The sequence below is a fragment of the Olivibacter domesticus genome, from assembly GCF_900109575.1.
In the GTDB taxonomy this organism is placed as follows: domain Bacteria; phylum Bacteroidota; class Bacteroidia; order Sphingobacteriales; family Sphingobacteriaceae; genus Olivibacter; species Olivibacter domesticus.
In genome coordinates, this window is sequence record NZ_FOAF01000014.1 from 70,291 (window position 1) to 112,001 (window position 41,711).

Sequence of the window (41,711 nt, forward strand, 5' to 3'; positions counted from 1 at the left end):
AATAGGAACCTCCCTAAAACCTTCCGTCCTTCTTATTTTTTTTGTAGCCTCATACCCGTTTAAAACGGGCATATGTAAATCCATTAGAATTAATGCTGGTTTTTTATCTAAACATGTTGTAAAAGCAATTTGGCCATTAGAGGCTTCTATTGTAGTAATTTCTGGAAAAGATACTTCAATCATTTTTGAAAAAATCAATCTGTTTATCTCATTGTCATCGGCAATTAATATTAAAGCGCCTTTAAAATTAGAACCCATTGGTTTTAGTTAAATACGTTAATTAGGTTTTATTTTTTCACAAAGGGTACAACAATCACACCAAAATATTTATAGGTATGGGCTCTGTTAGAACTGATTCCCAACATACTTTATAATGCTTATTTAACAAGGCAAAAGGTAATGGGTTATTTTTAGCAATAAAAAGTACTTCACTGGCCGGAACATGGAAATCTTTCGCCAACAACGCAATAATAGGTGCGCCGATTTTACTTAAATCAGTTAAATGTTGGTAAGTAACTTTACCACTATTTTTTGTTTCCTGATAAACACTCTTTAAAATCTTTTTCTGTTCTATCACACCTTCCCTATGCAGCGCAAGCACCTCATTCTTTTCATCTAAATATCTTCTTAAATATTCAAAAAGTTCTTTAGTCTGTTCAACATTTAAATAGATGTTACACGACTTTTCCCCCTCACCAGACCACTCACTTATCGAAGTTAATAAGTGATTCTTCCTAACATGATCATCATTTAACGGATCTAATTCGATAAAAGACTTCCCTGCTTTTTGTTTTATTCTTAAGCCTTTCATGAAATATGCGTTGGAAAAACAAAAACTATTTCATTGCCAGCACTTTGTAATTTCATGTATCCAAACATAAACAATAAGTATGATGAATTCAACATAGTACGCATCTTAATATATATTTTAATACTATAAATTATTGAAGAATTTTCTCCAAACATTATTTTATGTGTTAATTGTAACAAATCATCCTTACGCACGAAAAACAGACAAAATTTAATTTATTTTTAATTTATTTGTATCATAAAGGGCCCTCACCCTATTGCCGTATAAGGATATAAAACAATTCGAAATGTCAAAATCAACTATGGCATAATTATAGAGGTATTTTTAGCCCGATGTTAACAGATAATTTTATGAGCAATATTAGAGACGGCTTAATACAACTTGGTTTTTATAGAACAATGTATGCTGAAGATAAGCGAAGTTCTATTGAAGGTGTGTATGATGGTACATATAAAAATGTTTTTATGTCTATTGAAATTTTTTCAAACGGGTATATAGCTAGAGTAGAAGAAGAACATCCTGCTAATTCTGGCATTGAAAGCACCCTCAACATTAACCATTTAAAAGAAAAAGCAAGTACCCAAAATGATCCTTTGACAATTTCAACACCAAAAGATTCAACGAACGTGGCAATCATGCATAGTGAGGTCCCTCTACCTCCTACATTAACAATCCGCTCAGAAGTGTTAAGTATGTATGACATCTTGCATTCATTAGACAAGCTCATAGGTCAGGTTAGCTCCATAAACAGGTAATCAGTTTAAGTTGACAAAGAACGCTGTTGTAATAAAACAAACCGACACCAGTAAATGATTCGGTTCGTTTTACTTAGATTATTAGTTAGACGGTACTAATAAACTGAGTTTATTAATAGATCTCAACGATAGCATATGATTATACTCCTCCAACAGGCCGATATACTTATCCTTCCAGTAATTTATTTTTTCTATTTCTTCTACTAAGATTTCGGTATTTATCAGCTTACTATTTGCAAATGCACGTTGAAAATCCTCAGTAGAGAATAATTCCGGAAATTCAACAGAAAAATCGTGCTTAAGAGCGCAACCGATTTTAAAGATGATATCTGGTTTAAATTTTGGTTGATTAAACCAATTGTAAATAGATCTTCTATTTACTTTAGTTAGCCGAGCAAGTTCGCTAATACTATAACCGTTTCGCCTTATCGTCCGCTCAATAATTTCGCCGTAGTGCTTATCCATTGTTTTTCTCATTTAGCTGGTAGTATTTCAAATAATTACACAAAGAAACGTGACAAACAGCGAATTTACTAGAGGAAAAAGCACAAAAAAAAACAGGATATTTCCTGTTTTTTCATATATATTAAGCAATATTATACAGAAATGAGGTTCTGCCTGATTGCTTCTAACACCAACCCCACCCTACTTTTTACCTGAAATTTCTCGAATAACGCTGCTCTATACCCATCAACAGTTTTTATTGATAAAAACATCTTATCCGCAATTTGCTGGTATGTTAGATCGCTACATGCCAATTCTAAAAACTCACGTTCTCTATCTTTTAAATCAATCGGCTGTTTAGAAAATAATTCATGATATACAATATTTGTTACATGTGTATTGTAATAACCTCTCACCATAATCTCTTTTAGTGCAACCTCCAAATCATTGGGATTCATATTCTTTAATAGGTAAGCGCAACATCCGGCTTTTATCATTTTAATTACATTCTGTGAATCATCCATCATCGACAAGGCCGCCATCTTTATACTTGGATAAGCCTCCTTGATTTTTGCAACTAATTCGGCTCCTTCCATGAAAGGCATGTTAACATCAATTAATAGAATATCTGGGGGGCTTTTAATAGCCCGTAATCGTGTAAGTAAATCTTGCCCATCGGTCGCATAGAGAACAACTTGAAAATCAGGAAAAGTGTCTACAAACATTCCAACTGTCTTTAAAAACAATTGTTGATCATCCACTATACCTATAGTTCCTTTCATAATGTATCCAATTAATAAAATATTTTAGCATCTAACGCCCCCTAAATAACAAAAGCCATTCCAAATTTAGCAGGTATTCGCTTTGATGAGCATCATTATTCGAATATAAAAAATTATTCGCTATATGAGCCTGCTAAAAATGAATCTTGACTTGGTTAAAATGACACAATTGCTCAAATGTAAATTAACGAAAAAATTACTTTAGTATTGAAATAAAAATTAACCTTTTAATTAATATCATTGTTTCCCTAAAGCGGTGTGTACAATGCTTTTAGCGCCGACTTAGATTATCCTAATACGGAAACCTATATACCTCATCATCTTGCCCGGTGTCTCTTTTAGTTCCGATTTACTCTAACTAGACAAGTCTCAACAAGCTTGCCTCATTTTAAGCTCACCCTTTGCTCAACATTTCCTATTTCCTTATACAATCCCTTTAAAAGCCCTTTTTCTTATTGCTTTCTTCCGAAATTTGGCCAAGATATCAAACTATTTAACAATTTATTCTAAAACATCTATTATGTCAAAACGTATTTTACTTTTACCTATAATGGTACTTATTCTAAGTGCCTGTGAAAAAACAAAAGATCCAGGCATTGAAATACCTAAACCTATTGATAAAGCGATTGTTAGCACTTTGTGGAATACCGTTACTGAGAATTATCTATATAAGAACAGTGATGGAAGTGTTGCATATGAACAGAAAACTGTTTACGATGAGCCGAAAAAAACAACAATCCAGTACAAATTTCAAGAAGACCATAGAGTCTGGAGGATCGATAAAGTGGACCACACCCCGTCTTACTATGGGTCTTGGGAATTGATCAGAGAAAACAAAAAAGATTTTGTGGTCATAACTTGGGGTGCAAATAAAATTGACAAGTATGAAGTTACTAGCTATACCAATACAATTATGAATTGGCACATTGTAGACACCAAAGGTTCAGATCTTCAATATACAAAGGACGGACAGGTTTATACTGCGTCGAGTCGAGAAGGGACAATTGAATTACATTGTCCGTGTAGAGATTAATTTCGTCTTTTCAGGTATAAAAAAATCGACTATATATTATGGTCGATTTTTTTGCCTTTTTATGTAGGATGAAAACATTCATTAAACGAAAAGATAATAGCATTTGTTAAGGAGTATAATATTTGATATAGGATATTACTATTGTACACATTATTAAATCATTATTAATTAACTGTAGATAGCTTTCTTAAAATTATACTTAAAAAACTGCCAAGTGATTTTGGTTAAACGTTAATGGCAAAGACGCTTGGTACAAATGTTATAGTATACCCATCTAAGTTTTTTATTTAGAAGCTATTCACCACTTTCTCACCTATTTCTGACTACCATTTGATTTCCTCAGACACATTCACTATATGAAGAAATTTCCATCGCAATATTAGTAGATGGATGGAAGGCATGTTTTATTCTTAAACATCGTCTTCATGAAGTGGTTATAATAAATAGGGGATAACTAGAATAACGAAGGTAATACTAAAACACCTTATATAAAACTAATATTATTAGCTCTTTACAACCTATTATCTCCTTCGGCCTGTTAAAATAGAATTAGAACAGACATATTCTTTAACTGTGAGTTGGATAATTATTAAACGAATACAATATAAAAAAATAAAAGATCTGAAATCTACTTATTTTATATTTGCTAACATATTATTAATATGCATTTTCTTCTCCTCTAATCATATTTATCACCGTTTGGATAACTATGCGTAGATCTAACATGATTGACCAATTCTCCAAATACCACACATCATGTTCTACTCTTTTACGCATCAGTTCGGGGTCTTTTGTTTCCCCTCTTAAACCATTAACTTGAGCCCATCCAGTAATACCCGACTTGAGGAAATGACGCACCATATATTGATCAATAATTTCGCGATATTGTTTTGTCATTGAAAGTATATGCGGTCTTGGTCCCACCACACTCATATCCCCTAGAAGTACATTAAAAAATTGAGGTAATTCATCCAAACTTGTTCTCCGTATAAACTTGCCTATAGCCGTTATGCGGTCATCATCCTTGGTTGCCTGTTTGCTATCACTTTCACTATTCATTTTCATACTTCTAAATTTATAACAATAGAAGGTCTGGTTATTACGTCCATCTCTTTTTTGTTTAAAAAGTATTGGGCCCGGGCTTTGTAACTTTATAATGATTCCTATTATCGGATAAAGCCAACTTAGCACAAAAACAATTACAAGCAAGCTAAAAATTATATCAAATATTCGCTTTTTGAATCTGTTCTCTATCTCTTCTAAAGGATCATGACGCATGCTAATTACGGGAAATTCTTCCATATAACTTAGCTTAAAAGGTGTAACAAGGGTACCTGTCAAATCTGGCACAAATTTCATTCGCACACATTGCCGCTCACCTTCCCTTAATAGCATATTTGCATTTACCATGTTTTCGGGTGAAAGTGGAACATATACTTCTTGTATTCCGCTTTTAGCAGCAACCTCAATTTGTCGGCAAACTAAAGGCAATAATCTACCATCCTCGCTAATGCTTAAATGTTCGTGATCATCCAAGAACCCATTAAATTCATATTGATTCTTTTTTTGCTCGAAAAAGGCAGCCAAACGTAGTCCCATCTTATTCATTCCTAGTACTGCTACGGGCTTACTCGCTTTAAAATAACGTAATAATCTATTTTCAAAAAGTGTTCCTACAAATCTGCTAACAAAGAGGCTTAGTAATATTCCGCCATACATTATTAATAAAAATTCACGTGAGATCGCTCTCTCCTTGAAAAATGCAATATAACATGCAAAACACGCAAAATGCAGTAAGAAGCTTCTTAGAGTAGTTGAATAGATATAATCGATCCTTCTAACTGTTTTTTCGGTATAGAGTTTACATAAAAATGAAGAAACCAACCAAACCAGATTACTGACCACCAACCCATCCATATAGATTCCTTTTAGTTGTGCTCGGCCATCGGCCAAAAAATTAAAAGTCAATAAATAAACAAGGTTAACAATGAATAAATCACTAACAGCTAAAATAAATATTAATAAATATAGATAACGTGTTTTCATAGTAATATAGAGATAGATGTAGTAAAAGAAATATCAAATAAATCGATACAAGGGGAAAAAAGCGGTTTCAGAGACTTCCTTACCTGCCAATTTTTCCTGGACAAGCTCGTTGTATACTTGTTTGTTAGCTATAAATTTCCAAACGGTAAAATCAAACAGGTTTTCCGAAAAACCTTTTTTAAAGTGAAATAATGAGTCTTCCTTTCCCCCAATACCGCTTCCCAAATGCATGAAATGCATGTTGTTCGCCCTTCCTAGTAAACAGGCTTCATCAAATATTAACTTCATAGGAGAATCCAATAAAAATTCATTTCTTGTTCCGGCGAGATGCAATTGCATAATATTATTTGCAAAAGTAACCATTGCTCCCGCAGCCATTCTACCCTTATAATAAGCCAATAACAGTTCAGTCTTATAGTCGGTAGCACTCATAAAATTCTCAAAATATTGATTACCAAAATAATAACGGTTTGACGCACCAACTTTAGTCATATTTTCCTCATAAACCTGTGAAAACTCTACTAATTGCTCTTTAGAGCGGGCCAGCGTAACCTCAAACCCCTTTTCCCTCAATTGATTAATTTTCGAACGGATCTGCCTTCTGTATTTCGACCTTTGTTCTTCTAAAGTCTGCCGTAAATCAACGGCAACCGAGAAACCTATTCTAGACAAAGCATCTGTTCTCCTTAAAAATAAGTATTGATTAAACAACGGATGGAGCACGCAAAAAAAAGAAACTATCTTTTGAATACGTAAGTATGTTTGAAAGTTTACGAAAAAATTGTCACAAAATTCTGAAGAAAGCTCTGTAAAGTTGAGATTAGACAGAGGTCCTGTGTAACCGTATACTGAAGTACAGTCATAATAACTGGTATTTTCTATTTTTCTTTTGAGAAATGGAATAGCCACAAAATTATTCAAATGTTCGTAGACAAACATTTCTGGTGTTCCTTGTGAATCATCTATAATATGATATTGATGCGTATGATAAAAGTCAAAGGAGGACGAATTTTTAACATAATAATTCCAAGCATCTCTATTCTCGATAGATAGTATCTTATAATATGACGGTGTTGTAGAAGTTATATTCATTTGTTTCTAAAAATGGCTTAAAGAATTTAAAAAATATATTTTACGTTAAACAAAATTTGACAAGCACAAAACATTTAATTTTTAAACCAATCACAAACTTCTCTTTTTCAAACAGAACAAAGTTATTACTAAAAACGGCTATAAGTCCATCCTTAGGCATATATGTAGCAGTTTTTGTAAAAAATTGAGCAAGGTCTATGTAAATACGAGAAAAGCCAAAAATATTCTTATAAATCTTAGAAACATCCTTATATTAATACTGTACAAATGCTTCAAATTTGTTTAAAAAAAAAAAATCTCTACCTTTGAATGTCAGAACAACACTAAATAAGCATTACTACCTTAGTAATTTATCGTTATCAATCAATCATGACAGTGATTGAGCATTTTAAAATCCAACCGTAAAAACAACGATGTATAAAAAGGGGAAAGAACAATCAACCAAGTCTCGCACTTTTATGTCTTTCGTTGTGTATTACCTTACTTTCTTATTAAATGAAAAAGAACAAGCTAATTTTATGCGTAGCCGCACTTACTACGCTATTAATCACTTCTTGCTCAAAAGAAGAACTCCTTGAAGAAAAAAATGTAGAAGATTTAGTCAAGTCTGAAGTAGTATCCACAGCAAGGTTTTCCAGATCTGGTGCACTCTATTATGGTATAAACGGTCACCCTGTAAATCAAAGGGCTTATACAGATCTAAGAGCTCCGGCACAAGTCGATATTTTAAAGAAAAATGCAATGAACATTTATCGGGTCGATTTGCCTGTAAGCTCTGTAACGTCGATCGTCAATTGGGAGAATCGGCTTTTTGATATTACTAATGCTGCAAAAGCTGCAGGCATTAATATATTGCCCATTATACCTTCTAAAACTTTTGACATCAATCATTCAGAAAAAGAAGCCTATTGGCAAGCGTATCATTATACACTCAAATTTATTAAGCGATATGGAGCAAAATATAAGTACTTTGAACTGGGAAACGAATTTGACAACGATTGCATCAAATCAAGACTCCATGTAGGAAATAAAAAGACAGACTACGATATACCTAAATTTCGCACGATTGCCTCTTACTTAAGAGGTATGAATAATGCAGTGAAAGCGGTTTATCCTTCTGCGAAAACGATTATTAATGTAAGCTGGCTACACTATCGTTTCTTAACCTTATTAGATGAGTATGGGGTTAAATATGACATTGCTGGTTATCACTGGTACCAAGATCAGGAAAAAACATTAAAAAATGATTATGGTATTGATGACATTACCAAACTTTTGAACCAAAAACTCACTAAGCCTATCTGGTTCACAGAGGTAGGATACAGGAATTATAGCGGTACTAATTCGGAAGCTGAGGCAAAAAGATTCTTAGATTCCTTTATTGCAAAATGCAAGAACAATCCTCAAGTACAAGCTGTTATGATTTACGAGATGTTAGATCAACCATATATATCAGGTCAAGAAGGTCGTTTCGGTATTTATAAGTGGATCACTCCATATACACAGTTTACCGCAAAAGAATACGCAAAATAATATTTACAATAAATAATCATTTCAATCACTGTCAAAAAAGGGTAGCAAAGAGTTACCCTTTTTTATTACTCTATCCATAATAACACAACTATGAATTAATGAGTTCTTGGTAGACTGATAAGTATTGTTTGACGTTGTGTTCTACGCTGAATCCTGTTGCGTATTTTCTTGCATGATGCCTCTTCTGATTAATAACCTCCGGATTATCTAATATTTCGCGAACTACCTCTAACAATTCTTTTTGTTGTGGCGTAAACAACCAAGTACAATTTTCACGATGAAGTTCACTTAACCCACCATTATTTGATAAAATTACTGGAGTGCTATGTGCCAACGATTCTATTACAACTCTTCCAAAGGGTTCCTGCCAAAGTGAAGGTACAATTGTTACATCAATACTCTTATAAAATTCTTGGGGACTTACAACACCAACAAATAAATGCTTTACATTGCGAAGCTTCAGTTCTAATTGTGCTATATAATCTGGTTCCCCTTTTCCTGCCATCAAGAGTTTCACTTGTTTCTGTTGTTTGGTATTTAGATTTAACAATTGTTCTACCATATAATCCAATCCTTTATCGGTGGATATCCTACCCATATAGCCCAATACTATCTCATCAGATGCCATAGGTTTACTATTTTGATAGGAAGGAATATTAACAGCATTGTAAATTACTTTTGTCTTTTGATGAGAAGAAAGTTTTATTATCTGCTCATGCTTTCCTAAGATGAAATTACTTACACCAATCAATACATCCGGAATCTTAACAAGTGGTTTTTTAAGTTGATGGGTCATCGCACACGGCTTACAAAGCTGTTCACAATTCTTACCATTATTAAACATATTACATTTATGACACAACAAGTAATAATCACGCATAGTATGTACTAGAGGTAATTTCAATGTTTTGAACGTCCGCCAAATAGTTGGAGAAAAACCTAAAACGTTATTAGTATGAACAATATTAGGTTGGATTTCCTTTAAGATTCTAGCCAGTTTCTTATGAAAAAAAGGGTTAAAAGAGTCAAGCATTAACCAGATGCTACTAATTATTTTATTATGCTTTTTAGGCATGTATGGAGAAAATATGTTGCGGTGTTTTAAACGAATAATCTCTACACCATTGATTAAATCTTTCTCATCCGCATCGCCAATTGTAAATACATAAACGGTATGGCCTTCTTTTACTAAACCCTCTGCAAGAAGTTGAACCGAAACTTCTGCGCCACCCACAAATCTAGGTGAATAAAAAGTATTAAATAAAGCTATTCTCATTTTTGATTTAACAAGCTATATGATTTTGGGTCAAAAATACATCTGCATTTAGCTACCTCAAAACTTAGAGATGGTTTGTAAGGAGTTTAATACGACTATCTGTTTGAGGAGCTACAGAATTAACAAATCCTAAAAATTCCTTTTGAAATCTTTGTTTCGAAAATTTATTTGCAGATTCTTTTATAACTCTGGGATCTAATTTGCCATCTAATTCCAACGCAAATTTCATTATTGTTTGATTTAAAGAATCGACGCTCTGCTTATCATATAATATACCATTTTGAGTATTGATTAGCTCTTCACTAGCCCCTCCCCTAAATGCAATTACCGGAACCCCGGAAGCAAGTGCTTCTACTATAGCAATACCAAAATCTTCTACTCCTGAAAAAACAAATGCTTTCGCTTTGCTTAAAATATGTTTAATATCGTCTTTCGTTTTATAGCCCAAAAAGGTAACATTACTGGCTGATCCATCCTTTAATTCCTTCATCTGTGAACCATCGCCAATCACAAGTAGCTTTTTGCCATTTTTAGCAAATGCATCAACAATAATATCAAATCTTTTATATGGTTCTAAACGGCCAACAGTAACATAATAATCTTCTTTCTCTTCCGAAATAAAGAAATCTTCCACATCAACAGCCGGGTAAATAACAACACTATCCCGACCATATTTTTCTTTGACCCACTTTTGAACAAAATACGAATTTGCTACTAAATAGTCCGGGTTACTTCCCCCGTCTAAGTCAAATTTACGTAGTAGCGGCTTTATAAAGGATAAAACTTTCAGAGGTCCGCGAAAATATTGGTCAGCTTCTTCCCAAACATATTTAAAATTTCTTGCTTGTAAATAACAAATATGTATTTCATCTCCAATACGATAGGATTTAGAAAGTGCCCAGGAAGAACTTATCACCAAATCAACTTTATTGTTTCGTGTTTGCTGATTAAACTTTTTCACAATAAATGGAAAAAAAGGCATTAAATATCTGAATGCTGACTTGAATCCTCTTAACATTTTGGATTCGTGTATCTCTATAGTGGACTCTCCAAATACTCTCTTTATATCTGCGCGATCCATCTTATTTACGTATGCATAATAATAATCAAAGTCCATAATCTCTGCGATTGCAGATAAAACTCGTTCTGCTCCGCCGAACTTGTCCAGCCAGTCATGTATCAATGCTTTTTTCATTTTTTTATTATTTAATGAATAAATAGTCAGTGGGAGGTTTATTCTTTAAACTAATTATAAGTATTTCTTCAATACCTCAATCACTTTTTCACCGCTAGAGGGCCATGAGAACCTTTGTACATTCTTGTAACCCTTTTCTATTAATATGTTTCTGCGATCATGATTCGTCAAGATTTCTTCTATTGCATTTTTTAAGGATGCTATCGAGTAAGGGTCACAATACAAAGCGCTTTCTTGAAAAACTTCAGGAAGTGAGGAAACATTCGAAACTATCACAGGACAGCCACATTTTTGGGCTTCCAGAGGTGGGATTCCAAACCCCTCGTATAGAGAAGGATATATAAACGCCTTGGCATTACTATAGTACCGAATAAGTGAGGCATCATTTACTCTGCCCAAGAATTTTATTCTTGGATTAGCTTTATAACGATCAAAATTCAATGTTTTAAAACTATCACTTTTCAAATCTCCTATGATGTATAAATGTGTATCATTAAATTCATCACCAAGATTTACAAAAGATTCTAACACCGCATGAAGATTTTTCCTTTCATTTAGCGATGAAACAGCGACTAGATACGGTGTAGATTGTAAATCATGATCAACAACAGATTTAAATTCGTCATCCACAGCATTGTAAATGACAGAGATATCTTTTCCGAGCAATTCTTTTGCATAGTAGCGCATCATCTCTTCTTTTGAAAACTCACTTACCGTAAATGTGTGTTCTGAAGAAGCAATAATTCTAGGAATCATAAATCTATACAACATCAAGAAACTTTTAGAATAAGTGCCAGGGTATTTTAAAAAGGCAATATCATGTATAGTAGACAACTTGTTAGCATACAAGACGGGTGCAGCATTACATAAATTTATTAATAACGGTTTTTTTTGTTTCCTCAAATAAAGCGGAAGATCAATTTGCTCCCATATATGACCTTTATTCCTTCCTATTTTTAAAACCGGAATTGTTCTGGGAAAATTGGCTTTTTCTATCGTTTCATCTGGCGCTAAAAAAATAACAGCATCACCCAACATCTCATGAAGTATAATCGAGATCTCGATGGCAAACCGCTGTACCCCTGTTAGCTTTTGCGTCAAAAATCTAGCATTAACATAAACTTTTTGTGTCGTCATATACTTATTGGAATAGCAAGAAAATTAGATTGAGTTGATAAAATCAAGTAGCTTCCGAGACGATTTTTCCCAGGTAAAATCTTTGCTTCTGATATAGTTTTGCTGTATCTGCTGTTTTTTCGTTTCTTCTGGCAGTTTCAGAAAATTTCGCATTGCCACAGATATGGAATCTATAGAGCTCGGATCGAAATAAGTAGCACCCTTTCCTACTACCTCTTTAAACACTTCTATATCGGAAAGAATCAATGCACATCCACTGGCCATCGCTTCTATGAGAGGCAAACCAAATCCTTCGTATAAAGACGGATTAATAAGCGCTTTCGCACTACGATATAAATGCGCCAGTTCTTTATCATTACATCCGCTTTTAAACTCCACATTGGGAAGGTCTACTAAGTCCATTTGATTAAAAGACTTCGAATTGCCTCCAACGACAATTAATCGTTGCTTATCAAATTCCTTTAAAGCGAAAAGCCCTAAAAGTAAATGGAGATTCTTTCGTGGATCTCTTGAACCGACAAACAAAAAATAATCGGATTTTTCATTTTGCAGTTCATAAAACTGAGAAGACATAAATTGATCAGCCGGTGCATTGTAGATTACAGAAATCTCGGATAGATTTACTGACAATTTTTCGGAAATCTCCTTTTTAGAAAATTCACTAACAGTGATGACCCCTCTCGACCCGGCAACCAATTTTGGAATCATAAATTTATAATATTGCCTGAATGACCATTTAAACCACTTCTCCTTCTTTAAAAAAGCAACATCATGCACACATATCAATTGATTTTTGTTGAATAATGTTCCTATATTACATAAACTCAATAACACATATTCTTTTTTGTTTTTTAAATAATTAGGCAAGCTAATCTGTTCCCAAATAATTGAATTCTTAGTATTTCCAATACTGATTAATAGATTACTTGGTAAATCAACTTTTGAAACTTCTAGGTAGCTTGGAATAATAACTTTTACATTAGCACCCTGGTCTATTAGTGCCTTCGTGATTTCAAGGCCATAGCGCTGTACGCCAGTAATTCTCTGCGAAAGGAATTTACCGTTAATATAAATTGTCATTATATAAATTTTGAATATTTATTTAATCTTGGAAGCTTTAAATTCTCTTATAATTTCTTTATAAGTATTGTAAACAGGCTTCTTTTCATAATGCCCTCCATCTAAGTAAGTAATACCAAATGAAACTTCCGATGGATATTTGCCCTTCAATGCTGCCTGGTCAAACAACTCATATATGAAGAACCCTTTTATAATACCTTGTTTTAGTAATTGATTAAGTGTTTCTTTTATATACTCGTCTTGTTCCTTGAAAGTTTTCTTTCGTGTTCCTTGATGGGTGTTAAATTCGGTAATCCATATCTCTTTATTATACAGATATTTAACTTTAGACAGAATATCACCATAAGGTTTTCGAACGTTGGTAATATTCCCCATATTTGAGTACCAATGGTAGCCAATAATATCGTATTTAATCTGATAGTGTTTCAGTAATTCAAGATAATACAGATGAGTCCAAACCACTGACAAACTTATTTTCATTGATGGTTTGACTGATTTAACCCCATCTATAAAGCCTGCTAAAATCCACATCACCTTTTTACTTTCTTCCAAATTAAAGTGCTCTCTTTTTGTCCCATCTACGGGTTTCCCCTTTTTCATCACTCTTACGTCCCATTCATTACCGATTTCCATTACATCAATAAACTCTCCGTAACGCGTCGCAAAAATTTCACCTTGATTAAAGAAAGATTTGTATGAACCGATTGAATCCGTAATATCCATGTTCTCTTTTGGGAATACAACGGGCATTGGTTTAACATGAATCGCTTTTAAGCGCTTAAAGAAATCGAGAATCAATTTTTCATTTTTCGCAACTCCCGTATTAATCAGAGGTAGATCTATTCGATAGCTATCCATGCCTAAATCATCAAGCAAATTAATCTGATCATTCCAAGTGGAAAACCTGTATTGATGCTGCGTAAAAGGATGCCCATTTATTCCCCAGGTAAAGTTGTGCTTGGTGTATATTTCTTGACAGCTGCTTCGTTCAAAAATTAAAAGATGAACAAGCATGGAAAAAATCAACCCAACGAGATAGTTACTTTTCATACGTTTGCATTTTCTCAGCATTCTTCCACACATAACCTAGCGCTAAGTAAATCCACATAGAAGGGTATGCGAATTCTGGAACGGTTGCCATTAGTATAAAGAATAGTAAAATCATGCCAGTGAAATAACAAAATTTCAAATCCTTGTTAGTAAGTCCGAGTTTAAAACTCTTAAAGAAAAAACCAGAAAACACTAGTAAGCCAAGTAAGCCGTTATTTACGAGAAGTGTGGTAAAAAAATCTGTAGATCTAATATATCCAAAACCTATTCCAAAAATTTTACTCCACCCATTTAGTTTGGTCCAATAAGCAATATGGGTAGCAATATTACCTCCGCGGCTTTGACTTGAGCTGCTATTTCCAGATATTTTATTTCCAAAGACGAATTCATAAATACCTGCAATTTTATCTCTAAAAGCATCTAATTGAGACATCGCTAATAAGATAAATATGAAGGCAAAAACATAAATTACCTGTTTATATTTACCTTTATAAAGAAACCACAACGTATGAAACATACCCATAGCGAAATAAGCAGTTGTGGAAAACGTTAACGCCAAACACCCAAATGTTAAAAATTTATCAAACTTCCGGTTTAAGACATAAGTTAAGGCCCAAAAAGGAAATACTGTGAAAGTAAACATTGATGGCTCACCGGTATAGCTTTTCATTCTCAATATATGCAAACCAGCGACAACAACTTTTTGGGAAAAAGAGGCATCTACGTCACCGAATTTTCTATTTACTATAAAGTCTCCTGTATGCCCCATTATTAGGAAAAACAATACTTCATAGATACCATAAAAACAAAGCAACCTAATACCCCAATATATATATTTGATCAATGATTCATCAGAATAATATTTTATGAACAGATAAATTAATATCGCAAACAAGAGATAAAGCGATTGGGTAATGTGCGATGTCCGATAAAAATAATCCAGAAAACTTCCCCTGTTAACCAGCACTAAACTTTCATCTAGTCTTATCTCATAGACGAGGTTTATAAATTGCGAGGTTACACTAAAGACGAGAAATATTGCCAAGAAAACAGCCAGCTCCTTAAGAAGCAACCATTTATTAATACCTGCCGGCAACGCAATTAACATCGCAAAGAGTAACCCCGCCATCACAGTAACAATAGTAGTTCCCTGTACAGATGGAATTACAAGAAAGGAAGCAATAGGGAAAAAAATCGCCATGGCGTTTATATAACGCTTAAAAAAAACCGTTACAGGTGCCGGTTGTACAAACGAATATTCTCCTTGAATTTGCATGATGATGATTTTAACCGCTATTATTTATTCTTTTTCCTTAACCATTTTCTCCCTCCCTGATCTTCATAATCATAGCCGTAGCCATAGCCATATGCAAAATACCCTGGGTCACGGAAATTTACGTCATTAACTACTAAATACATCTCAGATAGTTTGTTTTTATCCCGCAGTTCGTTAATAAAATCAAATTGCTCCTTCTTTGTATAGTTGTGACGTACCACATATACCGTCATTTCAACATATTGTTTAATGATTAATGCATCAGAAACTAGTCCAACGGGGGGTGAATCAACGATTATGTAATCGTAATTTTCTCTTAATTCTTTAAATATCCCCTCGACGCGTTCATCAAGCAATAATTCTGAAGGATTATCCGAATAAGTTCCCGCAGCAAGTAAATAACAATTATCATCGCAAGGTACAATAGCATCTTTTAGACTTACGCGATTTTGGACAACGTCGGTAAAACCAATTATGTTTTCCGACAGTCCTAACGAGGAAGCCAGTTTGGGTTTGCGTAAATCGAGCTCCACAAAGACAACCTTTTTACCTGTTAAAGACAGTGCTTTGCCTAAATTAACAGTCATAAATGTCTTTCCTTCCCCTTTAATTGTCGAAGTAACCATTACAACATTTGAGGGACGCGATTGTAATGCATAATATAAGTTAGCTCTTAAACTTCTAAAACCCTCGGAAACAATAGAGTTTGGTTGGTTATTACCTATCACAAGCTGGTTATCTTGCGAGTTATGACTGATTTTACCTATAACCTCAATGTCTGTATATTTGCCGATATCCGATTCCGAGTTCACCTTTGTGCGAAGTAATTCTTTAGCATTAAGGAAGCTAAATGGAATAATTAACCCCAAAATTCCCCCCATCATGTAAATAATTATGGGCAATGGCTTTACCGGAGAATTACTGCTTTTCGCAAAATCTACAATCCTCGCAGATTGAACATTTGCATTTCTAGCAATATTTGCTTCTTCCCGTTTTTGTAAAAGGTAAACATAAAGTTGTTGTTTTAACGCTTGTTGTCTACTAAATTCAACAAACTGTCTTTCTTTACCTGGCACTTGGCCAATCTGATTGTTAAATCGTTTATTCAGATTACCTATGCCTTCACTACTTACTTGAAGCTCTCTTTTATAGGTTCCTATATTTTGAAGAAGATTACTTCGTTCTGCATCGATTTGATTTTTCAAATTAATAAGCACAGGATTTGAATCAGTATAGGATAATTTCTTTTTTTCGTACTCTAATAGAAGAGCATTATATTGTTGCAAAGATGATTGAAAAGAAGCATTTTGAATATTCATTGAGCTAGGTATCCGGTTGTTAGCAGGATCCTTAACAAAAGTTTCTAAATTTTTGATACTTTTCAATTGTATCTCTTGATCTTTTAACCTATTATAATATTCACTTGCATTCCCTACAAGCATTTTAGACTGCTCGGTCAAATCTGTAATTTGATTGCTGCTTCTAAATTTTTCAAGACCTAGTTCTACTCCTTGCAGCTCTCCTGCAACGGACTCTAGACGCTGATCAATAAATACAAGGGCACTATCGGCCATTCGTATTTTTTGATCCTGATTATTAAGAATATAACGGTCCATCAATGTTTGCAGTATTAACTCTCCCCTTCTCGCATTTGGATAATAAAACTGGAGGTTTACTGTTGTTGCTGTTTTATCTGTTAGTTCAGCACTACAATTATTTAAAAGTCTATTGGCAGCTTCATTTTCTGAAATAACAGTAACATAATATTTGTTTCCAACAGGAATCTTATCACCAAGAGGTTGAATCAAAAGATCAAATTGACTTGTGTTGATCTTTTCCTTAACCAATTTCTTTGTGTCGAGATCCTCAACGTCATTTTTTACCCGAATTTGATTTCCATCCAAAAACTCCAATTCAAATTGCCTTTCTTTAATAGAATCGGTTTTAGCATTTGCGATATTAATATCAAAAGGAAGATCTCCATAAATTTCCTCAACTCTCAGTCCATTTTGAGTAGCTACAACAATATTTAACTTTAGTTGCTGCACCACTTCTTTTGCTAGTCTCCTAGACGTCAAAACCTTAATCTCGTTCATCACATTCTCACTCGGATTGAGTAGAAAAGACAAACCATTATCGTTCGCAAATGAGGTCACTGCCTTGTTTTCCGACATTCCCTTCTCATCTTTTAACATAATTGTGCTCTTAATCTCATACTGCGGGGTAGTTCGTTTTAAATAAACGAATGCCAATGCAATAAAGACAAGGAAACAAACGATAAATACATACCAGTGTTTCAACATATTAGCCATAAAAGCTTTAAGGCTTTTATCTTTTTCTTTTTCAGCTAAAGATCTCATATAAAATCACTTATAGTTAAAATAGTATTAACCTTATCTAAACACTAAAATACCTACCGAAACGAGCGACGCAAGCAAACCAAGATACCTTACTATTGAAGTATCAGCATTTTGAATTTTAGCGCTCGAAGGTTCAACGTAAACAAGATCGTTTTGTCTAAGGTAGAAGTACGGTGAGTTAAACAATTCCTTTGATGTTAAATCCATTTTCACTGCAATTGACTTTCCTGTATCGTCTTTACGGATTAACATCACATTATTTCTTTTTCCGTATACCGTTAGATCTCCCGAAAAGCTAATTGCGTCTAATATTGAAACCTGTTGGTTAGGCACTACATAAGTACCAGGTCTTGAAACATCTCCAAGTACCGATACCCTGAAATTAGAAAAGCGCACATTCACTGTTGCTTCTTTAAAATATTTCATCGTTACTTCTCTGATTTTTTCCTTCGCTTCAGACAAGGTAGAACCCGCTACTGTTATCGTACCTAGAACCGGAAGTTCAACTGTACCATCCTGTCCTACCAAATAACCTGTTACTAGTTGAGTGTTGATATTATTACTTCCCCCTATTCCTATTCCTCTGCTAGGAATTGCACTATTACCATCATTAATTGCAGCAGAAGCCTCTACATCAACGGTGTTCACTCTAATATTTAAGATATCATCTGGCCTAATAGCTACTTCTTCAAAAGGTACACTTTGGAATTCTGTTCCTGTTTTTACTTGTGGCATATCTTGAAAATACTTTAATCTCTTAGAGCTGCCACACGAAGTTAGGACAGCAATGCCAAACATTAATAATAAAAGGCTACAAGCCTTATTGCATGTTATTTTCATCATAGTAGTAAATTATTATAAAAATTATTTTTAACGCAGCTCCATAGCTCAACATAATTCTAAAGCTTCCACACTTTTCCCAAATAAACCTGCGTAAAGCTCATCGATTCTTTCTGTCGCAAGAAAGTTAGATGCAATTTTCTTATTCATTTCCAGGTCAACATCCTTTACTATAGTCGCAATCTGATTAATAGTGTCTAAACCATACACATCGAGGCCTAACGATTTTAGATAAGAAAACACCAGATTATTGGGATTCATAAAAACCAATTTCCCTAATAAGAACGCCATCCAAATATTCCCCATACCTATCGGTCGTAGCGAGTTGCTTACGAAAACATCGTATCGATTAAAAAAATCTAAGTACTGGCCAAAATTCAAAAATTTATCTGCATAAGTAATATGTTTAGCTCCATATGTACTGAGAACTTCCTGTTTAAGTAGCAGTATATATTTTTGATCTCCATAACTAACTGGCATCATAACTTCTCCAAAGTTTATTTTTGCAATCGCATGGAGAGCGTCTAAATGATTGTTAGCTGATGCGCCAGAATTGCCTATAATAAAGCGTAGATTTTTTGATGCAGCATTAATATAAAACTGTTCAGTATTGAATTTATCGATTAACATTTTCACATCATGCTCAAATGTATAGGCAAACTCTTTGTGTTTAGCATTAAGCCCTTTAATATGCTTAACAGCATAATTATATTCGGGTTCAATCCATGTCAATACATTATCTATTTTATTATATATTTTTTTCACATCAATATTCATCAGATAATTTTCTGCTCTTCTATAATATAAGGCTAAGGTTATACGCGTATTCCTTATCTTCCGCACAATTCTCTTTGTATACGGTTCATATAATTTGAAGTCTACAAGCTCTGACTCATAGAGTTCTTTTCCCCAAATCATCCAATTTAATTCTTGAAAAGTATGTTGATGTACCCATCTATACATTTCAAATGAAAAAGAGTGAATAAATACTTTTTTATACCTACTTACATCTCCTAATAGTTCTGTGTCGCATAGTCTTCCGAATACGAGATCAGTACGCCGGATGAACTTCAAAGGCCCACATTCTTTGATTACAAAAACGTTATTGTCAAGCAAGCCTAGTGATTCCAATTTTTCGGCAAAAGGGTCAAAAAATTTTTCATCATGGAGTAAATGTAAATTCATATCATTCATGCTGTATGGAGATCGGTGAAGTCTCCAATGGGTAAATACTATGTTTGTTTTAGTTCTCTGCGTTAATTATGCTCTTTTCATTTTCTATCCTTTAATATTTAATTGTTCTGAACTCTTAATAATATTCTACATACAAAATCTACTTCTTCAAAAGACAAACCATGATACAAGGGTAAACACATAACTCTTTTAGCTATATCATTTGTAATAGGTGTTTCATACGTATCAAGATATGGAAGTGTTGCTAACGAAGGGTAGAAATACCTTCTCGGATAAATTCTGTTTAAATTTAGTTCATTCAAACTTTTTAATAAACCTTCTTCAGAATCAAAAATTATTGGGTAATAAGCAAAGTTAAAAGAAGAGTCGGAATTGATCTTTATTTTACTTATGGCAAGCGAGCTCAATTTTTCATCGTAGTAAGTATATAGTTCCTTTCTGTATTGATTAATCTCATCTATATAAGGCAAATTTGCTAAACCCATTGCCGCATGGAATTCTGAATTTTTACCGTTAATACCTAATTCGCTGATTTCATCGACATTACTGAAACCAAAATTACGTATATAAGCGATTTTCCGAAGTAATTCAGCTGATGAAGAAAATATAGCTCCTCCTTCTATCGTATGGAATACTTTTGTTGCATGAAGGCTTAGCGTACTGATGTCACCATAGTTAAAAACCGACTGTCCTTTATATAAGGTACCAAAACAATGAGCTGCATCATAGATAACTTTTAAATGGTGCTTTTCAGCAATAGCTTGTATTTTATCGATATCGCACGGATTTCCATAGACATGTGTAGCTAAAATTCCGGTTGTTTTAGAAGTGATTGCCTGTTCAATTTTATCAGGGTCAATATTTAGTGTAGTAGGGTCTACATCTACGAATACTGGTCTACATCCTTCCCAAACAAGAGTACTTGTTGTCGCCACAAATGAAAATGGTGTTGTAATTACCTCTCCCTCTAATCCAAGTGCCTTTATCGCCATTTGAAGTGCGATAGTCCCATTGTTTACGAACACCATATGCTTAACATTCAGGTATTCTTTCAGCCTAAGCTCTAAATGGTTAACCAAAGGGCCATTATTTGTAAGCCATTGTCTGCTCCATATATCTTTAACATAGGAGATATATTCATCCAATGGAGGCATAAAGGGTTTTGTAACTTGAATCATATGTCAGTATCGCTGATTTTGATTTTAGAGATATTCCTTGTTATTTATTAAATAAGATAAAGCTTCGCCACTCCACTTACAGTAGTTTTTTTCAAAAGAGAAAACTATAGCTTATCATTTTAAACAAGTTTTCACTAATGTTGATGCAAAGATTATCAAATCAGGAGTAAAAAACACGCTCAGAAACTATTCTGATAATAAATAGAGCAGAAAAACGAAATAATGTAAATTGTTATACAGTTTAACACGGAACGACACAAAAAACCCTGTAATTGATGTGAAAAAGCATTTAAAAGACTTACACCAACTCCATGGTGTGGATAGCTGTGCTCATAAGTAGGGCCTTATCAACCAGATCAAAATCATAAGCAATATCACTTGTGAAACCAAGTGATTCTATATTATTTTGCCGAACAAATGGCGCTAAAAGTGCCAGATGTTCTAATATCTTCGGATTTTTTATAATTAATGTTTTTTCGGCTAATAGCGTTCCTATAAATTGATTTTCATAGCTTATCTGAACAAAACCAAATGTATCCTGCGAAAAGCTCAATTGTGTCCCCATATTTCCAGCGTTAACAAGTAGAGGCTTTATGGTTGGTAAGAGATCGTACCAATAAGTGCAATCTATTATTTCCATACCAATACTTAAATACCAGCTTAAGGCTTTGCTATTCTTCTCAAATACATGTAACTGAAACAAAGTACATTGTTCTTTATTTGCTTCTTGTATTTCGTGAAGCGCGTGATATAAAAGCTTAGTACCTATTTTGCTTCCTCTAAGTCTATTATCAACTACAATATGTTTCAAAAAAATAATATTATCTATTATCTGGAAACAAGCGAAGCCATGCAGCTCACCTGATATTGAGTCGTAAGAGTAATAAGTTGCGTACGAGGGATGATCTAAAATAGAGGAAAAAAATTTCTTATACCCAATGTCCTGATGAACAAAAAATCGAGAGATGGAGGGATCATAAGCTGTTTTTAAGGATTCGCATATTACATCAACTAATCTTCTGTCTTTTCTCCTTAAACGTTGAACCATGTACATAACGACGTATTATTTTAATATGGTTTAATCCATGCAGTTTGAGTGCAAGTATAAGTTACACTAAGCTAAAAAAGAATACGCACAATAATTTTGTAGACAAAATGTATATTAACGAGAATAGCATTGTGTGAAATAATGCTGTAAATGAACCATATATAAGTCAAAAACACCTCCCTTCACATATCTTTGTGCTATAGCGAGCACAAAGCCCCTAAACTTCTCATTTAGCCATAAAATGTTCAACAAAACAACAGAAACGACCTAAAAAGATCAATTAACCATCTAAATTTGACTAATTTTATATCTAATCCTGGATAAGATATATTATTTATTGGGACAAAATTAGAGTCTGCCTTTTCCCGAACATACATAAGTTTAATAATAAGAATATCCGAGGAAAAAGAATCAGCATGTGTGCCTTAACGCCCTACTATTATGGATAATACGAAAAAAAAATGGATTGCTATATATACTCGTCCGAAATGGGAAAAAAAGGTCAATTACCTAATTCAACAACAGGGTATTGAAGCATTTTGTCCATTAATAAAAACAAAGAAACGTTGGGCTGATCGAAATAAAATAGTTGAGATCCCCTTATTTAATTCTTATGTATTTGCGCAAGTAGATCACACCGAACAATCTAAGATATCTCGAATATCTGGGGTAGTAAGTATAGTATCTCATTGTGACAAACCGGCAAATATTACAGCTCAAGAGATACAAAGAATAAAGGATTTGTTAGACATAGGCTATGAAGACTTAGAATCAATTTCACTTGAACAAGTAACCGTAGGCGATAAGATAAAGGTAGTGGAAGGCATTCTATCAGATTGGCAAGGAGAAATTATTACTGTAAAAGGGAAATCAGTTGTAATGCTTCTCAAGCAATTCAATTGTGCCTTAATTGCCAAAGTAAATATTTCACAAGAGAGCCTTTCGCTAGTATAAACATAAAAAATTTTAGAAACAAAACAAAGTAATTATATTAAAACCAACCTAAAAAACATATTACCTAATGCAAATAGCTATGGATAAACATTATGGCCACATTATTGAACGTATCATTAGGCGTAATGGTTACAGTATAAGCGAACTAGCTCGCTTAACAAATGTTAATAGAAGATCCATTTATAATTGGTTCAACCAAAAGAGCTTAAAGCCCGAAATCATTTTCCGCATAGGTTGCGCCTTAAAACATGACTTTTCAGAGGAATTTCCGGAATTATTTACAGAAGATGAATTCCAAAAGGTGATTGTTCCACCAAAAAATCACAGTGAAGACACTGAAGACAACCCAGAGGGCAGCAGCAGCTATTGGAAGGATAAGTACATCAAAATACTTGAAGAGTACAATCGTCTTTTGGTCAACCAAGTGAAGCACGATCCGAAAAAATAACACTTTTATTCAAAAGTTAAGAGTAAATTGTTAATTTTTTAACAACAAAATCGCTATTTTGCGATTTTATATCAGGTTTACTTATATATTTCGAATAAACAAGATTTTCATATGGCAATTAATAACTTAGAGTCATCTATCAATCAAAAAATTGAGCAGTGGTTAAACGGAAATTACAATGATGAAACAAAAAAGTCAATTCAAGAGTTAATTGACAAAAACAATCTAGAGGAATTAAACGATGCCTTCTACAAGGATCTTTCTTTTGGCACAGGCGGTTTACGCGGGTTAATGGGAGTTGGTACAAACCGTATGAACATCTATACTATTGGTAAGGCCACTCAAGGCTTAGCTAATTATTTAAAGAAAACCTACTCAAATCAATCCATTAAGGTTGCAGTTAGTTTTGATAGCCGAAATTCATCCCCGCTATTCGCTCAAACTGTAGCAGATGTTTTTTCAGCTAATGATATTTATGTATATTTATTTAATGAATTAAGGCCAACCCCAGAGTTGTCTTTTGCCATTAGAAAACTAGGGTGTCAGAGCGGCGTTATGATAACCGCCTCCCATAACCCGAAGGAATATAACGGTTATAAAGCATATTGGAATGATGGCGGTCAACTTATTGCGCCTCATGATAATAACGTTATTCAAGAAGTTAATGCCCTATCAATAAATGAGGTTAAATTTGATAAAAATGACGCCCTTATAAAAAAAATAGATGATGAAATTGACCAGCTGTATTTCAAGGAGCTTGTGGATTTATCATTACACCCTGATGCGGTATCTCAACAACAAAATTTAAAGATTGTCTATTCCCCAATTCATGGAACAGGCATAACTGCTGTCCCAAAGGTTCTATCACTGTGGGGATTTACCAATGTTCATGTAGTCGCTTCTCAAGCCACTCCAGATGGAAACTTCCCAACTGTTATTTATCCCAATCCTGAAGAAGAAGAAGCTATGTCTAAAGGCTTGGAGGAAGCAGTCGCCTTAGATGCCGACTTACTTTTGGCCACTGATCCGGATGCCGACAGAGTAGGTGTTGCCGTTAAAAATCATGAGGGAGCGTTCCAATTGCTTAATGGCAATCAAATAGGCTCTTTATTGGTTGACTATGTGCTAAAAATCAAAAGTGAGAAAAATCAATTGCAAGAAAATGACTTTACTTGTAAAACCATCGTAACAACTAATTTAATCCAAGAGATATCAAGTTCATATAATATTAAGTGCTATGAAGTTCTCACAGGCTTTAAATACATTGGTGAACTTATGACTGATTTACTAGGAAAGGAAAATTTCCTAGTGGGGGGCGAAGAAAGCTATGGTTATCTCGTTGGCGACTTAGTCAGAGACAAAGACGCTATCGTATCATGCGCGTTCATAGCAGAGATGACAGCCTATTATAAGAGTCAGGGTCAAAGTTTATATGAGGCGCTCACCTCACTTTATTTAAATCATGGCTTCTATAGGGAAAAATTAATTTCTTTAACAAAAAAAGGCAAAAGCGGTGCTGAGGAAATTAAGGCAATGATGGATCGTCTGAGAACTTCCCCTCCAAAAACTTTGGGAGGAAATCCAGTCGCTCTCGTAAAGGATTATGAGAATAGTGTTTCGATTGATCAATTAAGTGGGGCAAAAGAAACAATCAACTTACCCAAATCAGATGTCTTACAATTTATAACATCAGACGGAAGCGTTGTTTCGGCAAGACCATCTGGAACTGAACCGAAGATAAAATTCTATTGTAGTGCAAGATTACCATTGGATTCGCCGACAAATTACAAGTTGATTGAAGAAAATCTAGAGAGAAAAATTGAAGAAATGATGTCAGATATTCTTCAGTAATATATATTTATTTTTCTTTTTTTAAGGATGCCGTCAATTATGATTATTACTGGACGGCATCCTTTTATATTTATGCTCACTTAATTACTTCAAAGACCTTACTCCACATATCCTGCGCTAACTCTTTTTGTTTAATAGAGGCTGATTTTAATTTTTCACGGATTTCAATCGTATTTTCTCCTAAAATCATCTCTAACTTTTCTCTCAATCCTTCACCTTTTAGAGAATTGTCCCTGAGTAACCCTTCATCGTAGTTATAATCTTCCATTAATGCTTGGTACTTATGACTCCATCCAATGCAGAGGCATGGCACCGCCTGCGCCAATGAACTAACTAATCCATGAAATCTAGATGTTATCACCGCAAAAGAATTCCCTATTATACCTTTAACATGTTTTGGATCGTCTTCTTTTAAGATCGTCACGTTTAGATTGAATTTCTTGTTTACTTCTTCTGCTAACATTAAATCTTTATGCCCCTCATGTATCAAAAAGAAAGGCTTCTTGTCTAATTTTTCTATATCCTTGCAAAGATTTTTTAGAAATGTAATGTAGTCATCTCGGTCTTGAAATGTATTCGACTCAAGTAACTTATTATTAGGAATTATAGCTACTTCACATTTTTGTTTATCAAAGTATGCAGGCAGCTTGCCTTCTGTTAAATTTGTAAAATCAGGCCTTAAAAAAATCTTATCTTTTTTACCAGGGATTTCATTCAAATACTCATGTGAATACTTATCCCGAGCGAAGATCAAATCTGCATTGTCCAAGATAATTTTCATTTTTGCCTGTAATCGTTCATCCTTAAAGGCACCAAATGCCTGAGACAAAAGTATTACTTTTTTACCTTCCTTTTTCCAACCAGCAATATGGTTGGCCAACCTTTCCCCAGCTTTCTGGGCGCCCCAAAAATCACCAAAGGCAAAACCTGAACCGTCAAGAACAATGTTGATCTCTTTATCAAGTACATACCCATGCTTCAGTCTCATTTCTTTTGATGCTAAAAATCCAAGATGTTTCATATTAACGCCAAACTTTTTAAAGTTCAGCTTGGTATAAACACCTACTTCCCGTTGTTTATGTATTGGGGCATTAACATCGTTTTTCTCCATAACGAACATAGCCCCCGGCAATTCTTTCCGCACCTTTTCCAATACTGCCATTAGCATTAGTTCAGCACCCTTATTGTGAAATTCTACTCCTCTTAATTCGATGACATACTTATTCATTTTCGTTCCTTTTTTGAATATCTTAATTAAATCTTCTTATCTGGTGCAACGGTCTTTTTTCGGAAAAAGCAACTAATCCCTCAGGATCGGGATAACCAACACCTATACACATAATAGGACGTTGATATTTTTCAAGCTTTAATACTGTTTCCATTTTTTTCTCTTTTTCTTCAATATCTGGCCAGTTAATTGAGCAACTGCTCAATCCTAATGTTTCAAGCGCAAACATGAATGACATGGAAGCCAACGAAGCATCAATATAAATAATATGCCTGTCTCTCTCGTCAAAATAGGCATCAAGATTACCTACTAAAACGATCAAAACAGGGATAGAGTGACCATACCCTTTTGTACCCATCGGAATATCAACCACTTTACGCACTAACTCAAGATCGTCGAAAACACGAAACTCAAAGGGTTGTCTGTTACAAGCACTGGGAGCTTGATTGGCTGCTAAGATTGCCTTATCGATCAATTCTCTTGGTACTTTTTTTTCTAAAAACCACCTGACAGACCTACGCTGTTTGCATAAGCGATAAAATTCCTCGTAGTCTATTTTTGTTCGCTCCTCTTTTACCCGAAAATAAGGAATGGATGGTGCTAAAGGCGTCTCTATCATAGGCGGACTTATCTCAGAAATGATATTATTAAATCTTAACTTCTCCCTTTGTATAATTTTGTCTCCTTCATTAACGACATGGAAATATTCAGAAATCACATCATAAAACCATTTCATTTGTGGATTTGAATAACCTTCACTCGATGATTTCCACACCCCCTCAAAGCTGTCTATCGTTTCAACAATGAAATCCTTCCCAAAAATGTCTCTTCGAGGTTTCATCAATAACCCCTTTTCAAGACGATGCGTATTACGCACTAGAAGAAAGTAATTAGCTTTTAGCACTTTAGATTCGTTAACATGTTTAACTCTCCCTGTTAACACGGCTTGCAATTCTCTGGAAAATGATTTGTCAAAAAGAAAGTAATAGATAGATGTTAAAAATCTAGATTTATAACAAACCTTTGGCAATTCCACATTTAAAACTCGCTTTTTGATTTCCTTAATTCTGTTAATCATAACTTTTAATTACTGTCGTATTCTTTTTAATTCTTTAATCTGAAGCGTTAGCTCCTTACCAATTGACACAAATATTGTTAAACAATAGATAATCATTATTGCTACACCCGTTATTATGTAATGTACGTTAAGAGTGACATACAAAAAATACCCAAGACTGTAAGCTAATATGGAAGCAATCCAAGGAGCCTTTATCTCGCTAAAAAATTCCTTACTTGATATTTTTATATTAATTAATTTGTTAAACGTGTATTGAGCTATTATTACAGCAATAATTTTATTTATTAAAATCGCCCACGACGCCCCTATTATTCCATTTGTGTATATACCAAAGATCAAAGTAGGTATAAAAATAAAGGCTTTAAATAATTGGAGTTTCATTTCAAGACCGGGTTTGCCTAATCCTCTAATCAGGGCAGTATTACTATTTACAAGCATATGAATCATAACTGATACAGAAAGGATCTTTAGAGGAATAATTGAATCATGCCATTTCTCCCCGAATATATTTAGGATGATGGGCTCTGCCAATGTTAGTAAAAGAACCATTATTGGATAAATAATAATACTATTATAACTTACTACTTTTAAGTAATATTTTTTTAAAGCTTCCGGGTCTCCTTGCTTTTTTCCATATAAGGGGTACATTACATTATTGATAACCGACATTAATTTTCCTCTGAAAGTATCTGTTAAAACGAAAGCAAATGTATAAGCACCAAGCGCTTGAGCAGACAAAACTTTACCTATTAAAAGGTAGTCAACGTTGTTAATAAAGTAGTTAATGACATTTGTGCCAGTGGTATAAATTCCAAATCCAAAAACATCTTTGAAAGCTTCCTTACTCCATATTAATTTAGGAAACCAACCCGTCGCCTTAAAATAGAGCGGTATTGCAAACAAAATTATTGCAGTTGAATTAAAAGCAAGCGACCAAACACCTGCACCCAAGAGCGCCATCACTATCGATATTATTCCTGCAATAATATTAGTTATATTCTCGATTCTAGCGATCTTTTTGAAATTCATTTGTTTAGTTAACTGCGCTTTATTAACTAAATTGATTGGACTCAGTAATATCCCTATACTGATTACCGGTATAAGAATTTTCAAAATAGGTTCATTATAGAAATCTGCAGCAAATGGTGCGGCAACAAAGGTCATAAGTAAAAATAACAAAGCAGACCAAATGACACCTGTCCAAAACGAAGTATGGTAATGTATGGGATTTAATTGATCATCCTTTCGTTGTACCAATGCAGCTCCTATTCCCAATTCAGTCAATACTTGCACAAAACCAGTAAATACTGTTGCCATACCTATAATACCAAATTGCTCAGGCAAAAGCAATTTTGCTAATATCAATCTAACAATAAATGTAAATGACTGGTTAACAACTAGTTGAAGCCCGTTCCAGAACACTCCTTTTAAAATCAGACTTTTAGAATTATCCATTTATATTCGTTACTCAGTTTGAATGTTTTTTAAATTATTTTAGTTATCTCTTGCTCTCCGTTTCAGTCGAAGTTAATATTTACGATTTTTTCATAAAGCGATCATACAAATTTGCAAACGACTGAGAATTACAAATAGGATATGATGAATTTTCTAGCTCACAAAATCAGAAAGATCATAAAAGAAATATTCATGTGGTCCATCGAAGCAAATTGTCCTTTTATTCAGTATGTCCGTTGCATAATACAAGAAGATCGGTATTGTCACGATATAGAACCTAAATCGAATATGGCAAGCATTTGAAAACACAGACAGATCATATACAATTAATGTTAATTAAAAACGATTGCATTTTAGTACCATATCACTTTTTCGGTAAAAGTCTTCTAACATTTAATGCATACTATATTTTTGATGAGCACAATATTATGATCACTCTAAGCTGACCTTCTCACTTATCAATATTGACTTATATCCATCAATATCTCGTTTAAGATACTATTTACCGTATTTAATTCGGCGATAAAACTAAATCATAAATTTGAAATATGGTACCATAAGGGCACGAACGTTCTTATGATGTGCAATGAAAATTAAACACCTCATGCCATTATCTTTATATCTGTACGCCAAACCAAGAAAAACTGCTTAACCCATTAATTAAGAAGATTGATAACTTGTGTGCCATTTTTATCTAAAACTGTATAAATATGTTACCAGTTTTTTAAACACATATCGGTCTATTTGTGGTTCAATTCAAAACAACATGCATTCAGCTGTAGTAAAAGAGAATCTTTTCACAAAATGCATAGCGATATAAAGAATTAATAAGCGATGTTTAAACCTTAGGAATTTCCTATAAAAACAAAAAGCTATTCAAAAAGTTGAAGTTCCAACCTTTTTGAATAGCTTTCTGGATTTGATAAAAATATCCCTTACTATTATCTCTGCGCGACTACTTCAGCGTGTAAAAAATCATCGTATGCTAATTTTATACCATCCCTTAACTGCATCTTATGTTTCCAACCCAATTCGTGTAATTTTGTTACATCCATCAATTTGCGAGGGGTACCATCTGGTTTTTCTGTATCATATTTAATTTCACCTGCAAAACCTGTTATTTCTTTAACAAGCAGCGCCAGTTCCTCAATGCTTAAATCTTCTCCAGTTCCTACATTAATCAATTCTCTGCCATCGTAGTTTTCCATGAGGTATACACAGGCTTCTGCTAAGTCATCTGCATACAAAAATTCGCGCTTGGGTCTTCCTGTTCCCCAAATAGTAACAACGGCTGCATTTTGCTCTTTCGCCTCATGAAATCGCCTTATTAGTGCGGGTAAGACATGTGAATTTTGCGGATGATAGTTATCTCCTATTCCATATAAGTTTGTTGGCATCACACTAATAAAATTCGAACCATATTGATCTCTATAGGCTTCACAGAGTTTAATTCCAGCGATTTTAGCAATAGCATAGGGTTCATTTGTAGACTCGAGCGGACCGGTTAACAAGTAATCCTCCCTTAGAGGTTGTGGAGCAAGTTTCGGATAAATACAACTACTTCCCAAGAACATTAATTTGCTAGTTCCGTAAACATGTGCCGCTTGAATGATGTTACTTTCCATCATTAAATTATCATACAAGAACTCAGCACGATACGTATTATTCGCTATAATACCGCCTACTTTGGCAGCAGCTAAAAACACATAATCTGGTTTTTCTTCCTCAAAAAATTGATTTACTGCTTCTTGGTTACGTAAATCTAATTCACTAGATCTCCTCAATAACAAATTAGTGTAACCATGTGTTGTTAAGTACCGTGTGATAGCACCCCCCACCATCCCTCGATGGCCAGCAACATATATTCGAGCATCTTTGTTCATCGTATATAAAGATTAAATTTCCGTATTTAATTAGCAGAAAGTGCTACCGCATTTAACTGTCTAGGTGATCCATCTGGGCCTACAGCAATAATATTATCAAAAATCACTCTCGTTCCAGGACCAATACCGCTGAGTGCTGTTTTCATTGCTCCACTAAGAGAATTCCCTGTTGTAGACAAAACCACGGCATCCGCTCTCGGTTTTGCAATGATCATGGTAAATTTAGTGATACTGAATTTAGCATCAAAATCAAAGTTATCTAGGCTTGCAAACACTGCATTCTGTGCTTTCAGAGCCACTGAAGGCATCGTCCCGCCCGATTTGCCGCCAAATTTCGCAATTGGATCAGGTATACGTTTAACGCGGAAATCTGTACTGCTTAATGTCTGCATTTTTCCCGGAGCCACTTCTGTTACCACAGAAATTTTTGCTGTACCAGCTGAAGATACTCGTGCCACATACTTACCGTTAGCGCCCGAGAGGCTTCCACCACTCATACTTACTTTGATCTTATCTGCTGGGGTTCCAGGTGCTGAAACAGAAAGAGGGTTATCTACTCCTATGTAGAGCACATTCATTTTATCAGGCGAAACTACAGCCGAAGGTCTTGCTACCTGGTACCGTTGCTCCGGTGTTCTGTACTCTTTTATCGTACCGTCTGTTTGTTTTACTTTAACAATACCTGTCCACGTAAATGCGCCTTCTTTAGAGGTATTAATGCTATATGTCCCTTTACCGTTTGCTACCTGTAAGGCACTTCCGTTAACGGAAATGGAAGGATCAGACTTTGAATCATAGGCCGTCAAAAAGACCTCCGCCGTGTAGGGCTGCCCTTGAATTAAGTACGATGTAGGTGCAACGGCTACCGCAGCAAACTGATCTAAATTAACTACAGCCTGGTCCATTTTACCAAGAATTCGTTTCACCACATCCGATTCAGCATTTTGCGCATCTGCTTGAATTTTTGTCAGTATGGCCATCGCTGCAGTAAGAGGTGTTCCGTCACCAAAATTAATATCTTCCCATCTCTTTTTTCCATTTACCCTTTTTTCAGGATCATTTGCTACCAATGAAAAAGTAACAGCTCCACGCTCCTTTTCATCGAGTAGCGCCAGCAATTTTTCACGTGTACTATTAATCTTCTCCTTTAACTCAGTCCCCTTCTTCTGATTAACCATCAAGCCTGGTGCAATATCCATGTTATCTCGTTGCGACAAATCGCCAGTACTTTCATCATAGCCCCCTCCTTGCTTTTCAAATTCACCTTTCAAGGAGTTGATATACTCGTTAAGTTCTCCTACAATAGCACGTGCCTTTTTTGCTTTTTCGTAAATAGGTCTAGCTCGTTCAGGTTCTTCCTTCAACTTTGTGTTTTCAAAAGCCATAAACAACTGTTCTACAGAATTGTTTACATTAGACCGCGACGTTTCAAGGCTATCATTTATGTTCTTAAAGGCATCTAAAATAGTATCTGATACATTTAAGGCCAGCATGGCCAACAATACCAAATACATGATATTGATCATCCGCTGCCTCGTGGTTTCTTTTCCTAAAGCCATTAATATTATATATTATTTATCAATGAATATTTAAAACGTACGCGGTTGATTCATCGCGCTCAACATATTACCATAAACCGCGTTCAGCGCCGCGAGGTTTTTGGCTAACTTGCTGACTTCATCCTTAAACATTTTTGAATCATCTAAGGATTCATTGAAGTTCTGCATAGTAGAACTTAAGTGTTCATAGAATCTATTCATTGATTGTAAATGAGTATTCGAGTCATGCAACTCCCTCTCATACATAGCGTTTAGAGATCCCAGGTTTTGAGTTAATTGTTGTACCTGTTCATGATAGCCTTTTGTATCAGAATTGGAAGTAGACATAGCTACGAGATTTTCCGACGCTTTCTCAAAGGCTACACTTAAATGATCAAATTTTGAAGAAGCTTGCCGCAACTTTTCAGTAAATTCATTGGCAGCAAAAGACGCATCTGAAATGTTATTAATTGCTGTAACTTTCTCATTGAAAGAGCGTAGACCTCGACCTAAACTCTCGATAGTATCAGGCCCAACCTGTGCATCAGCAAACATTTTATCCAGCGCAGCAGTTGTAGATGTACCCGGCGCGGTCGCAACCTGACGGGCAGATGATTTAGGCAGTTCTCCAGTATAACTATCCGAAAGCTCCGGATATACTCTTTCCCATTCTGGATCCTTAGCAGGCGGATTAAATCCCATTAGAAAAAACAGAAAAGCTTCCACTCCTAATCCAGCGCCTATCATATAGTTAGCCATTGCCCCACCTATGTGTAGGATTTTGAACAAAGCTCCTAATATTACCACACTCGCACCCCATGAGATAGCTACATGCAACCAATTTGAATTGTCTTTCTTCTTCATACTTTAAATTATTGGAAATATTTATTATAACTGTTTTTAAAAAAGATATAGGATATTCCAACCTGCGCATTGACCCCTGGAGCCACATTATATGGAAAAGAGTCTAACCTATCCAATAATCTCGGTATTTCAATGGGGTCCATTTCATGGATTTTCACCTCAGTTGGAGATGTTGGAATATAATATCCAACATTTACCGAAAGGTTCAAACGCTGCGAAAGCCTTATTCCATTTAATCCCGTACCGATATAAGGTCTAAATTTACTCCATTCGACATCATAATCTTTCGGCTGATCGGCCACTTTAGTGGTACCTACATATCGCTCAAACTTATTTTCAAAGAAATAACCTGCTCCAATACTTACAATCCACTTACGAGCAATCCAGCTCCTTTTTCCAAATAGCGGTTGCCAATCGGCAAACACAGACACATCAGATCTATTTATTGCAAAAACCCTACTGCCATATTTTGTCTTTACCGAAGGAAAAATACTGGCTCCCAAACGCACGTTAAAGGATTCCAATACAGGATAACTTCCTTCTACACCCAAACCTCTTGCTCCAAGCTGTACACCAACTGATGGATAAAAGCTAGAATATTCTTCCCAAATCTGCGCTTTTACTGGCAAACTCGCAAGTGCTACAATAAAAATTATTAATAATTTTTTCATTCAATAAAATTTTTATATGCCATCAGACATACTACTGACTAACTTCGTTCCCCTCTACCTTTTCATTTTCCACCTCTTCTCCCAATTCTTTTTTAACTTTTTCTGCTTTTTTTACCTTTTTCCCATTTCCTCGGTAATCATCGTTAGGGCTAACCAATTCTTCAGATTTTATTCCCTTTGGATTTTTCCACAGACGAGTCTTATACTCTTGTATTTTATCTTCAATTTCACCTGCCTGTACCTCTTGTTGCTGTTCATTGTCCGCATACTGCCCTTGTTGGCTAGGAGAAGATTCTCGAATAATTTTACTGGCAAATTTACGTTGCACAAACAAATCATCCATTGTCATATCATACAATTCCTTGTCGGGATCTGATACATCTATCTGCACTAAACGATATCGTAATTGTGGAAAATACAACCAAAATGCTGGTGTTTCACCAACAGATTCCGCTAACTCCGATGAAGAGTTAATGGTCATCAACGGGGCCACGCCGATAATTCGGCTTTCTAATTTCCCGCGTTGCTTATCAAAAAAGATATCTTCTTTAATACGAAACTTTGTTACTTTTTCAGGATTGAACTCGTTTAAGGTCATTTTTGCATCAATCTGGTTGCCTTCATTATCAAATATGGGCACTAATACACTGTCCGTAAATCTTGCTTCACCTTCCTTAGCAGTAAGCTTGGTTTTAAAGCCATCATCCTGAGGGTTATAAGGTGTAAGTTTTCCCACTTTAATGCCTTGCATAATAGCTTCAATCAGCGATGCTCCCGGTGTTGCAAAAATATAGTTTTCTTTATCTTTCAAATCAATATCTCGCCATACTCTTTTATAAAAGCGAATATTCTTAGGATTTACTTTCGGAAAGGCGAAAGGTACAGCATTCCTCAGATCATTAACTTGATAAAATCCATCTGTTTGCGGAATAGTGTCCTGCAAAATCTCTCCCGAATCTTCCGGTAAAGAATCTACTACTTGCCCTGATTCCGTATTTACTTCGGTAGAGAGCGTATCAGGCATAATTGTTGTTGTTTCTTGCGCCCGAAGTCCTCCTGCACAAAAGAAAATTAAACCAACAATAATCATTATTTTTTTAAAAGGTATTGCAACGATCCACGTACCAGTGGATGGTTTCTTATCATTATATCCAAAAAGTTTCATTTTCTTATCCTCCTATTAACGATCTTTATACTTACGTGTCTTCACCTGCGGTGTCGTCATTTCAAAGGCCGACATTACGCACCGAAAACCGATATACGAGTGAGATTCATCTTGCTGTTCATAATTTCTGGCATCGCTGTTCAACATGCTTCCATTATCTTTCCAGGCCCCACCTCTTACTACTTTACGTTTTAATGCATAACTCGCATTGTCATCCGCATCATACAATAATACGGGATTTAAATCATTTACAAATTCAATAGCAGAAGGACTAAAGGCATCTAACGTCCATTCTGAAACGTTTCCCGCCATATTATACACGCCAAAAGCATTCGGTGTGTATGATTTTACGGGTACTGTAAAAGTAGAGCCATCTCTTGAATAGGTCCCCTCCCCTTGTTTAAAATTAACAGCTAACCTTTTTTTATCAGATTTTTTATCATCAATTGTTAATCTCGTTTTTTGAATAGTATCAGCAGGGTCAAGTTTTCCTTCCGCAGCATATTGCCATTGTGCCTCCGTAGGTAAGCTAAAAGTTAGTTGATATCCCTTAAGGTAGGAATTTTTCTGAAGCTCATTCATAATCTCTTTCCCTCTCCAATCAGTATACGCGCGTGCCTGTTTCCAACTAACACCTACTACGGGATTATAGTCAAAAGATTCATGTCTGAAATAATTAGCGTCCATCGAGCTCATTTGAGCATTAGGGAAATCTTTAGACCAAATATCCTCTACGGGCATCACTCCCACTACGTCGGTGACATATTGATCGTTATTTTTCCCATCCATTTTCAAGTAGGAAAAACGATAGTTAAGTAATGTTTTGTTAAGCACCCTTTTTCCAGCTTCAACAGTCATCATCGGCCGAAGTTTTTCTTGAATTTCTGGATTGCTGCTTTGCCATAGTGGGGATTCCTTCTTAACTCGTTTCCAATCAATTAACCGATTTTCATTTGTTAAAACACTATCTTCATCATTATTTCCTGGCTGATCAAGAAAATATTGATCGTCATTGAGATAATCCGTAACCGCAATAGAGTCGGCTACCCAATTTACAAATTGACGATATTGTTTATTTGTAACTTCAGTCTGATCAATAAAAAAAGCACTCAAACTCACATTTTTACCGATATCACTACTATCTTGTGAACTTTTATAAAAAATTGTTCCAGAGGGGATATACACCATTCCTGGAGGAGCGGGCAATTGATTTCCTCTAAATGCTGAAACACGTGGCGCATCATACACACGATTAGAACTACATGCTGTCATGAATAAAGCAGCTGCTATTAATCCATAAAAAGAAGTACGAGTAACGCTTCCACTAGATCTGTCTAAATTTTTTAACATAAACCAATTATTTTTCTTTTAAACTCTAATACATCAAATTATCATTTTAACATCGCTCGTCCTTTTTGCACTTTGACGTCATGTACAACAGATATCGCCATGTTATCAAAATAAATTGATTTTTTTACTATAAGCATTATTTTTCATACAAATGTGTATAAACACACAATTTTATATGACATAGGTCAAAATTTAAGACCATTTCCTATTGATCTCTTTATTCCTAAAGAAAGGTACACCATTCGATCACGGTGTCCGCTATAACCATTTGTATATCCGTCTAAGTTATCTCCAGATGACAAACCTAATTGATAATTAATATTAACTGCCCACATGGGACCCCTAAAAGAATAAGCAAATGGAATATCAATACCAATATTTAAAGGTATTATCATTTCATAAGCAAAATCTTTCCCGGCAAATCCTTCATGAAAATCATTTGCATTTAATCCTCGATTAGCTGTTACATCTGCATATATAAAGCCAATTCCGGCTCCCAAATAAAAATTAGCCAGATAGCTTAAAACTGAGCGATGAGACAGCATATAGAAGCTATAATTATTCTTAGCTGCCATAAATTGCCCTAACCGCAATTTAATATTGACATTTGCGCCTGCAAATTTACTGTGCGCTTCTCTTCCATAAGCATCATTGCCTTGAAGCTTTCCCATTAGTCCTTGTACACCCGCAGATATGAAAGGATTAAAAAGATAATCTAAGCCAATATGAGTACCAAAAGCCAATGTTTTATTTTGGAGATCTCCATATAAAACTGTTCCCCCTCCTCCCAATTCCATGCTGATAGGGTTATTGAACTGAGAAAAACAGTTATGGCAAAAGAAAATTCCAAATAATAGATGGAGTAATAAAGTTCTCGGGTATATCATTAAGAAGGTTTTATAATTATTTTTTTCAAAAAGCTCATTACCTTTAACGCGTATTTTTTTAAATTATTCTAAAATTGTATAAAGAAGCATTGATAACATGATATCAGTTCACGCTGAATGTGTTAAGCTATCCTTAATAAATCATTATACAATTACTATTTTCTAATTTCTCCATTAAAACAAATTAAGACATCTACAAAATTAGGCGATAGCTCATTAAGCCTTATACTCGTTTTCTGACCTATTTTTTCACAACTTACGACAAGTCCGCACACTTAACGAACAAATACGATTATTCGCCCGAATAACGGAAAAACACAATAATCGCTGATATCTGGATCGATTTCGCTACACATAAAAAACACAAATTTATTATGAAAGATCATGTAATTCTCCACAATTTCACTATCAGTTGTAAAAACCTTAAAAGCTTTTGCAATAAATAGAACTATTTTTGGGCCGTATTTAGTAGTTAAAGTCATTCGATACCAACCAATCTGGCAAAAGATTGAGAATACAAGAACTTTAATTTTTGACAAACGCGTTCCAATTGTTTGTCAAAAAAGTATCGACAACATTGTTTACAGATTATTTTACTCATGAAAGAGCTTTTTTTCTCAGTTATTATCCCGACTTATAAAGATCAAATTAGATTAATCACTTGCCTAGAAGCTTTAATAAATCAAAACCTTCCAATAGATCAATTTGAAGTTATCGTTGTAAATAATGATCCTGAAGGCGAACCGACTGTCGATGACAATTTTTATAAACAATTGCAGCTAACCGTTATTACCGAACTAAAACCAGGATCTTATGCCGCGCGCAATCTTGGAATAAAACATGCTCGAGGCAAAGTACTTGCGTTTACTGATTCAGACTGCTTGCCAGAAAGAGATTGGTTGGAAAATGCTAAAATTCATTTTCAGAAAGATATTTCTAAAAATATAGGCATACTTGCAGGTGACGTACATCTATTTTATAAAGACGTCGAAAAACTGACACCAACTGAGATCTTTGAAAGTTTCACTGCGTTCCGCATCTCTTCACAGGTGGCTAACGGGTATTGTGTAACCGCAAACTGGTTTAGTTATAAAGAAATTATTGAAGAGTTTGGCGGCTTTAATTCTGAACTAAAATCTAATGGTGATAATGAATTATCCTTGCGAATATTTAAAAAATATAAAATAGTCTACGGCGCTGATGTAGTAGTTAAACATCCGGCAAGGCATGAGCTAAAAGATCTTTTAAATAAATTCAGAAGAGTAACCGGCGGAACCTATGTTCGCAAATATAAAAACAATTCCCTTGCGTTTATGAAACATCTTTTAGATTTTACGTTCGGCCTGATAAAACTTGCAACAAAAAAACTATTTACTATTTCTTTAAGGAAATCTATACCTCTTCTGCAAGTATGTGGTGCAATCATTATACATGTTTGGAAAGAGTATTTTAGCTTAGTTTTTCTGCATGCGGAAACAAAAAGATGAATTAGTACGGTGTAGTTGTAATTGCTGCTTCTTTTTGTTTTACCTTAATATGCTCTCTGTTTTTGTTTCGCCTTTCACCAAACAAAATGGTCGTTAATAAAGGAGATGCTCCACAAATAATCCTAAATAATATTGGCAAAGCGATACCCATTATTAAACAGATTGCAAAATATACATTCAAATTACTTATTCCTAGCAATTTCATAAAAATACGACTACCTGCGGTTCCAAAAGAGTGGTATAGAAAAATTTCATATGAATAATTTCCAATCCATGCCAAAGCAGGACTATCAAACCTCATCATCACCAATAAAAAAGCCCCTGTTGTGCCAACCAGTATCGTCAATAAGCTGACTACATTATGATTCTCGGCTCCTTCATTAAAATATAAAAACTGTTGGTACCCTATACTCATCAGAAAAACTAATAAAGAACAAACTGCGATTAGCTTATTATTAAATAATTTACTGTAAAATCGTTTCATACCTAATCCTAAAAGGAAAAACATCAGTAAAAAAGGAACACGGTCTAAACTGAAAAGCGTAATCTTTATGAGGTCAGTATAAAACAATAAAATACTTGCTAAAAAGATAAGAAGCCATCCTTTCAAGTTTTTCATAGCCCCCGCTATTTCCAAAAACGAGATAACTATGAAAACAATAAATATTCCTTGAACAAACCAAAACTGGGCGTAAGGGAAGACATACGCCCTCCAAAACTTATCAAATGGCAATTTTGCGTTGGTTCCTGGTGTAATAGCCTGAAAAACACACAGCAACGTTACTGCAATAAAAAACGGTATTAATAATCTTACGATCTTTCTGTTAATAAATTTTTTTTGTTCGCCAGAAGTAGAAATCGGTCTCATCGCATATACGAAACCAGAAATAACTGTAAACAAAGGCATTCTAAGATATTCAAATGAATAGTAAAAATATCTAAACCAAGAATTATCGGGTACTTTTAAACCCGATCTATAATCACTCCCTATTACATGTCCAGCAACCATAAAAATGATAGCCATTCCTCGTAGTGTTTCAATACCTTTATCTCTATTTAATGATGTATTTGTAAATAAGCTTGATTTCATTATAGTAAACTTTCAAAACTGACCTTTACAAAAGTAAATTTTAATATACGTTTTGTACTATCCATTTTTTAATCCAAATTTCACAGTTTCTGAGTAAATAATTGAGGATTTGTTGTTAATTAACGGTTATGAGCTTGCGTTTAATGGCTTCTAAAATCAATCCTGTTCGACTTTTTACTTGAAATTTATGGAAAAGATTAGCTCTATAGCCATCTATCGTCTTTATTGATAGAAACATCTTCTTAGCAATCTGTTGATAATTCAGATCACTACATGCCAATTCTAAAAATTCCAGTTCTCTATCGGTTAACGGAGTTGATTCATTCATTAACGCTCCATTTTCAATATCAATTAACTGGGAATTATAATAACCTTTAGACCATATTTCAGTTAGTGCCAATTTTAATTCCAGGGCGTTTATATTCTTAGACAAATAAGCACAGCAACCTGCTTTAATCATCTTCAAAGCATTTAATGAATCATTTAAAACAGACAAAGCAACCAACCTTATGCTTGGATAAGACTTTTTCACGGTTGAAATTACTTCAGACCCTTCCATATAAGGCATCAGTACGTCTACTAACAAAATATCTGGATAATCATGTTGTCGTTCTAATTTCTGCAGCAAATCCTTTCCATCAGTCGCATGTAAAGTAACTTCAAAATTAGACAGATTATTCACCAGCATAATTAGTGATTCCAATACCAGTGTATGATCGTCTACAATACCTATCTTTATCTTCATATTCTGTACTTTTAATGCAAATAATAAAGTTGAGTTTGTTTTTCTTAATCATATGTAGTATTGAAAAACATAACAGCTATATTCATCTTGATTTATTAGATAAATAGCTACTTTAATATGGTTATTCGCCGTTTAGGATAAAAACAAAAATATGAACAAAATTTATTTTATCTAGAATCGGTATTTAAAACTAATAGTTAATTTATCGAAGAATACACACACCTTCCCAAAAACTCACAAACATTCCTAATGTACCATAACTATGCAAGCGCTAGTTTGCGTAGCTTTATTGCTATAGTATGAGGAATAAAGACGCTAATATCTAAATATATTAAGAAATTTTGTTGAGCTAAATGTGTAAAAATTGACACTTACGATCCTCTTTAAAGAAGGCTGCTTCATAGAGTAGTGTTACATACCAACGCATTATTTATTGAAATAATTCCTTGCAACCATAAGAAAGAAAAACGAGAAATACCAGCTTATATGCCGTTAATTATTGAGCTCTCGATATATTCCAATAAAAAGACCACTTCCAGATTGGAAGTGGTCTTGTAAGGTTTCATATAATAATAAAAATTAGCTTCCAATGGCATTCACCTGAAAGCCGATAGCTTCCAGTTTAGCTTTATCCAACAGATTGCGCCCGTCAAAGATATTGGCCGGTTTCAGCATATTATCATAGATACGTTGCCAGTCGTACGTCTTGAACTCGTCCCATTCCGTCAGCACAGCAATCGCATGGGCATTCTTACATGCTTCATACGGCTCTGTTTCTACTTTTAACAACTGCTTATTCTCTTCACTGCTACGGGTAGCCAGATAATCCAGATCACTGTAAACCTGCTGCTCCGGTACCTTCGGATCGTAAACAGATATGTTCGCCT

At 34.6% G+C, this 41,711-nt stretch carries 37 protein-coding genes; 7 read left to right on the forward strand and 30 right to left on the reverse strand.

Annotated elements, in window-relative coordinates; translation table 11 throughout:
* Together BMY50_RS26365 and BMY50_RS26370 are read right to left on the reverse strand one after the other, a co-directional pair.
* Nucleotides 1-258, reverse strand: a 258-nt coding sequence (locus tag BMY50_RS26365) for a response regulator (protein WP_202907949.1), incomplete at its 3' end; no start/stop codon positions are given.
* Nucleotides 259-313: 55 nt separating this feature from the next.
* Entirely contained in the window at nt 314-811 is a 498-nt protein-coding gene (locus BMY50_RS26370) for a hypothetical protein (RefSeq protein WP_093332435.1), read from the reverse strand.
* A gap of 350 nt (nt 812-1,161) precedes the next feature.
* Between BMY50_RS26370 and BMY50_RS26375 the strand changes: the two genes are divergently transcribed.
* Nucleotides 1,162-1,566, forward strand: coding sequence for a hypothetical protein (locus BMY50_RS26375; protein ID WP_139202337.1), 405 nt, complete (start codon nt 1,162-1,164; stop codon nt 1,564-1,566).
* 81 nt (nt 1,567-1,647) lie between these two features.
* On the opposite strand, the gene BMY50_RS26380 is transcribed toward BMY50_RS26375, so the two are convergent.
* Together BMY50_RS26380 and BMY50_RS26385 are read right to left on the reverse strand one after the other, a co-directional pair.
* On the reverse strand, nt 1,648-2,031 hold the full coding sequence (locus BMY50_RS26380; RefSeq protein WP_093332539.1) for a helix-turn-helix domain-containing protein: 384 nt from the start codon (nt 2,029-2,031) through the stop codon (nt 1,648-1,650).
* A 131-nt stretch (nt 2,032-2,162) separates the two neighbouring features.
* Nucleotides 2,163-2,792: a response regulator transcription factor gene (locus tag BMY50_RS26385; RefSeq protein WP_093332440.1), complete on the reverse strand. Its 630-nt coding sequence runs from the start codon at nt 2,790-2,792 to the stop codon at nt 2,163-2,165.
* A gap of 520 nt (nt 2,793-3,312) precedes the next feature.
* Here BMY50_RS26385 and BMY50_RS26390 point away from each other — a divergent pair.
* The gene (locus BMY50_RS26390) at nt 3,313-3,825 is read left to right on the forward strand and encodes a hypothetical protein (protein ID WP_139202338.1); all 513 of its coding nucleotides are present in this window, start codon (nt 3,313-3,315) and stop codon (nt 3,823-3,825) included.
* Between the two features lie 657 nt (nt 3,826-4,482).
* Here the strand turns inward: BMY50_RS26390 and BMY50_RS26395 are convergent.
* Together BMY50_RS26395 and BMY50_RS26400 are read right to left on the reverse strand one after the other, a co-directional pair.
* The gene (locus BMY50_RS26395; protein WP_093332447.1) at nt 4,483-5,871 is read right to left on the reverse strand and encodes an undecaprenyl-phosphate glucose phosphotransferase; all 1,389 of its coding nucleotides are present in this window, start codon (nt 5,869-5,871) and stop codon (nt 4,483-4,485) included.
* A 33-nt stretch (nt 5,872-5,904) separates the two neighbouring features.
* A complete protein-coding gene (locus BMY50_RS26400) occupies nt 5,905-6,963 on the reverse strand; it encodes a GNAT family N-acetyltransferase (RefSeq protein ID WP_093332451.1) in 1,059 nt (352 codons plus the stop codon).
* A gap of 495 nt (nt 6,964-7,458) precedes the next feature.
* Here BMY50_RS26400 and BMY50_RS26405 point away from each other — a divergent pair, with 495 nt between their 5' ends.
* Complete coding sequence (locus tag BMY50_RS26405) at nt 7,459-8,496, forward strand: glycosyl hydrolase 53 family protein (protein WP_093332453.1); 1,038 nt, start codon at nt 7,459-7,461, stop codon at nt 8,494-8,496.
* Nucleotides 8,497-8,584: 88 nt separating this feature from the next.
* Here the strand turns inward: BMY50_RS26405 and BMY50_RS26410 are convergent, their stop codons facing one another.
* The 11 genes from BMY50_RS26410 to BMY50_RS26460 form a co-directional block, all read right to left on the reverse strand.
* Nucleotides 8,585-9,772: a glycosyltransferase family 4 protein gene (locus BMY50_RS26410; RefSeq protein ID WP_093332455.1), complete on the reverse strand. Its 1,188-nt coding sequence runs from the start codon at nt 9,770-9,772 to the stop codon at nt 8,585-8,587.
* A 64-nt stretch (nt 9,773-9,836) separates the two neighbouring features.
* Nucleotides 9,837-10,967 (reverse strand): glycosyltransferase, encoded by a 1,131-nt coding sequence (locus BMY50_RS26415; RefSeq protein WP_093332457.1) that lies wholly within the window; start codon nt 10,965-10,967, stop codon nt 9,837-9,839.
* A 54-nt stretch (nt 10,968-11,021) separates the two neighbouring features.
* Nucleotides 11,022-12,104, reverse strand: a complete 1,083-nt coding sequence (locus BMY50_RS26420) for a glycosyltransferase family 4 protein (RefSeq protein ID WP_093332464.1) — start codon at nt 12,102-12,104, stop codon at nt 11,022-11,024.
* A gap of 24 nt (nt 12,105-12,128) precedes the next feature.
* Complete coding sequence (locus BMY50_RS26425; protein ID WP_093332466.1) at nt 12,129-13,184, reverse strand: glycosyltransferase family 4 protein; 1,056 nt, start codon at nt 13,182-13,184, stop codon at nt 12,129-12,131.
* Nucleotides 13,185-13,202: 18 nt separating this feature from the next.
* The gene (locus tag BMY50_RS26430; protein WP_162276680.1) at nt 13,203-14,234 is read right to left on the reverse strand and encodes a glycosyl hydrolase; all 1,032 of its coding nucleotides are present in this window, start codon (nt 14,232-14,234) and stop codon (nt 13,203-13,205) included.
* Nucleotides 14,224-15,510, reverse strand: a complete 1,287-nt coding sequence (locus tag BMY50_RS26435; protein WP_093332485.1) for a hypothetical protein — start codon at nt 15,508-15,510, stop codon at nt 14,224-14,226. The genes BMY50_RS26430 and BMY50_RS26435 overlap by 11 nt, the downstream gene beginning before the upstream one ends.
* Nucleotides 15,511-15,530: 20 nt before the next feature.
* A complete protein-coding gene (locus BMY50_RS26440; protein WP_093332487.1) occupies nt 15,531-17,870 on the reverse strand; it encodes a GumC family protein in 2,340 nt (779 codons plus the stop codon).
* Between the two features lie 33 nt (nt 17,871-17,903).
* Nucleotides 17,904-18,605: a polysaccharide biosynthesis/export family protein gene (locus BMY50_RS26445; protein ID WP_162276681.1), complete on the reverse strand. Its 702-nt coding sequence runs from the start codon at nt 18,603-18,605 to the stop codon at nt 17,904-17,906.
* Between the two features lie 153 nt (nt 18,606-18,758).
* Nucleotides 18,759-19,895 carry a TDP-N-acetylfucosamine:lipid II N-acetylfucosaminyltransferase gene (locus tag BMY50_RS26450; RefSeq protein WP_162276682.1) on the reverse strand — a complete coding sequence of 379 codons (1,137 nt, stop codon included), beginning with the start codon at nt 19,893-19,895 and terminating at the stop codon, nt 18,759-18,761.
* 107 nt (nt 19,896-20,002) lie between these two features.
* Nucleotides 20,003-21,082 carry a DegT/DnrJ/EryC1/StrS family aminotransferase gene (locus BMY50_RS26455; RefSeq protein ID WP_093332498.1) on the reverse strand — a complete coding sequence of 360 codons (1,080 nt, stop codon included), beginning with the start codon at nt 21,080-21,082 and terminating at the stop codon, nt 20,003-20,005.
* Between the two features lie 298 nt (nt 21,083-21,380).
* Nucleotides 21,381-22,136: a GNAT family N-acetyltransferase gene (locus tag BMY50_RS26460; RefSeq protein ID WP_093332499.1), complete on the reverse strand. Its 756-nt coding sequence runs from the start codon at nt 22,134-22,136 to the stop codon at nt 21,381-21,383.
* 435 nt (nt 22,137-22,571) lie between these two features.
* Here BMY50_RS26460 and BMY50_RS26465 point away from each other — a divergent pair, with 435 nt between their 5' ends.
* From BMY50_RS26465 to BMY50_RS26475, 3 genes are all read left to right on the forward strand, one after another.
* Nucleotides 22,572-23,084 (forward strand): UpxY family transcription antiterminator, encoded by a 513-nt coding sequence (locus BMY50_RS26465; RefSeq protein ID WP_093332500.1) that lies wholly within the window; start codon nt 22,572-22,574, stop codon nt 23,082-23,084.
* A 79-nt stretch (nt 23,085-23,163) separates the two neighbouring features.
* Complete coding sequence (locus BMY50_RS26470) at nt 23,164-23,532, forward strand: helix-turn-helix domain-containing protein (RefSeq protein WP_093332546.1); 369 nt, start codon at nt 23,164-23,166, stop codon at nt 23,530-23,532.
* A 111-nt stretch (nt 23,533-23,643) separates the two neighbouring features.
* Nucleotides 23,644-25,383 (forward strand): phospho-sugar mutase, encoded by a 1,740-nt coding sequence (locus BMY50_RS26475; protein ID WP_202907950.1) that lies wholly within the window; start codon nt 23,644-23,646, stop codon nt 25,381-25,383.
* A 76-nt stretch (nt 25,384-25,459) separates the two neighbouring features.
* Here the strand turns inward: BMY50_RS26475 and BMY50_RS26480 are convergent, their stop codons facing one another.
* From BMY50_RS26480 to BMY50_RS26525, 10 genes are all read right to left on the reverse strand, one after another.
* Nucleotides 25,460-26,611 carry a polysaccharide pyruvyl transferase family protein gene (locus tag BMY50_RS26480; protein WP_093332501.1) on the reverse strand — a complete coding sequence of 384 codons (1,152 nt, stop codon included), beginning with the start codon at nt 26,609-26,611 and terminating at the stop codon, nt 25,460-25,462.
* Nucleotides 26,612-26,633: 22 nt separating this feature from the next.
* Complete coding sequence (locus BMY50_RS26485) at nt 26,634-27,689, reverse strand: nitroreductase family protein (RefSeq protein ID WP_093332502.1); 1,056 nt, start codon at nt 27,687-27,689, stop codon at nt 26,634-26,636.
* A gap of 9 nt (nt 27,690-27,698) precedes the next feature.
* The gene (locus BMY50_RS26490) at nt 27,699-29,144 is read right to left on the reverse strand and encodes a lipopolysaccharide biosynthesis protein (RefSeq protein ID WP_093332503.1); all 1,446 of its coding nucleotides are present in this window, start codon (nt 29,142-29,144) and stop codon (nt 27,699-27,701) included.
* 941 nt (nt 29,145-30,085) lie between these two features.
* Nucleotides 30,086-31,027, reverse strand: a complete 942-nt coding sequence (fcl, locus tag BMY50_RS26495) for a GDP-L-fucose synthase (RefSeq protein WP_093332504.1) — start codon at nt 31,025-31,027, stop codon at nt 30,086-30,088.
* A gap of 26 nt (nt 31,028-31,053) precedes the next feature.
* Nucleotides 31,054-32,586, reverse strand: coding sequence for a type IX secretion system motor protein PorM/GldM (gene porM, locus BMY50_RS26500; protein WP_093332506.1), 1,533 nt, complete (start codon nt 32,584-32,586; stop codon nt 31,054-31,056).
* 30 nt (nt 32,587-32,616) lie between these two features.
* On the reverse strand, nt 32,617-33,429 hold the full coding sequence (gene porL / locus BMY50_RS26505; protein WP_093332507.1) for a type IX secretion system motor protein PorL/GldL: 813 nt from the start codon (nt 33,427-33,429) through the stop codon (nt 32,617-32,619).
* An 8-nt stretch (nt 33,430-33,437) separates the two neighbouring features.
* Nucleotides 33,438-34,100, reverse strand: coding sequence for a hypothetical protein (locus tag BMY50_RS26510; RefSeq protein WP_093332511.1), 663 nt, complete (start codon nt 34,098-34,100; stop codon nt 33,438-33,440).
* A gap of 31 nt (nt 34,101-34,131) precedes the next feature.
* Nucleotides 34,132-35,265: a type IX secretion system ring subunit PorN/GldN gene (gene porN, locus BMY50_RS26515; protein ID WP_093332517.1), complete on the reverse strand. Its 1,134-nt coding sequence runs from the start codon at nt 35,263-35,265 to the stop codon at nt 34,132-34,134.
* Nucleotides 35,266-35,280: 15 nt separating this feature from the next.
* Nucleotides 35,281-36,615 carry a T9SS ring complex lipoprotein PorK/GldK gene (gene porK / locus BMY50_RS26520; RefSeq protein ID WP_093332519.1) on the reverse strand — a complete coding sequence of 445 codons (1,335 nt, stop codon included), beginning with the start codon at nt 36,613-36,615 and terminating at the stop codon, nt 35,281-35,283.
* A gap of 185 nt (nt 36,616-36,800) precedes the next feature.
* A complete protein-coding gene (locus BMY50_RS26525) occupies nt 36,801-37,502 on the reverse strand; it encodes a hypothetical protein (RefSeq protein WP_139202339.1) in 702 nt (233 codons plus the stop codon).
* Between the two features lie 599 nt (nt 37,503-38,101).
* On the opposite strand from BMY50_RS26525, the gene BMY50_RS26535 reads away from it, so the two are divergent.
* Nucleotides 38,102-38,989, forward strand: coding sequence for a glycosyltransferase (locus tag BMY50_RS26535; RefSeq protein ID WP_093332527.1), 888 nt, complete (start codon nt 38,102-38,104; stop codon nt 38,987-38,989).
* Between the two features lies 1 nt (nt 38,990).
* On the opposite strand, the gene BMY50_RS26540 is transcribed toward BMY50_RS26535, so the two are convergent.
* The 3 genes from BMY50_RS26540 to BMY50_RS26550 form a co-directional block, all read right to left on the reverse strand.
* Nucleotides 38,991-40,079, reverse strand: a complete 1,089-nt coding sequence (locus BMY50_RS26540; protein WP_093332528.1) for an acyltransferase family protein — start codon at nt 40,077-40,079, stop codon at nt 38,991-38,993.
* Between the two features lie 115 nt (nt 40,080-40,194).
* On the reverse strand, nt 40,195-40,824 hold the full coding sequence (locus tag BMY50_RS26545) for a response regulator transcription factor (protein ID WP_093332530.1): 630 nt from the start codon (nt 40,822-40,824) through the stop codon (nt 40,195-40,197).
* Nucleotides 40,825-41,403: 579 nt separating this feature from the next.
* A partial coding sequence (locus BMY50_RS26550) for a UDP binding domain-containing protein (RefSeq protein WP_317040869.1) occupies nt 41,404-41,711 on the reverse strand: 308 nt, incomplete at its 5' end.

Coding starts and splice junctions, on each gene's coding strand:
- BMY50_RS26370 (WP_093332435.1), bottom strand. CDS start 811: ATGAAAGGCTTAAGAATAAAACAAAAAGCAGGGAAGTCTTTTATCGAA.
- BMY50_RS26375 (WP_139202337.1), top strand. CDS start 1,162: ATGAGCAATATTAGAGACGGCTTAATACAACTTGGTTTTTATAGAACA.
- BMY50_RS26380 (WP_093332539.1), bottom strand. CDS start 2,031: ATGGATAAGCACTACGGCGAAATTATTGAGCGGACGATAAGGCGAAAC.
- BMY50_RS26385 (WP_093332440.1), bottom strand. CDS start 2,792: ATGAAAGGAACTATAGGTATAGTGGATGATCAACAATTGTTTTTAAAG.
- BMY50_RS26390 (WP_139202338.1), top strand. CDS start 3,313: ATGTCAAAACGTATTTTACTTTTACCTATAATGGTACTTATTCTAAGT.
- BMY50_RS26395 (WP_093332447.1), bottom strand. CDS start 5,871: ATGAAAACACGTTATCTATATTTATTAATATTTATTTTAGCTGTTAGT.
- BMY50_RS26400 (WP_093332451.1), bottom strand. CDS start 6,963: ATGAATATAACTTCTACAACACCGTCATATTATAAGATACTATCTATC.
- BMY50_RS26405 (WP_093332453.1), top strand. CDS start 7,459: ATGAAAAAGAACAAGCTAATTTTATGCGTAGCCGCACTTACTACGCTA.
- BMY50_RS26410 (WP_093332455.1), bottom strand. CDS start 9,772: ATGAGAATAGCTTTATTTAATACTTTTTATTCACCTAGATTTGTGGGT.
- BMY50_RS26415 (WP_093332457.1), bottom strand. CDS start 10,967: ATGAAAAAAGCATTGATACATGACTGGCTGGACAAGTTCGGCGGAGCA.
- BMY50_RS26420 (WP_093332464.1), bottom strand. CDS start 12,104: ATGACGACACAAAAAGTTTATGTTAATGCTAGATTTTTGACGCAAAAG.
- BMY50_RS26425 (WP_093332466.1), bottom strand. CDS start 13,184: ATGACAATTTATATTAACGGTAAATTCCTTTCGCAGAGAATTACTGGC.
- BMY50_RS26430 (WP_162276680.1), bottom strand. CDS start 14,234: ATGAAAAGTAACTATCTCGTTGGGTTGATTTTTTCCATGCTTGTTCAT.
- BMY50_RS26435 (WP_093332485.1), bottom strand. CDS start 15,510: ATGCAAATTCAAGGAGAATATTCGTTTGTACAACCGGCACCTGTAACG.
- BMY50_RS26440 (WP_093332487.1), bottom strand. CDS start 17,870: ATGAGATCTTTAGCTGAAAAAGAAAAAGATAAAAGCCTTAAAGCTTTT.
- BMY50_RS26445 (WP_162276681.1), bottom strand. CDS start 18,605: ATGCCACAAGTAAAAACAGGAACAGAATTCCAAAGTGTACCTTTTGAA.
- BMY50_RS26450 (WP_162276682.1), bottom strand. CDS start 19,895: ATGAATTTACATTTACTCCATGATGAAAAATTTTTTGACCCTTTTGCC.
- BMY50_RS26455 (WP_093332498.1), bottom strand. CDS start 21,082: ATGATTCAAGTTACAAAACCCTTTATGCCTCCATTGGATGAATATATC.
- BMY50_RS26460 (WP_093332499.1), bottom strand. CDS start 22,136: ATGTACATGGTTCAACGTTTAAGGAGAAAAGACAGAAGATTAGTTGAT.
- BMY50_RS26465 (WP_093332500.1), top strand. CDS start 22,572: ATGGATAATACGAAAAAAAAATGGATTGCTATATATACTCGTCCGAAA.
- BMY50_RS26470 (WP_093332546.1), top strand. CDS start 23,164: ATGGATAAACATTATGGCCACATTATTGAACGTATCATTAGGCGTAAT.
- BMY50_RS26475 (WP_202907950.1), top strand. CDS start 23,644: ATGGCAATTAATAACTTAGAGTCATCTATCAATCAAAAAATTGAGCAG.
- BMY50_RS26480 (WP_093332501.1), bottom strand. CDS start 26,611: ATGAATAAGTATGTCATCGAATTAAGAGGAGTAGAATTTCACAATAAG.
- BMY50_RS26485 (WP_093332502.1), bottom strand. CDS start 27,689: ATGATTAACAGAATTAAGGAAATCAAAAAGCGAGTTTTAAATGTGGAA.
- BMY50_RS26490 (WP_093332503.1), bottom strand. CDS start 29,144: ATGGATAATTCTAAAAGTCTGATTTTAAAAGGAGTGTTCTGGAACGGG.
- fcl (WP_093332504.1), bottom strand. CDS start 31,027: ATGAACAAAGATGCTCGAATATATGTTGCTGGCCATCGAGGGATGGTG.
- porM (WP_093332506.1), bottom strand. CDS start 32,586: ATGGCTTTAGGAAAAGAAACCACGAGGCAGCGGATGATCAATATCATG.
- porL (WP_093332507.1), bottom strand. CDS start 33,429: ATGAAGAAGAAAGACAATTCAAATTGGTTGCATGTAGCTATCTCATGG.
- BMY50_RS26510 (WP_093332511.1), bottom strand. CDS start 34,100: ATGAAAAAATTATTAATAATTTTTATTGTAGCACTTGCGAGTTTGCCA.
- porN (WP_093332517.1), bottom strand. CDS start 35,265: ATGAAACTTTTTGGATATAATGATAAGAAACCATCCACTGGTACGTGG.
- porK (WP_093332519.1), bottom strand. CDS start 36,615: ATGTTAAAAAATTTAGACAGATCTAGTGGAAGCGTTACTCGTACTTCT.
- BMY50_RS26525 (WP_139202339.1), bottom strand. CDS start 37,502: ATGATATACCCGAGAACTTTATTACTCCATCTATTATTTGGAATTTTC.
- BMY50_RS26535 (WP_093332527.1), top strand. CDS start 38,102: ATGAAAGAGCTTTTTTTCTCAGTTATTATCCCGACTTATAAAGATCAA.
- BMY50_RS26540 (WP_093332528.1), bottom strand. CDS start 40,079: ATGAAATCAAGCTTATTTACAAATACATCATTAAATAGAGATAAAGGT.
- BMY50_RS26545 (WP_093332530.1), bottom strand. CDS start 40,824: ATGAAGATAAAGATAGGTATTGTAGACGATCATACACTGGTATTGGAA.